This is a genomic window from Paenibacillus thalictri (assembly GCF_004307995.1).
GTDB lineage: Bacteria > Bacillota > Bacilli > Paenibacillales > NBRC-103111 > Paenibacillus_AF > Paenibacillus_AF thalictri.
This window is the reverse complement of record NZ_SIRE01000025.1, coordinates 115,344-166,811: the sequence shown is the minus strand read 5'-3', so window position 1 is coordinate 166,811 and position 51,468 is coordinate 115,344. Positions and strand designations below refer to the sequence as shown.

Here is a 51,468-nt window from a genome sequence, read left to right as displayed (position 1 = left end):
CAGGCGCGCAGCCGCCCGCAGCGGCAGCGGACGCCAGCGCGGCCACGGCGGCAAAGCCCGCGCCAGCCGCGGCGGGCGGCGAGCTGCCGGGCGAAGCCGGCTTCAAGCCGGCGGCGGAGACGGCGCAGCTGCGGCTGCTCGCGGACAGCGCGAGCGGGCACTTCCGCGTCGAAGACAAGCGCAGCGGCGAGGTGTTCCGCTCGTATCCGACGCCGGAGACGTGGGCGCAGGAAACGATCACCGGCGCTTGGCGCAATCATTTGCGTTCGCCGGCGATTCTTGAAGTGATCGACATCGCCAATACGAAAGCGCAGCCGAAGCTGATCAACATGACCGAGGACAAAGGCGCCGTCGAAAGTTTCCAGCTGATCGACAACGGCTTTAAGCTGATTTTTCATTTTAAAACAAGCGGCATCAAAATCCCTGTCGAAGTGAAGCTGGAAGGCGACGCCGTCGTGACCAAAGTGGAGGACGGCGCGATCGAAGAAGGCAAGCTGAGCTTGCTTAATATGAAGCTGTACCCGCTGTTCGGCGCACAGCCGTCTTCCGGGCAGGAAGGGTATATGGTCGTTCCCGACGGGCCGGGGGCGCTGATCGATTTCCACGAAAACCACTCCGGAGACAAGTCGGTATACCGCGAAAGCATCTACGGCAGCGACAGCTCGTTTTTTAACGAAAATACAAAAAGACTGGACGTCAAAATGCCGGTGTTTGGCTTAAAGTCGGGCAGATCGGCGTTTGTCGCCGTCATGGAGGGCGGCGAGGAATATGGCAAGCTGTTTGCTTCTCCCGCCGGCGCCTATGGCAGCTACAACTGGATTACACCCGAGCTGCAATACCGGATGAAGTTTTTTCAAAATACGAGCCGCAAGGCCAAAAACGGATTTTTTACGTACAGCAAAAACCGTTTCGAAGCGAAAAGCCGCACGACCAAATATTTCATTCTCCCTCCGGGGCGGGATAGCTACGTCGGCATGGCTGCGCGTTACCGCGACTATTTGATGCAATCGCAAGGGCTGCAGAAGCTGAAAAATACCGGCAGCAAGCTTCCGTTGTATTTGGACATTGTCGGCGGAGACCGGAAAAACGGGCTGCTGTGGGACAGCTACATTCCCGCTACGACAACCTCGCAGGCGATGGAGATGGTCAAACGTTTGTACGGTCTTGGCGTCGAAAAAATGAACATCAATTATGTGGGCTGGCAAACGGGCGGCTACAGCTCGCACGGGGGATTGTTTCCGGTCGATCAACGTCTGGGCGGCAACGACGGCATGAAGCGTTTTATCGAATTTGCCCATTCGCTGCAAATGCCGGTGACGCTGACGGCCAATTATACGCTGAGCGATAGCGGCGGGAATGGCTTTAACAGCAGGTACGACGGCTTGCGCAATTTGGCCGGCAGGGTGCTTGATTTTGAGAACTACTACAACAAGGAAGTCAGCACGTTGGTTAGCCCCGGCTTCAGCTTGAAAACCGTCGAACGCGATCTGCCGCTGTATAAGGAGCTTGGAGCCGACGGCATTCATTTTGAGCAAGGTATCGGCCAGCAGTTGAACAGCGATTTTAACGACCGCTACTTTGCTTCGCGGACGGAGGCGATGGGCATCCAAAAGCGTATCTTGCAAGCAGCAAAGCAAACGCTGGGAGGCGTAAGCGTGGAGCAGCCGAATGGGTATACGGCAGGTGTGATCAACCATCTGCACCGTTTGGCCGACGATTATTCCTACGACCTGATGACCAGCCGCCCGATCCCTTTTGCGCAGATTGCGCTGCATGGGCTGGTGACGTATTCTTCCGAGTGGGCAAACGTACGCGACCAGTTCAAGAACGGGTTCCTCAGAAGCGTCGAATATGGCGCAAACCCGTCGTTTCTATTCGCAAACGCGGAGTCGCGGGAGATGAAAGGCGCGTATTCTCTATGGTATTACAGCTTGAATTACCGCGATTGGGAGCTTACCGCCGTGGAGGAATATCAGCGGTACAATCAGGCGCTTGGCGATGTCCAGGACAAGTTCATTACCGGCCACAGGCAGCTTGCCGATCAAGTCTACGAAACAACATATGAAACAGGCAAACGGATCATCGTCAACTACGGCGCGGAACTTTATACGGACGGTACCGTCCGGGTGCCGGCGTCGGACTTTATCGCCATTCCAGGAGGGAGCGGTCCATGAAACGAAAAAGATGGCTTAGCGCGGCCGCCGTCCGCAAGCTGGAAGGCTCAATTATGATTGCGCCGTGGGTGACCGGTTTTCTCGTGTTTATTGCCTTTCCGCTATGTTATTCGCTTTATATGAGCTTCAACAACGTGAAAATTACGGCAAGCGCGATCGAATACAGCCCGGTCGGGCTCAAGTATTACCGGGAAATACTGCTCGCTGACGGCGGGCTGCTGTACAACGACTTGTTTCCATTTTTGCGGCAGTCGGTCATTATGATTCCGGTGATCGTTGTCTTTTCGCTGCTGGTGGCGATTTTGCTGAACCAGCGGTTCAGGGGCAGGGCGCTGTTCCGGGCTGTCTTTTTCCTGCCGGTTATTTTCTCCACGGGGCAAATCATCTCCGAATTCATTACGCAAGGGGAAGGCGTGTTGTCGTTTGTCGAGCAGTTCCAGCTGGCCGATTACGCCGCCGAATATTTGCCCGCCGCCTGGGCAGCGCCGGTTGTGAAGGTGCTCAGCTCGTTTGTGCTCGTATTGTGGTATTCCGGTGTGCAGATTTTGATATTTTTGGCCGGCCGCCAAACGATATCCAAGTCGGTCTACGAAGCGGCACGCATCGACGGGGCGGATCCGTGGGAAACGTTCTGGAAAATTACGCTGCCGGGACTCAGCCCGTTTATTATGCTGAACTCGATCTATTCCGTCGTCGATCTGTTTACCTTCCCGAGCAACCCGATCATCGCCAAAGTGAATACATCCAATTACGGCTTGTCCAGCGCGCTGGCGTGGATTTATTTGCTTATCGTGATGTTGTTTCTTGGACTGATCTTTTATGTCTTCGCGCGTCTCAACCGCTCGACCCGTCCTATATAACCAATCATTAGGCGGGCGGCGGTTTTGTAAATATGTATTCATAGGATCCGCGGAGGGAAAGGGATGGTACGGAAAGTTTACGTCCGCCTTCTGCCTCCACGAAAGGAGAATCGCCATGGAAAAAATGCTGCGGGAGCTGAAGAGCTTCCGCGCCGATGCCGCAAGCTTGCTGCGCTTGTGGAACAAGCTGAAACAATGGCTGCTCGGCAAAGAAGCCGATAAAGGGCTTATTTTTAAGCTGTTTTTGTACCTCATCTTGATCGACACCGCTTTTATTTACGTGAAGCCGATTTTGTACATGGTAACTACGATGGTCAAAGACGCGGCCGATTTGTTTGACCCGTCCGTCATTTGGGTGCCGCGTTCGATTTTTCTCGGCCACCTGCAGGAAGCGATGAGGCTGCTGCAATACGGGCAGGCGTTTACGATCAGCATGATTGTTTCATTGTCGGTTGCGGCGCTTCAGGTCATCTCCTGTTCAATCGCCGGATATGCGTTTGCGCGGATGGAATTTCCGCTGAAAAAGTTTTGGTTCGTCTGCCTGATCCTGACGTTTGTCATCCCGCCGCAGGTGACGGTGCTGCCGATGATCCTGATGTTTAAGCAGTTCGGCTGGATCAATACGTATTATCCGCTCATCATTCCGGCGATTTTTGGCTTCGGGCTGAAGGGAGCTTTGTTTGTCATCATCTTCCGGCAATTTTTCAGTACGCTGCCCAAAGAGCTGGAAGAAGCGGCAAAAATCGATGGAGCCAGCGCATTTCGCGTCTTTTTCCGGGTGATGCTGCCGATTTCCTCGTCCGCTACGATTGTCGTGTTTTTATTTTCCTTCGTTTGGAACTGGAACGATTTTTATTATCCGAGTATGTTTATGTTTTCCTCCAAGGAAGTGCCTTTGTCGATCAGCTTGTCGCGTCTCGCCGCCGCTTTGGCCGCGGAGACGGAGCAGACGGGTCTTGGCATCTTTGCCGAGCCGATCAAAATGGCTGCTTCGTTCCTGATCATCATGCCGCCGCTGATCGTATACATGTTCACGCAGCGCTGGTTCGTGGAAAGCGTGGAACGTACGGGTCTTGTCGAATAATGCGGTTTTCCGGTAAGATGAAAGCAGCAATGCCTGGCGTCCGACGTCAGGCCAATGATGGGAACATCATATGATGAACTGGAAAGCATGAAGCGAAGGCGGGATTCCGTTGCGTATTTTGCTCGTAGAAGACGAACCGAAAATCCGCGAGGTGCTTGCGGCCTATTTAAAAAACGAAGGCTGGGAAGTCGACTTTACGCCCGACGGCAACGAAGCGCTTGCGTTGTTCCGCAGCCGTGCGTATGATCTGGTCATTCTCGATCTGATGCTCGAAGGGCTTCCGGGCGAGGAAGTATGCCGCGAAATCCGCCAAAGCTCGTTTGTGCCGATTGTGATGATTACGTCCAAATCGCGGGAAAGCGACGCGATTATCGGCTTGAATCTGGGGGCCGACGATTATATTGTCAAGCCGTTTCGCGTCAAGGAGGTTGTGGCGCGCATCCATGCGCTGCTCCGCAGAACCCGGCAGTATACGGCCGAAGCGGAAAAAAACGCCGTGATGTCTTTTGACAAAGGACGGCTTGTGCTTGAACCGGAAACGGGCACGGTGCTGGTGCGTGGCGTGCCGGTCAGTCTGACGGCGACGGAACTGAAGCTGCTGTGTGTGCTGGCTTCGAAGCCGGGCAAGGTTTTTGCACGCAATGATTTGACCTATGAAGTGTTGGGCTACCGGTTTCAGGGAGAAAGCCGCACGATTGATACGCATTTGAAAAATTTGCGCAAAAAAATCGAAGAAGATCCGAAGGAACCTCAGTATGTTTTGACGATGATCGGCTCGGGTTATAAGCTTGCGGCGGCGCTTGACGGGAAGGAACCGTAAGATGAACGTGTTTTTCCGCAGGATGAATGTCATCTTATTTGTGGCGCTGCAGGGCAGCTTTTTGCTGATGATCGGCATTATTGTATCGGTATTTAACATAAACTGGGGAAGTGTGTTCGACAAGTACCAGCAGGACCAGTTGGCCGTTAACGCTTATAAAATGATTGACGATATGCGCAATGAGCAGATGACCGTCGGCCCGTTCGACGAAGATGCGAAGTTGTGGCTGAACCGGCGCGCGACTCTGTATGGCGTGCTGATCCGTTACGGCGCTGCCGAGACGGCCCCGCCGTGGTTTGATATGTTCAGCCGCATGGACAAGCGGGACGATATGGTCGTGCAGTCTTATCCGCTGATCGACCGGGGTGTGCGCAAAGGAGATCTGCAGGTCGGATATTTGAAAACGCTGAATGAGCTCGATCCGAATGTCATCGCTTATCAGCAAACGATGCGCAGCCGATCGGCCTGGTTGTTTGGCATTGTCGCCGTGCTTTCGGTGTTTGTCAGCTATTATGTGGCCAAGCTGCTGTCGCGGCATCTGCAGAAGCTGCAGGAAACGGCGGAATTGATCCGCTATGGCAACCGGACCGTTTATGCACCTGTGCAGGGCCCCGAGGAAGTGCGCAGGCTGGCGGCGGCGCTCAACGAACTGTCGAAGGAACTGAAGAAACAGGAGGACTGGCGCCATCAGCTGATGGAAGACTTGACCCATGAGCTGCGTACGCCGCTGACTTCGATTTTGACGCAGCTGGAAGCGATGATCGACGGCATTTACGAAGTGAGCCAAGAACGACTATCGCAAATGTACGAGGAGCTGATCCGGCTCAGCCGCCTGATGAACGATATGGAGCGGTTGTCGGAGGCGGAAGCGGCGCAGTTTACGATCGTCCGCAAACGGACCAACGTCGTGCAGCTGACGGAGACGGTATACCGCAATTTTCAGGCTGCGGCCAAAGCCAAGGGGATTCGGCTGGAGTTCTACAATCCGAACGTGCCGTGTTATGCGGAAGTCGACCGGGACAAAATCGTCCAAGTGATCTCTAATATCGTCTCCAATGCGATTAAATACACAAGCGGCGGCGGACATATCGTGCTGGGAGTGAACTACAGCGAAGATACGTCGATTATTTTTTGCAAAGATACCGGCATCGGCATCAGCAAGGAGGATCTGCCTTACGTGTTCAACCGGCTGTTCCGCGCCGACAAGTCGCGCTCGCGTTTCAGCGGCGGCGTCGGGCTTGGGCTCAGCATCGCCAAAGCGCTGGCCGAAGCGCATCAAGGCACGATTGAAGCGGAAAGCGAAGCGGGCAAAGGTTCGGTGTTCCGTGTTACGATCCCAAACCGCTACAAATCAGTATAAGCCGGGAGTAAACCAGCCCGGCCCGTTTCCCGAACGGAGGTCGCTGTCTTTATTGAACTTAAGTCTCCGATAGCTTAGTATCTAACAAGACCTCTTTATAAGTGTTTGTAATGATATAATACGTTAGGCAAAGCTACCCATCCATTGTTTTTCCAATACCGAATTGCGGTTGTATTCTCAAGGTATGCGAACAACATAACGTGACCGATACCCTCTTGTTTGAGTAAAGAGAGACTTCGCTGAACCATCTCGTCCGCTATTCCTTTATGCCGATACTCTTCTGAAACAGCAACATGATATAGAGAGCCGCGTCGCCCATCATGACCGCATAATACCGTTCCTACAATATCGTCACCTTTCTTAGCGACAGTACTGAATTCAGGATTGCGTTTTAAATATGCGCTAATCCTCTCTCTGCTATCGAACTCCAAAGAAATAGTATCGCCAAAGATTTTTGACCAAAAATGAGCGATTTTATCGTAATCCTCAATCCTCATGGGACATATCTGAACTTCACTCATAACACACCTCTTTATTTGGCATGCACAACAATGAAATTGGCCCGTTCAGTTCAACGGCCAGGGGCAGCTGCCGTGGCAATCCGCTTCTTGATTATTCCACTATCGTCCCGTAAGTCCAATCAGTTACCAACGTATCCCAACACCTTTCCCTTGATGCTGGAAACAGGCAAAGGACCATAGATTTGACTGTCAATACTTCTCCACCACGTATCACCCATAACAAAGAGATGTCCTTCGGGAACTTTAATCTTATCCATCCCCATGTTAAAGTATTCTTTCATGGTCTTTAGGCATGATTCGTCACATTGAGCTGAACCTGGCTTATTGACTGACTTAAAATACTCTTCTTCATCGAGTCCCCAACTGAGAGCCTCACCATAGAAGGTATCTAACGGTTTATCGTTAATGTAGATTTTTCCTTTTTTTATTTCAATTTGTTCTCCGGGAAGAGCTATAACCCTAGCAATATTATACTCAGGCGGATTTAGTTGCGGGTATTTGTTTTTATCAATTAAAGGTGTTTTATAGTAAATCACATCGCCCCGATTCATATGGTTTTCATTGAAATATTTCGGATCGACAGCTATCTTCCCTTTGTCCTTAGAACTGTATTCTAAGTTCCTACGTACCATTCCATCGTTTTGATTTTCAATAGCTATAAGGTCCTGTGTCATGACAACTGTCTTTGGCGATTCTTCAGTGATTAAGTCGGTAATGCGTTGCTCTTCGCACCCTATAACGAACAGAAAAAGAAATACAATCACAAGTGACTTCTTCATCGGAATCCCTCCTAATTTCATCATAATCATTAATTGGGAGTACTCCTCAGTAAATTCAAACAATTTCCTGAACTTCCACAGCTGCAGCGAAGCAGGCGGGGAGCCCGGTGCCTGGCGCTCCGGCTCCGGCCAAACAGCCTCGCAGCTAGACTGAACCCAACCGTGCTTGTACTATGGAAAAATGTTCATCCGAACTGATATTTTTTAAGAGGTTATGCCATGACGGGTGCCAATCCCGCCGCCACAATCACTAACACGTCTCGCACCATGTCTTCAGCGCGGCGATTTTGAGGATTTCGACTCCACTGTACGGCTGTTCCCAATATGCCCCAACTGATGACGAGGGCCGTGGATTCAACTAACTCTCGTGAGACGGAGCCATTCGACTCTTCAATCAACCATTTGAGCAGAAGTTGATAAAGTTCTTTTTGCATCGCGATTTCAAACAGTGGTTCATATTGACTGTTCTCTGGAGTCCGAATCATGTACTGCCTGGTAAGGGCAAGAAACTCGAAAATGGTTAAAATGAGGGTTCGCAAGCTGCTCATATTTGATATGGAGGAATTAGGCAATGTTTCCGCCAATTTTCTTTGGAATTTTTCCTTCATCCAACACTCAAGGAAAGCGTATTTATCTTCGAAGTGTGCATAAAACGTGGCGCGATTCACAGTCGCTCGATCCGTAATGTCTTGCACTGAAATGGAGTAGATATTTTTCTTATGTTCTAGCAGTTCCATAAAGGACTGTATTAACAATTGACGCGTGCGTTTCACGCGAGGATCGTTTTGATTTACCGGCATGTTCTACCTCATTCCTCAAATTAGGAATACTAGGACTCCGCAATGGACATCAAATCAAGATATATGAGTGACTCGCAAAGTCAACAAAAACGCAATAATGTTGTCTATACAACGATAACGGCCGTTTGCTGATTGCTCGGATCGCTCAAAAACGTTTATCATTCCTTATACAGTATAGTTTACACGAAACTGATGTTTAAACAACACTGTAATATTTCTTGCCGGCAGCTCGATCGGGTTCATTTAACTCCGGCAAAACAAAAGAAAGGATGATAGGTTTCATGATGGTCTTAACCACTCCTACTGGCCAGATCGGCCGCCAGGTCCTTGACATTGTTCTTGATAGCGCAGAGGCTATTCGTTTGATCGCGCGTGATCCTTCCCGTCTTTCCCCGCGCGTGCGCGAGCGCGTCGAGGTCGTGCAGGGATCGCACGACGACATCGATGTCGTTACCAAGGCGTTTGAAGGCGCTGATTCCGTATTTTGGGTGGTGCCTCCGAACCCACGCGCCAAGAGCGTCCAGGATCACGTTTTGAATTTCATCCGGCCGGTGTGCGAGGCGATCAACAGCCAGGGCGTCAAGCGAGTCGTCGGTATCTCGAGCCTGGGCCGCGGGATAGCCAAGAATGCCGGACAAATCTCAGCGATATTCGCTATGGATGATCTCATTGAGAGCACAGGCGTGAGTTACCGTTCGTTATGCATGCCGGGGTTCATGGAGAATATGCTCTGGCAGGTCGAGTCGATCAAACGCCAGGGGATGCTCTTCTATCCGATGCCCGGGGATCGCAAAGTACCGCACTGCGCTACCCGCGACATCGCCACCGTGGCCGCCAAGCTGCTGCTCGATCACTCCTGGAGCGGACAAGAAAGCATCTCGGTATGCGGTCCCGAGGACTTGTCCTTCAACGACATGGCACAGATTATATCCGAGGTGATTGAGAGGCCGATTCGCTTTCAGCAGGTTCCTGGCGAGACCTATAAGGCCACAATGGTACAGCATGGGATGACTGAGGCGTGGGCGCAGGGGCTGATCGATATGGCGGCTTCGGTTGACCGGGGCATTTACGACGCCGAAACTCGCACCCCGCATTCCGCTGCCCCCACCGGTTTTCGCCAATGGTGCGAAGAAGTGCTCAAGCCAGCTGTTCTGGCTTGAGCATCGCCTCGACGGAACATGCATTCATTCGCAACGGGGGCGGAACGGTTTCTCGGAAATGGGAGCGTAACGATCCGATGGGTACCTCTTGTATCCTTTTTTGCAACGCAGCAATAAAAGAAATCAAAAAAATAAGCGGACCCCAAAAACGACAGGGGTCCGCAACTTCAAAGCCTTTAAGGTTAATCTTATCCGTAGAACATCATGAATCCCGCCAAGTTTATGCAGTATCAAGCCCAGGGGCTTCTTTACCACTAATATTCAGCTATCGTATCCGTCGGAATAAAATGGTTATAGTGTCATAGGGAGTTCCTCTCACAGCACGCATGCGGAACGTCTTTCCGATAGACCGATACGCTCCGCTCGACGCGGCCGAACGGGCAACAAAGCGGCGACGGTATGCTTCGCGGCCGGCTGCGAGTCATCATTTCACCCATACCAAGCTGATCTTCTCCCGCTGTAAATGCTTGATTACCGTTGCCGTTATGGGATAGCCCGCTCTCAGAAGAAGCTTGCCATCCTTGCTGTAAATGTCCTCAGCTACGATCAGACCGACAATAAACTCGGTCACGACTACCTTACGCATCCTCCCACCTCCTCTTCGCCTCTGGCGGAAAAATCGCCAATCACCTTCGGATACAGTATGGAGGAGAAATATGTCAGGCGTATGTCGGCTCGGAAGGCTGCTGCTCCCTAATTATTCCACTATCGTTCTCCCTTAGTTGGATAAAAATGGTTCAAAAATCACTTTCCCTATGTGACCGCTTTGTTGAGCTGCTTTAATTGCTTTCTCATATTCCAGTAGACTAAAACGCGTTCTTGGTGCTTGAATAGTCAATTTCCCATCATGAACTAACTGAAATACATTGCCAAAAGTTTCGTGCCACCGCACATCGGTAATACCTTCAATCCATCTTTTAAGCCAATATGGTTTCACTCCGATATTAGGATGTTTTTGATGTATCTGAGCCCAATTCATTTGGGTTCCTGACATAAGACCAATACTTAGAACTGTGCCGCCTGGACGAATACACTCAATGAGCTCGTGTCCATCTTGCCCGCCAATGCTATCAATACCCGCCGCTGCCCCCATCCCGCAGGTAAATTCCATAACTTTATCGGCAAGCAGTTCTTTAGATGTGTCAATTACCGCCCAAGCACCAAGTGATTGCAGTTCCTGTGTGTGGATATCATTTCTTACTACCGCAATCAATCTGTATCCAAACACCTTTGAAAATTGTGCAAAAATACGTCCGATTGCAGAACCGCAAGCATTTACAATTAACACGTCATTAGACTTTAAGCGCAATTCTTCTGTACAAATAAGCCATGCTGTCATAGGGTTAATGTACATTTGGCTTGCTGTTTCGTCATCAATTCCATCGGGAACTCGAATTGCAAAACTGGCTTTTGTTTTCACGTACTGCTGCCAAGTTCCCTCGCCACGTAGAGGCAGTACCCGTTTTCCTATAAGGGATGTTGTTACGGATGAACCGACGGCCTGAACAATACCAACCCCTTCGTATCCTGGTATTGCCGGCAGCTGGGTCCGATGTTGATAGGCACCGCGAATTGGAATCAGGTCAGAAGGATTGATTGGACTTAAAATCATTCGAACCACTATTTCGTTGTGATGAAGCTGTATATCGTCCACTCGTTGTTCCAATTCCAAGACTTCAAGAGGGTGTCCAAACTTCTTATACTGTAAAGAAATAAACTCCTTAATGCGTCTCACTCCTTACTGGATTGTCCTGCCAATTCCCAAGTCTGCAACTTTATTTTCCTAGTCCTATATTTTTCAGTCTATTGGTTTATTTTCTTTTAGCAGCGGTCGTTTGGCAACTGCCGGTGTGTGTCTGCGGCTACCGAGTGGCGGTATGCTGCATATTTCGGCTTCTCGCGCAAGCACCACGTGTGGCCGCGATGCACACAACAGCCGCCAAACTTGCAAAAATCGCCGGATAGTCATGACAAAACCGCGGCTATGCGTTAGAATCGAATCTAGTACAATGATTATTCCAGCGATTGGAGAGAGTGGCACAAATGAAGTACTTAGGCGCAATAGAGGGCGGCGGCACCAAATTTGTATGCGGGATCGGGACCGCAGAAGGCGAGATTGTCGACCGCGTATCGTTCCCGACGACAACACCGGATGAAACGATGGCAAACGTCATCGCTTATTTTGAAGACAAATCGCTTGAAGCGATGGGCATCGGTTCGTTTGGGCCGATCGATCCGAACCCCGGCAATTCGACATATGGCTATATTACAAGCACGCCGAAACCGCATTGGGGCAATTATAATTTGCTCGGCGCGTTAAAGGAACGTTTTGATATTCCAATGGGCTTCGATCTTGACGTGAGCGCTGCGGCGCTTGGCGAAGCGACGCTGGGAGCGGCGAAAGAGCAGTCCGGCTGCTTGTACATGACTGTCGGCACCGGGATCGGCGCAGGACTGGTCAAAAACGGACAAATCGTAAACGGCTTTACCTCCCCGGAAATGGGCCATATTCTCGTGCGGAGACATCCGGAAGATACGTTTGCGGGAGCTTGCCCTTATCACGGCGATTGTTTGGAAGGGCTTGCAGCTGGACCGGCGATCGAACGGAGATGGGGAGCCAAAGGGTTCGAGCTGGCGCCCGACCATAAGGCTTGGCAATTCGAAGCCGAATATTTGGCGCAGGCGTTTGCCAACCTGATTCTCGTGCTGATGCCGGAAAAAATCATTGTCGGCGGCGGCGTCAGCAAGCAGCTGCATCTGTTCCCGATGATCCGCAGCAGGCTGACCGAGCTGCTGAACGGCTACGTTGTGCATCCGAAAATCCAAGAGCAGCTTGACACCTACATCGTGCCTCCGGGTCTCGGCGATAATGCCGGACTGACCGGCGCGCTGATTTTGGCAAAGCAAGCGCTGCAGGGTCGATAAAACGAGAACTCCGTCCGCCGTATTTATGCCGGAGGAGTATGTAAGGCCTATTTGCGAAGCCGAAAATCCATGCGATTTTCGGCTTTTGTTAAAGCTGTAGGGAAACGAATCCGGATGCAACCGGAGCTTAGATAATGAAATCGGTTACTGGTCTAGGGGAGGTTTTATGAAATTTAGTTGGCGCAATCGTTTATTGCTGTCTTATCTTCCGGCTTTTTTTATTCTCGGCGTCATTCTTATTCTCATATTTTTCATGTCCATCAGTGAGTTCTCCAAGCAGGAGGCCAGAAAGGCCAACGAGATTTATGTGAAGCGCATGCTTGAAATTGTCGACTCCTCGCTGACTTCCATTGATCAATCCATCACCAAAGAGGTGATGTCCAATGATAAATTTGCGCTTTATTTCAAACATGCCTCGGCCGACAGTTATTTTAATGATTTCGAGGTGTCGAAGGTGCTTACCGACTTACAGCGGTACGTGCCGCTGATCGATTCGGTGTATTTATACCGCAGCTCCGACCAGAAACTGCTGACGGAGAAGTCTTCTCCGTCGTTTAGCGAGTTTGGCGACCGCCCGTTTCTGCTGAATCTGATTCAGAACGAAATTCCCAAACGGTATACCGGCGTGAGAACGTTCGCGGAATATGCGGAATCCGCCCCGGCGAGGCCGGTGGTGACGCTGGTGAAGAGGATGCTGCCTCCGTTTGGCAACGAAGGTTTTATCGTTGTGAACATTCGCACGGAATCGCTTCGCAAGCTCGTGGAACCGATGCTGGATTCCAAAATCAGCCGGATCGATTTCTACGATGATAATGGTTCGTTTTTGTTCGGGACCAGCGGAACGGAAGCGGCAGCGGGACCTCCGCCGGCTTCCATCAATAAGGTAACTGCCGATTATACACATTGGGTCGGGGTCAGCAGTTTTTCGGACAAACACCTGTTCGGCGTATTTTCGTTATTAAATTATGTATGGGTAAGCATTGGAGCGGCTGCGCTGCTCGCCGGGGGGTTCTGGATCTTCTTCATTACGCGGAAAAATGTTCAGCCGGTCCAGAAAATTATGGAGCACATCTACAAATATGCGCAGGGAGGCAGCCTCCATTTGTCCGGGAAAGCGGGCAACGATGAGTTCAAATTTATCGAAACCGGGGTTCATCATTTAATTGAGCAATCGATCCGCTACAAGGAGCAAAATGAGGAAAACCAGGTTTACCGGAGCAGGCATTTATTTCAAGAGCTGCTGGAGGGGAAGCTGACGATCCATCCGGCCGGATGGGGAGAGGTCGTGCGGCATTTCGGATTCAGCGGGGAAGACGAAGGATTTGCCGTTGTTGTCGTTGAAATGGACAAATATGCCGAGTTCACCCAAACTTATCATTTGCGGGATCAGCATCTTCTGAAGTTTGTAATCAGCCGCGTCGTGAAAGAAATTTCCCACAATCATGATGCGCCCGTATGGACGGAATGGATCGACGCGCATCGGCTGGGCGCGCTGTTTGCAATTGCCGACAGCGAGTCGGATCAGGAGCGGATACACCGGGTGGCTCGGGAGACGATTCAATGGGTGGCGGCCAATCTGCCGTTTACCGTGACGATCGGAATCGGTTCGATGCCCCGGCGGCTTGAAGAAATTCCGGCTTGCTACGACGATGCTTTGGAAGCGCTGCAATATAAATCGACGCTGGGCAACAACCGGCTGCTTGATTACGCGCAGGTTGGCCGGCAGCCCGTACATAAGGATATTTTCAAAAACTTGCAGAGCATCCGTTCCATCACCCAATCGTTTCGTGTTGGCGACGAAAGCTGGAAACAACATCATGCCGCCGCTTTTGAGGAAATGAAGTCGCACCCGCTGCCTAAGGATGAGTTGGTCAGCATGATGAACTACATGATTTTCCAAATGTACCGCGAATCGATGGATTTATCGGAAGAGCTGCGGCAGGTATGGGAACAGCGGCTGCCCGAATTTAGCGTCATTCTGGAGCAATTCGACACGGTGGAGGAGTTGGATTCGCGTTTTTATGAAGTGCTGAGCCGAACCGCCGAGGAAATTAAAAACATCCGTGAAAGCAAGACGCATTACCAACTGGTCGGCGAAATGAAGAAGTTCATCGAAGCGCATTTTGCCGATCCCGATTTAAGCTTGAGTTTATTGAGCGACCAATTCGAGCTTCATCCCAACTATTTAAGCAGATTGTTTAAAGAGGAATTCGGAGAGAAGTTCATCGATTACGTGACCAACATGCGGATCGAAAGGGCCAAGGAGCTGCTTGCGGAAACCAACTTGTCGATCCAGGAGATTGCTAGTCAGGTCGGATACAGCTTGCCGGTATCGTTTATCCGCGTCTTTAAAAAACATGTCGGGACGACGCCGGGAGACTATCGAAAAGGTATTCAGGCTTGATTTTGCTAAATTGCATACCGGGTTACAAAATGCATATTGTCCGCTTATCGGCTTGTTCAGCCCCCTTGCAGCGGGGGATTTGGCCGGAGGCGGGCTTTTTTTCGTTTTTGCATATCTCCTTAAAACAAATCTATATACGGTTTCAGGCGGTTCCCTTAACATGAGTTTTGCTGACACACATTCACAAAGGGAATCGAGGTGATACTGTAATGAACTTGCTCCAAACCCCTATGTCCGGGAAAACGGTTCATCCAAAGAATGCGGACATACACGCCAAACTGCGCAGAAACAGGCTTGTGAAGATGAACATTCCGCTGATGGCGATGTTTCTTCCGGTGATTGCATTTTATATCGTCTTCAAGTATATCCCGATGCTGGGACTTGTCATCGCGTTTAAGGATTATAACTTTTTTGACGGAATCATCGGCAGCGAATGGGTCGGCCTGAAGCACTTCTCTTATTTATTTGCAAACGCCCATACGCGGGACATCATCTACAATACGATGCTGCTCAGCTGCTTGCGGGTGTTTGTCGGGTTTCCGTTTCCGATTGTACTGGCTATTATGCTGAATGAGGCGCGCAAGCTGTGGTTTAAGAAGGCGGTGCAGACGCTGGTCTATCTCCCTCACTTCTTGTCGTGGATCATCGTTGGCGGCATTGTCGTGACGGCTTTCGCCGAGCAATCGGGTGTGGTCAACGGGGTCATCAGGCTGCTGGGCCTTCCCAGTTATGCTTTCTTGTATCATGAAGGAACATGGATGGCGATTTTCGTCGGTTCAAGCATATGGAAGGAGGCCGGCTTTAGCGCGATCATCTATTTGGCGGCGCTGACGATGATTGATCCGAGCTTATACGAGGCGGCGAATATGGATGGAGCGGGCAAATGGCGCAAAATCTGGCATGTGACTTTGCCCGGCATTCGCCCGACGATCATTCTGATGCTGATTTTATCGATGGGTCATGTGATGGAAGTTGGTTTCGACCATGTATACGTGCTGCAAAATCAGGTTGTTTCCGATGTGTCCGAAGTCATCAGCACGTATATTTTCAAAATAGGGCTGCAAGGCGCGAACTTCAGCGTTACTTCGGCTATGGGCTTATTCGAATCGCTGATCGGGATTGTTCTTGTCCTGATCACCAATCGGATCGCTCGCGCCTTTGATCAGGGACTTTGGTAAGAGAAGGTGAACTTGGATGAAAGACACAAGAAACGAATCGCTGTTTTACGCGGCCAATTATGTCATCCTTACTATCGTGGCGCTCAGCTGTCTGCTGCCGATTATCAACATGATTGCGGTGTCGGTGAGCAATCAGAATGCGGTTGCCTCGGGGTTTGTGTCCTTATGGCCGATCGGTTTTAATCTGGATTCGTATAAAGCGCTGATGAAGGGAACCGATATTTTCCGGGCTTTTCAAAACAGCGTAGTGATTACGCTGGTCGGCGTGCTGCTCAGCATGTTGTTTACGATCATGGCGGCGTATCCGCTGTCACGCAAATATTTTTGGGGACGCAAAGGGTTCACGATGGCAATGGTGTTTACGATGCTGTTCAGCGGCGGGCTGATCCCGACGTTTCTGCTCGTCAAAGCGCTGGGCCTCGTCAATTCTTACGGCGCCTTATGGCTGCCCGGTCTCATCAGCACGTATAACATGCTGGTGATGCGCACCTTCTTCGAAAACATCCCGGCCGAGATGGAAGAAGCCGCCCGAATCGACGGCTGCGGCGAAATGAGGCTGCTGGCGCAAATCATTTTGCCGCTTTCACTGCCGGTAGTCGCCACACTGGGCTTGTTTTACGGAGTGGGATTCTGGAACGCGTTTATGAACGTGCTGATTTATATTAATGATACAAAGCTGTTTAATTTAACCGTGCTTGTTCAAAAGATGGTGCAGAGCCAGCAATTGATGCAGCAAATGAACAACTTGCAGCCGAATGACGTAGAAGCGGTCACGCCCGACTCGATCAAAAGCGCTGCCGTTATCGTGATGATTGTACCGATGCTGGTTGTGTACCCGCTGCTGCAAAAATATTTTGTCAAAGGGGTGATGATCGGTTCCATCAAGGGGTAATAAGGATGGCAATACCATGCAGCTGACTTTTTCTAAGGGAGGAATTCAAATGATCAATCAATCGCATAAATGGGGAGTTCTGCTGGCGTGCACCGCCTTAACCGGCACGCTCCTGGCAGCCTGCGGAGACAGCCAGCCGCAGTCCAAAACCGCCGATCCGAAGACGGGCGGCGCACCTGCGGCGCAAGGAGATGCCAAACCGGCGGCCAGAGGTTCGGCAACCGTCGCCTTGTACGACAGAGGACGTGTCCCTGCCGAGGAAGGCACAATGGATAAGAACCGTTGGACCGAATGGGTGAACAAGAACGGTCCGACCGATGTAAAGTATGTGTTGATCCCCAGAAACGATTCGGTTACTAAATATAATACGTTGTTTGCCGCCGGGGACGTTCCGGATGTGATCAACGAATACGATACGGCCTACCGTGACCTGCTGTATCAGCAGAAACAGCTACTGCCGCTTGACGATTTGATCGACAAATATGCGCCGAATTACAAAAAGCTGCTCGCGGACTATCCTCAGCTGAGAAAGGCTGGAACCAAACCGGACGGCAAGCTGTACGAAATCGGCCGTCTGCAGGGCACCATGTCGATGTATTCGCTGATTATCCGCGAAGATTGGCTGAAAAAGCTCAATCTGCAGGTTCCGCAAACGCCGGAGGAGCTGCTGAAGGTAGCCAAGGCGTTCACCGAGCAGGATCCTGACGGCGACGGGAAGAAAAACACGTACGGCATATCGCTTGCAGCGGATACCGGCATGGCGATCAGCAAGATGTTTGGCGATGCCGGCTGGGTCGTGAAGGACGGCAAGCTGACTTACGATTGGGACAGAGCGAAAGCAAGCAACGAGTTCAAGAAGAAGTTGTTCGACGAAGGGGTCGCCGACAAAGATTATCTCACCGACAAAAACGGCGAGAAGGCCAAGCAGGATTGGCTAAGCGGCAAGCTGGGCATCTACGCGATGCAGCATTCGCAGCAGCTGAATCCCGGTCTCAACAATTACCAGACGCTGAAGAAAAATGTGCCGGCTGCGGAAATTTTACCGATCCCGCTTCCCAAAACGCAGTTTGGCCAATTCAGCATGAACTTCCTCAATCCGGCGCAAATGACGACCGTCGTGTACCGCGGGGCCAAAGATCCGGTAGCCGCTATCAAATACATCGATTTCATGGCAACCAAAGAAACCGCAAGCATGATGAAATACGGCATGGAAGGTGTCCATTGGAAGACGGGAGCAAACAATTGTCCGGTTCCCATCGATGTGGAGAAGAACAAAAAGGAGCTTATTTACGTACCCGACCTGGCTATGCAAACGTCGCCCGATTTGGTCGGCCCTTGCAACAAGACGGAAAGCTCGTTTGATCCTCAGATTCCGGATCAGAAGGCGTATCTGGACTTTATCCAAAAGGCCCGTGCTGCTTATGAAAAGCCGGAGCGGCCGATACCGGATTTGACGCTTTCCGAGCATATGCCGACTTTACCGTCCGACCTGGCCAAAACAAGCGCCGACCTGAACCTGCAAATTACCGGTATTTGGGCCAAATCGGTGGTGAGCGGAGCGGCTTATCCGATTGACAAAGCGTTTGCCGACGCCAAGGGCGTATGGGAAAAAGGCGGGGGCAAGCAGTTGGAGGATTGGTATGCGAAGTGGTATGCCGAAAATAAAGACAAAGCGTTTCTTTCCCAAGATATTTACAAATTTCTGAACTAATAGAGGTTGTTGCAAAAGTCAACTTTTGATCACGTACTTTAAGGAGATCGCGATGAGTTATCATGTAAAGCAATTTGGCGCTGCCGGGGACGGGCAGACGTTGGACCACGGGGCGATTCAATCGGCCATTGACGAGTGCTCCCGCAGTGGAGGGGGCACGGTCGTCTTGCCCGGAGGAACATATCTTTGCGGAACGATCCACTTAAGGTCCAATGTATGCCTGCATCTGGAGATGGGGGCGGTCATCCTTGGCGCCGGCGATGGCGCATTGTATCCGGAAATTTGCAAGACGCCTTACGGCAATTTGCCTGGGCAAATTCAGGCGTTAATTTGGGCCGACGGCGTGGAGAACGTGTCCATTACGGGAGAAGGGACCATCGACGGAGGGGGAGCGTCACCCCTGCCCCCGGCCGTTGCCGCAGGAGTGAAGTTCCGGCCGGCGCTCGTATTTTACCGGGACTGCAAAAATGTGAAGTTCCTCGATGTTACGCTACAATATTCCTGCTTCTGGACGCTGCACCTCATGCGCTGCGAGGAGGTAATGGTGCGCGGTGTGACCATCCTTGCCAATATGGAGCGGATCAATACCGACGGCATTGACCCCGACGGCTGCAGAAATATGATCATCAGCGATTGCAACATCCAAACCGGCGACGATTGCATTGTCATTAAGAGTACGGAAGGGGATCCCTGCGAAAATATTACCGTGGCCAACTGTATTCTCAGTTCCCGCCATGCTGCCCTGAAGATCGGAACGGAAGCGGTCGGTCCGATCCGCAATGTCACGTTTAACAATTGCATCATCCACCATACGGATGTTGCTCTTGCACTGTACATGAAGGACGGGAGCATCTATGAAAATATGGTGTTCAGCAACATGGTCATCGAGGCACGTAACGAATTCCCTATATTGCTGGACGTCACTCCCCGTTATTACAAGGAACCGAAGATCGGGCGTATCCGCAATGTCACATTCGACAATGTGACCGTGACGGGGCAAGGACGTTGTTATATCGAAGGTGTGCCCGGTCAACCGATCGAAAATGTCCGGTTTCGAAATGTGACCTGGAACGTAACCGGTCCCTGCCGTTTGGATCAGCCCTCCAAGCCGCCGGGGGCGCGGCGCGTCGAAATCGATCCGCAGCGGGTCAATTATGCCGTACATCCCTACCAGTTTATTGCGGCGTATGTCGACGGCCTGCTGCTCAGAGATATTCGTATCCGGCACGAATCGGCGGAGGGGCTTCCCGACCGGGGCGGGCTTTATGCCGAGCAGGTCCGCGGTGTAATCGTAGAGCATTTGGATGCGCCTCCCGGTTTGGAACCGACGGTTGTCATTTAACGTTATGGAGCGGCGATACACGCGATAAACCTAGTTGGAGAGGATGAAAGGGATGAGCAGGAAGGGGCTTTTCAGCATAACGCTGATTATCGTTATGCTGGCAGGATGGATACCTGTGTTTGAGCTGGAGCCGCAAGCCGTAAGAGCGGCAGGAGCCATTCAAACCTATTTGAGCGAAGACTTTAACAGCAGCGTTCAATTTCCGACAGGACAATCTCCCCACTATTCCGATTGGTCGTCGGCAGGCAACGGAGTGCCCGACACGAACCATTGGGTCACGGACGTCTCCGGCGGTACGGTGACGGTGGAGGACTACCCGAGTATGTCCAACAGAAGCGTAAAAATCAACAGAACAAGCACTTCCGGCACGACAAGAGCGGAGTCGTCCATCGACTTTACGAGCCGGCCGTTAAGCGGGACGGTTACTGTTGAGGCCGCTATCCTGTCCAGCGGCAGCATGACCGGAACCCAGGTTGCTCCTTATATCACCAATGGAGCAGGCGCTTCCATCGTGAAGATCCAGCTGAACGGAGGAAATATAAAAGCAAACAACGGCGGCACACAGCAAAATGTGCAAGCCTTTTCCCCCGGCACATGGTACAGCCTAAAAATCGTCGTTTACACGTCAAGCGATACGTATGACTTGTATATTGACGGCAATCCGTTATTGACCGGTAAAGCCCTGACGGCCGCTTCCGGCGGGTCAGTGGGCAAGGTGACGTTCAAGATGGATACAGGCAACAATACGGGCACGTTGTATTACGATAATTTAAAGGTGTATACGACAACGCCTGCGGCCGCCGTAACCGGACTTGCTTTCGATCAGGATACGTACAGCGCGTATACGGGAGATGCCTTTCCCACTGCCGTGCAGGCGGTTTACGCCGATAACAGCCGGCAGGTGCTGGCGACCGGCAACGTCTTTTCATCAGCCAACTCCAACATAGCGTCCATTGACCCGGCCACCGGGGTCGTGACGGCGCGAAATCAAGGAACAACGCAAATTTCGGTATCAAACAGCGTATACAGCTTGCCTGCGGCGGCAACCGTCACGGTGAACCCGCTTCCGATCCTGACGGCGCCGACAGGTTTAAGCAGCGGGGCCGTGAGCGGCACATCGGTGCAGCTCAACTGGTCCGCGGTTCCGAATGCAGGCAAATATGCGATTTACAGAGCGGCTTCCGGCAGCGGACAATTCAGCAAAATCGGGGAAACGGCGGGCATTTCTTATTCGGACAATTCCGTAACGGCCAATGCCTCGTATGATTACGCCGTATCGTCCGTATTTACGACCCCGGGCGGGCAAACGGTCGAATCCGCGAATAGCGCCATACTAAGCGTGACGGCAGCGGGCGCGTCAGGTTTTGTCATCAACGATGATTTCGACAACGCGGCAGCGGGCGTTATACCCGACGGATGGACAACAACGGTCTCGGGAGCTGCGGTGCTTGCTGTCGCGGACGTTCCTTCCGCCGCCGACAAAAGCTTAAGCCTGTACGTATCGGGCAAAAACGATGCGGTCGAGGCGAACCGGGCCTTTGCGGGCATGACGGGCAAAGTGGCGGTTGAAGCGAAGGTGATGACAACCGGGACGCAGTTCAGCGTCGCTCCGTACATCTATAACAATAAAGACAAGGCTGTCATGAAATTTGGGCTCAGAAACGGTTACTTCGTCGCCATCGGCGGATCCCAGCAGATCAACACGACGCCTTTTGTGCCGAATCAGTGGTATGCCGTTAAAATCGTCGTGAATACCAACGCCAACACGTATGATCTTTGGATCGACGGCGTTCAGCAGACCATTGACCGCTCCGATCTGGTCACTCCATTTGACGGCACGACAAGCATAGCAAGGGTGATGTTTAAAGCGGATAATACGGCCGCTTCCACCAGTTATGTCGACAATGTGAAAGTGTATCCTTTGCCTCCCGCCGAGGTTACCGGGATAACCTTCGATCAGCCGGCCTACGCGCTTTATGAACATGATACGGTTGCGTTAAAGGTCAATTCGGTAGATTCGGATGGAGCTTTGCACGATGTAACCGGCAGCAGTTCGCTGTCTTCTTCCGATCCGGCTGTCGCCACAATCGGCAATACGGGCCAATTGACCGCTGTCGGCACGGGCACTACGCAGCTCAGCGCCGTATATACTGTAGGGTCCCGCTCTTACGAGGCCCATGTCAATGTCACCGTGGGTTCCATCCAGGTCCCGGCTGCACCGCAGGATGTGCAAGTGACATCGCAGTGGAGCACCTCAATTTCATTAAAGTGGACACCGGCGGCCAACGCGGCGAAATACAGCGTCTACCGGGCCAACGCGGGAGATGCCCAATACCGATATGTCGGCCAATCCCAGCCGGGCATTGCGGCTTATATCGACAACAACGTGTCGCAGGGCGTGGCGTACAGTTACAACATAACGTCGCTATTCACCACGCCGGGGGGACAAACGATCGAGTCCGCACCAAGCGATCCGGTCAGTGCCGCAACTGCCGCGCCGCCGGTCAATTTCCCGCCTGCGGCTAAAGAAATGACGGTCAGGGACGATTTTAACGGGGATCGGACAGGAGCTGCGCCAAGCGGCTGGCTAGCCGATACGTCGGGCGGTTCCGTCAGCGTGCAGGAGGTTCCGTTCCCGGCCGATAAAAGCGTCATGGTGGCCAAAAGCGCAGCAGCGAAAAGTGCTGCCGCATCCCGGACATTCGCGGCTCTCAGCGGAATCGTGACCCTGGAAGCCAAAGTAAAAGCGCAAGAGACCGCAGGAACGAAATATATCCCTTACATCTACGACGGCAGCGGCAATCAGATAGCGGCCATAGCGTTCAAGGACGGCAATATCGTTTATAACAAAAACGGGACGCTGACGAATGCGGGAGTCGCATTTAACGCAGACAAGTGGTATATCATCCGGGCGGTCATTGATACAAAAGCGAAGAAATACGACCTTTATATCGACGGAATGAAAAAGGCCGGAGACATCGGTTTCTTGACGGCGGCTGCGGACGTCGGGAAGCTGGCTTTTGCGATAGAATCAGGCAGCACCGGCGCCATTTATTTCGACAATGTGAAGGTATACAGTCAAGCTGCCTTTATCGGAGGACCGCCGTCTCCGGTGTTCGACGTGAAAAGTTTTGGAGCCGCAGGAGACGGCGTAACCAAAGACACCGCAGCCATTCAGGCCGCGATTGAAGCAGCCGCAGGCACCGGAGGGTCCGTTTACCTGCATGACGGCGTATTTCTTTCCGGAATGATCCAATTAAAAAGCAACATGACTTTGTATATCGACGCCACAGCCACGTTAAAAGGCAGCCCGTCGGCGGCGGATTATCCGGATACGAACCCGCTCACGTACAACACGCAGCTAGGCCCTGCATCCAATTGCAACAAAACCTTGATTTATGCGGAGCATGAGGAGAACATCAAGATCGACGGCGGCGGCACAATCGACGGAAACGGCGATTCGTTTACAGCCGGCAGCGAAGCGACAAGGCCGATGGCGGTTTATATCGTACTCAGCAGCCATGTAACGATACAAAACGTGTACATCAAAAAATCCGCCATGTGGACTGTCGTCAACGCGGAAACCGATTATGTGGTCATGAGAAACATGTACCTGGATGTGAAGTTGTCCAGCAACAGGGACGGCTTGGATATCGTCGATAGCAAGCATGTGCTGATTGAAGACGTGACGGTCAATACCGGGGACGATGCGATCTGCATCAAAAGCGGAAAAAGCCGCGGGGTCGAAGATGTGTTGGTCAGAAATTCCAACGTCACCGCATCGGGCACCAACGGTTTGAAATTCGGAACGGCGAGTTACGGGGCATTTAAAAATGTCAGGTTCGAGGACAACATGGTCAAGGGCGTCAAATATTGCGCCATGTGCGTGGAATCGGTGGACGGGGCCGATGTGTCGAATATTGTGTTTCAAAGGATCGACGTTCAGGACTCGGGAAATCCCTTCTTTGTCATTCTTGGCAAAAGAAGCGACCGTGCGACTAAAGACGATAAGCCGCGGACGGGAACGATGGACACCGTCATATTCCGGGACATTATCGGAAAAAACATGAACGCGGCATGGGGATCTCCGATCACCGGCACAAATATGCCGGACGGTACGAAATACCGGCTGAAAAACATTGTGTTCGACAACGTGAACATAGAGTACAAAGGCGGCGTTGCCGCAGTACCTGCAAGTCCGCCGGAATATGCGCTTGGCCAATATCCCGAGTCCAACATGTGGGGAGATTTGCCCGCCTATGGGTATTACGTCAGGCATGCCGACGGAATTACTTTTGCGAACAGCACATCAACCGTGTCTCTTTCGGATGCAAGGACGGCAACCGTCCAAGAAGACGCATTTGGCTCGGCGGGTATTGCGCTGGATTCAAGCGAATCCACCCTTCTTCCCGGACAAACAAAACAGATTACCGTCATACAACGCTTTGATAACGACAGCACTTCGGACGTAACCGCCGCAAGCGGTTTTACCTCGTCGAATCCGAATGCAGCAACGGTCGATTCAGCCGGAATAGTAAAGGCGGTCGGCGCAGGCAGCGCAGAAATCACGGTTGCGTACAGCGAATATCGGGCCCGGCTTCATGTGACTGTGTTTTGGCCGAGTAATTCCAGCCATGGCAGCGCCAGCAATGACAGCACGACCGGCGCAGCGCCGTCACAATCCGAGACTGGGGCAGCAAGCATAGCACAGGCTGAGAATGAAACGGCAAATGCTGGTCGTCCGGAGAACGGCGGATCGGTCATTCATGCAAACGCGACGCTTGATCCGGCTTCAGGAGCGGCCAAAGCGCAGATTTCTTCTGCTCAACTGGACGATGCGCTTGACAAAGCCGGCTACGATCGCAATGGCGTGAAGGCAGCGCATATCCAAGTGCCGCCGGTGGAGGGCGCCCAAACTTATGAAGCGGCCCTGCCGTCCACCTATATAACAAGCGGAGACTCCACGCAAAAGATCGTGCTGGAAACACCGCTGGCGACATTGGAACTGCCGGGCAATATGCTCCAATTAGCGGAGGCTCCTGCCTCGTCGACGGTTGCATTTTCGGTGGAATTCGTCGACAAGAGTACGCTCGGCGATGCCGCCTTACAGCAAAAAGTCGGGGATAGGCCGATATTATCGGTCCGGCTGAAGATTGACGGCGAGGAGGCGCATTTCGATAACCCGCAATCGGCTGTCGCCATATCTATTCCGTATACACCAGCGGAACAGGAATTGGCGGACATCGAGCATATCGTCGTCTGGCATATCGATTCGGAGGGCCGGGCGGAGAAAGTGTCCAACGGGAAATACGATCCGGCAACGGGGTTGGTTACCTTCAGAACGTCTCATTTCAGCAAATTTGCCGTGTCCTTCGAATTTGTCTCCTTCGAAGACTTGGATGGCTATGGATGGGCTAAGAAGCAGATCGAAACACTCGCTTCCAAAGGTATTATCAACGGCACGTCAGATCGTACATTTGCGCCGGGCCAACCGATTACAAGGGCGGATTTCCTTGCGCTGCTCGTTAGAACGCTAGGAGCAACCGCCGATTTTGCCGGCAATTTTGACGATGTAAGCCAAACCGACTATTTCTACAAGGAACTTGGCATTGCGCGAAAGCTCGGCATTAGCGAAGGTATCGGCGATAACAAGTTTAATCCGTCCGCCTCCATCTCGCGCCAGGATATGATGGTGCTTTGCGCCAAAGCGCTTCGGCTGGCTCCTACAGCCGGCGAACCGGGCAGCGTGTCCGGGCTTGAACGGTTTACCGATCAAGCCGCTGTTGCTTCCTATGCCGCAGAAAGCATTGCCTCCATGATCCGGGCAGGCCTGACGGAAGGGGACGGAAGTGAAATCAACCCCGGCGGAGCTACGACAAGGGCGGAAGCGGCGGTCATTTTGTACCGGATTTTTAATCAAACAGCTTCGTGAAAAAATGAAACAACATGGTAATTCGCCACACCGCCTACAGCAGCATGCTCGCCCCGTCCAACCGGATGGATGCGCCGTTCATAAATTCCGCTTCTTCGGAGGCGATATGGCATACCATGTGGGCGATATCGGCTGGCCGGCCGACTCGACCCAGAGGGAACTTCCTGATGAGACGCTCATCGGGTTTTTCCCGTTTCTCCGGAGTCCCGCCCGTTATACCGGGCTCATCCGATTGCCGGCGTATCGGACCTTTGCCGACGTCGATCGCGCCCGGTTCGATATTGTTGACGGTGATGCCAAACCGGCCCAGCTCGATCGCGCTTTCCCGGGCCAGCATTTTTACACCGCCTTTGGTCATGGAGTAGACGGTATCAAAATCGGTCGGCCGTTTGCCGTGAACGGAGCAGATGTTGATAATGCGGCCGAACCTTCGGGCTTTCATATAAGGCGCCGCTGCTTGGATGCATAACCAATAGCCCTTCAGATTGACGTTCATTTCCAAATCGTACGATTCCTCGGTATGCTCGAATAAGGTGTAATTTAACTGCACGGCGGCGTTGTTGACTAGAATGTCCACGCTGCCGTAACGTTTCACAACGGCTTGCACCATGCTTTCGACTTCGCGCTTATCGGCGACGTTGGCTTTCACAATACAACATTCGCCACCGGCTTCATCGATCTGCCGTTTCGTTTCGAGCGCTCCGTCGTCGATGTCCGACGAATTGTAATTGACGGCGACTTTGACTCCTCGCCGGGCCAGCTCAATACTTATCCCTCTGCCGATGCCGCTTCCCGCCCCGGTGACAATCGCAACTTTGCCGGTTAAGCTCAAGTGGTTCGCCCCCTTATTGGCCGGCTTCCGGCCGCTTCATTTTATGATCCATGTAATGCAGCAAAAAACCGCCGTCCAACCGCAGTTCAGCGCCGTTCAAATAACGGGACGAATCGGCTGCCAGATAAGCCACGCAGTCCGCCAGATCGCGGTAAGTCACCGGCTTGGCGCCCGGCACTTTATATATGTAGGATTCGTATAAAGATGAAACCTCGCTGGAGAACAACGTGTCGTCGCCTTCGACGGGGCCAAGTTCGATCGTATTGACGTTGACGCCGCAGCGGCCCAGTTCAAGCGCGGCTTCGCGGGCGAGCATGTTGACTGCGCTTTTGGACACGCTGTACGCAAACGACGAGCCGGTCGGTTTATGCGCATGAACGGAGCTTACATACACGATGCTGCCGGACCCGGCGGCGGCCATCCGTTTGCCGGCGGCTTGGGTGCATAGGAAGGCCGACTTGGCGTTTGTATTCATCACTTGTACAAAGGCAGCCTCGTCACAGCTTTCCACCTGCATCGGCACGATCAGATTGTGGTTATGGACGAGCACATCGACTCGGCCGAGCTGCCGCTCCGCTTCCTCCAGCATACCGTCGACCTCGGTGAAGCGGCACAAATCGGCGGAGAAGACCAGCGCCTGGGCGCCGGCTACCCGGCAGTATGCCAGCTCTTCATCAATGCTCACGCCTGCAGAAGCGCTGTTTACTATAAAATCGGCTCCTTCGTCGGCAAGCCGCCGGATCAAAGTTTTCCCCGAAGCGCTGTCGGCGTCGGTAATACAAACGATTTTCCCTCGCAATCTCAAAGCCGGTTCCCCTTCCTTACGTTGGATTCAGAGACTCCCATCCATCATACGAAGGAATGCGGCTTGCTTGTAGGCGGGGAATTTTCGATTTTGTTTCATTTTTTTTAGTTGCTTTAGCAGGATGATGGAAATATGATGAAAATGATGTTATATAAGCAAGTACGAATGATTGGGAATCCGCAACAATCGGAACAAAAAAGCTATACTACGGGAGGAGCCGCCGTGCGCAAGGAGCAGATGGAGCTGGATAGCGAATTTCCGGTTGACATGGCCCGCCGGACGATCTCGTTTAACACGGTATCGAAGCATTGGCACCCATTTCTTGAATTGGGTTATTGCATATCCGGCGAAGGCTGGTTTCACATTCAGGAGACGACGTATCCCGTGCGGGCCGGAGATGTTTTTATGATTAACCAATCACAGCCCCATATTGCCAATTGCGACCCGGGAAAGACATGCCAATACGTGTTTATTTACTTCCGTCCTTCCATTCTGGAGGCAATTGAGCCGGAGCTGCTGCTTCCGTTTAACTCCAAGTCGTTTGTCGTCCGCAACCGCATACCCGGGGAACTGCCGATAGCGTCCAGCATCGGAAGGCTGATTTGCCAGATGGGGGAAGAGCTGGAACAGCGGCAGATCGGTTACCGCAGTCAGGTTCGGGGCGGCTTGCTGCAGTCCTGCGCGCTGCTCGCGAGGTATTACCGCTCCTTGATGAGCGACAAGGAGTGGAGCGTCACGTTGGCTTCGTTTAACCGGATTTTTCCGGCGCTGCAGTATGTGAAGGACCATTTTAAAGACAATATTCGGCTGGAGGATGTTGCGGAACATATTGCGCTTAGTCCGTCGCGAACGTATCACTTGTTTAAAGAGATTATCGGTGACGGTTTTAAAGAATACGTGATCAAGATGAGGGTGAAGGAGGCGCAGCGCCTTCTGATCGGCACCGATCTGCCGGTGACTGAGGTGTATTTAAAAAGCGGCTTTCCGAACCACGCTTCTTTTTACCGTTCATTTCATCAATTTGTGAAAATGACTCCCCGCGAATATAGGGACGGATCGGCATTGACAGCGGATTTTATGAATATTCCGTAGGATATGTTGAAGCTTTGATCCTGATCTGCTATTTATACTAAATACAGGAATTGCAATCCAGAAAGGGGCCATATGATGGCATTTCCTAAAATGATCAAGATTCGTCAGCGCTTTGAAGCGCCTTCTATCGGACATATCGGACAAACGGTGGAGGAACAAATCAACAAGCCGGAGATCGCAAGCCGTATCCGGCCGGGCATGCGTATTGCCATTACGGCGGGAAGCCGGGGCATCGCCAACATTGCGGACATTATCGCCGGAGTCGTGCGCGAGTTAAAGCGGCACGGGGCGGTGCCGTTTATTATTCCGGCGATGGGCAGCCATGGCGGAGCGACAGCCGAAGGGCAAGTCGAGGTGCTGGAGAGCTTGGGCGTGACTGAAGCTTATTGCGGTGCGCCGATTTTCAGCTCGATGGAGACGGTGCAGTTGGGCACAACGCCTGGCGGTATGGCCGTGTTTATGGACAAATACGCCTATGAAGCGGATGGCGTCGTGCTGGTGGGCAGAATTAAGCTGCATACCGATTTTAAATCCCCGGTCGGACTTGAAAGCGGCCTGGTAAAAATGGCCGCGATCGGCCTAGGCAAGCATCGTCAAGCTTTGCTGCTGCATTCCTACGGCGTTCACGGCATCCGGGACATCATGCCGGAGGTTGGCAAGGTAGTGATTGGCTCGGGCCGTATTCTTTTTGGTGTCGGTGTCGTGGAGAACGCTTCCGAGCAGACGGCGCTGCTGGAGGCAATTGAGCCGGAGCGGATCGTAGCCAGGGAGCAGGAGCTGCTGAAGCGGTCGGCGGAGTTTTATCCGAAGCTGCCGGTGAGCGATCTGGACGTGCTGATCGTCGATCAAATCGGCAAAAATTACAGCGGAACCGGCCTGGATACGAACATTATCGGACGGATGCGCATACAAGGCACGCCGGAACCGGAATCGCCGCGTATTAAATATGTCATTGCTTGTGATCTAAGCCACGAATCACACGGTAATGCGCTTGGCATCGGTCTTGCCGATCTGACCACCGTACGGCTGACGTCCAAAATCGACAGAAGAATCACGAATGAAAATGTGATCACCAGTTCGTTCCTGCAGCGGGCTTCCGTGCCGATCACGCTGGACAACGACCGCGAAGCGCTGTCTGCCGCGCTGCGCGCCAATTGGAACGTGGCCGAGGAACGGGCGCGGGTAATCCGTATATTCAGCACATTGCATCTGGAACATATGTACGTATCTGAGGTGGTATATGAAGAAATCCGCTCGCTGCCGGGCATTTCCGCAGAAGGCGAGTGGGTGCCGTTGAGTTTTGACCGGGAGGGCAATTTGCCGCCATTTTAGACGGGCACACCTTTCCGGCGGCTAGGTTTTAAGCCGGAGTTTGCAGATGACATTCGCGATCGTTTGGCGGCACTTCGGCCGGATCCGGCAGGATTCAGGCGGATGCCGCCCGATTGGTCGGCCGGCAAACTCCCGGCATGCCGTATAGGCGATAACATCCGGACGGAGGGGTTTTATGGAAAGCGCATTCAAAATCGGCCTTGTCGGCTGCGGTAATCATATGTATGAATTTATAGCCCATTGTTTAAAATGGGCGCCTCCGGTTACGATTCAGGCCGTATGCGATCTGGACGAAGCGAAGCTGGAGCGGTTCGCAAATTACTATAACGTTGCCGGCAAATATACCGACTACCGGGAGATGTTTGCCAAAGAACCGTTGGACGCTGTCATTTGCGTCATTAACGAAACGGCTCATTATGACGTAGCCAAGGCGGCCATGCTGTCAGGTTTACATATTTTCGTGGAAAAAACTCCCTGCTTAACGAGTGTTGAAGCGGAGGAATTGGCGCAGATCCAGAAAAGCACCGGCAAAACGACGATGGTCGGATTTAACCGCCGGTTTATGACTTCATATGTGATGGCGAAGGAAATTTCGCAGCGTCCCGAATTCGGCGGCATCTATATGTACCAGTCGCAATTCAACACGTCTCCTTACCGGTCCGAGGCGTTTTTTAAAATCAACCATGTCATCCACCACCTCGACTTGGCCCGGTTTATGATGGGGGAAATTACGCTGACCCAAGTGCAGCGTGTAGCCATTGACGACCGGAGAGTCGGGTATACCATCTCGTTCCGCTCGGAGCAGGGCGGCATCGGCACGATCCAATCCGGCTCGCTGCTGGATGAGCTGTATCCGATCGAACGGCTGGAACTGCTTGGAGACCGCCGCAACGTAGTCGTCGACAATGTCAGAAGCCTTGTATATAACCGTCCGCCGGGGCAGCGCAAAGAGCAGTACAAGACGTATGCGCTGGTAGAAGGCGGGGATGCGCTTGTATGGAACCCCAGCCTGGGGGTATATCCGCGTTACTCCTATCACGGGTACGAAGACGAGCTTCACTATTTCATTCAATGTGTGATGGATGGCCGTAAGCCGGAGCCGAATATTGAAGACTCCGTGCAGACGATGCGGCTTGTCGAGGAGATGGAACGTCTGCTGGCTGTTCAGCAGCAGACGTTGTAATCGCTGAGCGCAACGTGAAGCTGAGACGCCGGTGGCGGGTGCCTGACCAGGGGCCGGCTGCGTGAGAATGAACAGGCGGTAGAGCCGAAGTAAGACAAGAGCAACAGCAGCGACAGAAGCGAATAGGAGCAGCAGAAACAACAGCAGGCCGTACCCGCCAAAGAGCTTACAGAGCGGGTACGGCCTGCTCCGCATGGCCGGACAATTACACTTCGGGCTACACTTCTTTGCTGCGGTATTCTTCCGGCGTCATATCGAAATACTTTTTGAATACGCGGGAGAAATGAGAGGGATTCGGGTAACCTGACTTTTTGGATATTTCATGGATCTTCTCGTTGGTTTCGATCAGCAAATACGAAGCTTTCTCCATCCGCAGCCGGTAAATATAGTCACTGACGCCTTCTCCGGTTTCGAGCTTGAAAATTTTCGATAAATAAGCCGGGTGCAGGTAGACGTGGTCGGCCAGCGATTGCAGGGAAATATCGTGCTCCAGATTGGAGTGGACGAATTGCTGCGCTTTTTGCACGCTGGAATGGTGGCTGCCCTTGGCTTCCTTAAGCGCATGCTCCTGCAGCGACAAGATGAGCCGGCTGCCCCATGTTTCCAAACTGTCGACCGAATGGGCGGCTTCGTGCTCCGGCATGCCGAGCAGTTCGGCAGCAGCGAGATGCTCAAGCGGCAGCCCCTGCTTATGCACCGTCTGCATGACCGCCGCCCTGAGCGCCATGGCGGTTTCTTGCACGTATTCGTAGATGTAGCTTTTTCTCCCCTTAAGCTCGCGGATAATGTCGAGCAGCTTCTGAACGGCCGCGTCCCAGCGTCCGGCTTCAAGCAAGTGGACAAGCAGCGGAGGCTGATACAAGCTGCGCAGAGGCTGGAACTCCGCCGGCTGCTTTTCATTATCGTGAATCGAGCTGATGAAGAAACCTTGCACATTTTCCGGGTGCCGGCGGATGATCGATATTGCGTTTTGATAATACGGATAGATTTGTTCGGGAAAACGCCCCCAATCGCTGAGCAGCACCGAGACGCTGCCTTTCAAATACTGCACAACGCTGTCCTGCAGCTGCAGCGACAGCTTTTCCAGCACTTTGCGGCTGATCTGCTCGTCGTGAACGCGGTTCGCGGCATGATCCGTTTTGGGCATAATGACAAACACCAGATAATCGTAGATGTCTTTGCACTGCCATAAATAAAACTGCTCGCCGAAAATTTCCTCGCCGATATTGGTGATGGCAAACTCCAGCAAGGAACGGCTGTAATCGTCGTAGCTGCTGAATCCTTGCTCCATGCGCACAAACATCATCACAAACTGCTGATCCCGCTTTGCCTGCAGCTTGTACATAAGCAGCTTTTTGTCGAGCGTTTGGGGCGGGATGTATTTGCCCTGCAGCAGGTCATTCAAAAGCGCTCCGCGCAGCTGCGGCAAATGTTCGCTGAGCGTATACAGCGTTCGCTGCTGGGAGACAATCTCGTTCCATGCGGCTTCAATCTGTTCGATGGCTATGCGTACCGTGTGCAGCAGCTCGTCTTCTTTGACCGGCTTCAGCAAATACGCAACAACTCCGGAGGAGACCGCCTGCTGGGCATAGCTGAAATCGGAATGTCCGGAGAGCAGAATGCATTTTGTTTTGCCGGAGAGGGCGCGGATTTTCTCGATCAGCTCCAGGCCGGAGATGCCCGGCATCCGAATGTCCGTTATGACGATATGAATATTCTCATATTGGATGAGCTGCAGCGCTTCTTTGGCCGAATAAGCCGTGTGTACGGCGGTAATGCCAAGCTCCTCCCAAGGATATGTTGTCGCCAGGTTATGAACGACAAATTTTTCGTCATCAACGATCAATAGCTCAAACATGGTTTGTGGCAATCCTTTCTTTCATAAAGTCAATGGCACCGGCCCGAGGTGAGGCGCATAGACACGCCATCATGACGGGTTCAGGGTACACAGCATGGAATTTCCCCCTTAAGGGGAATTGAGGGGGACGGAGATGACGGCTTTCATCCCTCCGAGTGCGGAATGCCGAAGCTCCAGTCCCGAGCCTTCTCCGAACATATGAACCACACGCTGATGCACGTTCCAGAGCCCGCAGCCCATTTCTTCAGTCAGCGGTTCGCATATTTTGCCACGCAGCTCTTGCAGCCGCCCTTCTGCCAGCCCGACGCCGCTGTCTTCGACCGTAATGCGGAAGCCGTTCCCGCTCGGCTCACCTTCGATGGCGATCATGCCGTCTTCATCCAATGGCTCAAGGCCGTGAATGATTGCATTTTCCACAAGCGGCTGCAAAAGCAAGCGGGGGATCGGCAGATCCAGCATTTCTTCGGGGATGGCTATCGTGTAATGGATTTGCTGGCGCAGCTGCTGGATCGTCAAATAGTTCCGCACCAGTCCGAGCTCTTCTCTTAAAGTGGATGCCTGATTTTCCACCCTGGTCGTGTAACGGTAGTAGTCGCCCAGATTGGTCGCCATCGCTTCCACCGCTTTGTTCTCGCCAAGCCGGGACATGCTGACGATAAAAAACAGGCAGTTGTAAAAAAAGTGCGGATTGATTTGCGACTGCAGCTGCTTTAAGGTGGCTTCGCGGGAACGCAGCTTTTCGGCGTACACCTTTTCGATTAGGTCCTGGATTTCTGCCGCCATCTCGTTAAAGCGGGTGAACAGAAAGTGAAACTCGTTTTTGGGCAGTTTGGAAAGCCGGGCGGAGTAATCGCCACGTTTCAGCTTTTGCACGTTATTGATCAGCTCGCGGATCGGCATCTGCACATTGCGGTAAATCACAAAGGAAATGGCGGTGCCGAGAATGAACAGGATGCTGATGACCGTATAAAACAAATAACCGCTCTTGTACATCGGAGAGAGCACTTCGTCAAGCGGCACAAAATCGACCAATGTCCAGCCGAGCTCCTTGGATAATACGGAACTGACCAAATACGGTTTTCCGGCGATCGCCACCTGCATATGACCGCCGGCGCCGCCCGGCGAATGGGAAGCGAAATAACGAATCAGCTCGGCAACATGTTCGGGATTACCTTTGCGATTGACGATCGGCTCGTACCCCTCTTTATAGAAAAAAGGGTTGCCTTTGCGGGTGCTCATCAATTCGTCCAGCATGTTTTTTAAATTTTCCGTGGAATAGCTTGTTTCCACGATCAGGTTGGCCGCCGCCAAGTCGCTTCTGGCGCTGGGCGGATCCACCGTATACCAGGAAAAACGGTCGTCTTTCGCGCTGCTGTCTTTTTTTTGAAACGTCCATCTGGTAATCATGTTTTCCTGCAGCTGAGGCATTTTATAATCGATCACGGGATACGTCGATAAAGAGGTGTTGGATACGGGCGAGAAAACCGAGATGTTATTTTGCCAAGCGCTTGAGGTACTGTATAACGACAGCTTCTCTTCAATCAGCTTCTTGGCTTTCAGCACGGAGACAAAGCTGCCGTTCTGATCGAGCTGCGGCATTTCGCGGATACCGCTTTCATTAATCAAAGTGACCGAATGGAGGGCGAGCTGCTTGGCTGAATTTTCAACTTGGCTAAGAAAGAAATTAAGCTGCCTCATGTTCGAATCTTCGATTTCGTTCTGAATGACCTGCACGCTTGTATGATTGGAATAACCATACAGGATCATAACAGGGATCAGCAGCACAAACACCAGGATGACGATTTTGTTGAAAATTCTCATTCGAAACGGCATGAAGGGTTCACTCCCGGCCTGGCAAGGTTGCTCCCATTTTACCATGAACGTCCGCAGACGGCATAGATTGGCACATGAATTGATTAAAATTAGCACACGAATCCAAAAAGGAGAATATATGCAGTTGTGTTCATTCGAACTATGATTAAGAAAATGATGCAAAGGGGGGGAACTTCTTGATCTCGGAAGCGGAATCCAGCTTGCTCCTGCCCGTTCTGAGCGAATTGACCGCAATCGCTCAGCTGCTGGAAGAACGGCGCTGGGAGGAAGCTGAACTCAGACTCACGGAATCAGCTTGGGCATTCGCTCTGCTGCGCAGGCTGAAAGAAGAACGGATGCCGGAAAGGGAGCGGCTTGCACCGCCGCACAAACATGAAATCGTGCATCACATCCAGCAAATCGTAAAGCAGCATCTGCATGAGGATGTTTCGCTGCAGCTGCTGTCCGACAAGGTGCATCTTCACCCGAAATACGTGTCCTGGTTATATAAGAATGAAACCGGGGAGGGGTTAAGCGAATACGTGCATCGTCTGAAGATGGAGCAAGCGGCCTACGATCTGCGCCACAGCCGGAAAAAGGTATACGAAATCGCACAGCATCTGGGCTATCATCATACGTCGTATTTCATCAGATTGTTTAAGGAGCGGTTCGAGATGACCCCGCAGCAGTTCAGGGAAAGAGCGCTCCGATAGTCCGAACGGCTGCAATTACATTATGTATAAGGAGAAGGTTAAGGATGGACACTGCACAGCAGTTGACACACGACGAATCGCTGGCCCATGGAGGAAAAAAAACAACGACGGCGGCAAAATGGAATTTGGCCCGCAATTGGCCGCTTCATATGATGGTGCTGCCCGCTTTTCTTGTTGTTGTGCTGTTTCAATACGGGCCGCTGCCGGGGCTTGTCATGGCTTTTCAACAGTTTAAGCCATGGCTGGGCTTTATGAATTCGCCGTTTGTCGGCTTGGATCAATTCAGCAAAATGTGGGATTTCCCGCAATCCCGGCAAGTGATCGCCAACACGCTGACCATCGCCGGTTTAAAGATCGTATTTCATTTGACAATCCCGTTTCTGTTTGCGCTGCTGTTAAACGAAATTCGTGTAATCGGTTACAAAAGGACCGTTCAAACAATGGTGTATTTGCCGCATTTTTTGTCGTGGGTCATTCTCGGGGGGGTCCTGCTCGATATTTTGTCTACGGACGGCGGGATGGTTAATCAAGTACTTGGTTTATTCGGCATAAAACCGGTGTTTTTTCTGGGCAACGGCGATTGGTTCCGGTTTACGGTCATAGTCAGCGACATCTGGAAAGATTTCGGCTTTTCGGCGGTCATCTTTTTGGCGGCGCTGGCAGGCATCGACCCAAGCTTGTACGAGGCGGCCGTGATCGACGGCTGCAACCGGTTCAAGCAAACTTTGTACATTACGATTCCCGGCCTGCTGCCGATTACGATTGTTGTGGGCACGCTTTCGTTGGGGAATATTTTAAACGCGGGGTTTGACCAAATATTTAACTTGTACAATCCGCTTGTGTACAACAAGGGTGATATTATCGACACTTATGTGTACCGCGTCGGTTTGCTCAGCGGAGATTACAGCTTTGGGACGGCCGTCGGCATGTTTAAATCGGTCGTCAGTTTTATTCTCATTATGATCGCGTACCGGATGGCTTACGTATTTGCCAACTACCGGATTTTCTAGGGGAGAAGAAGAATGCACTACTCATCGGTTTCTTACAAAATGTTTACTGTCGCCAACTATGTGTTTATGGGACTTCTCGGCGTGTTGTGCCTGCTGCCGCTTGTGCATATGCTTGCTGTGTCCTTCAGCAGTCCGGCTCCGGCCAGCGCCAATATGGTCGGCATATGGCCGATCGGCTTTACTTTGGATTCGTATGTAAAAACGCTCGGCAACGACAATTTCTTACGGGCGCTGTGGAACGGGATTTTCCGGACGGTTACCGGCACGCTGCTGTCGATGCTGCTCATTACGCTGGCCGCCTACGCCTTGTCGAAGGATAACCGCGAATTTCGGGGCAGAACCTTTTATATGTGGGCATTCGTTTTTACGATGCTGCTCCATGCCGGGCTGATTCCGTCGTACATTCTTGTGCAGTATTTGGGGTTGATGAACACGGTGTGGGCGTTGATTTTGCCGCATGCGGTGAACGTGTTTAACATGATTCTGCTGCTGAATTTTTTCCGTACCAGTGTGCCCAAAGCGTTGGAAGAGGCGGCTTATATGGACGGAGCCGGGCATTTCCGGACCGTCGTCAGCGTATATTTGCCGTTGTCGCTGCCGGCTATCGCCACGGTATCGCTGTTTACGATGGTGGGGCAATGGAACTCATGGTTTGACGGTTTGATTTATATGACAAAAGCGCACAATTACCCGCTGGCTACTTTCCTGCAGACGATTATTGCGCAGCGCGACATGAGCAGCCTGAATGTCAGTGCGGAAGACATGGAGCAGCTTAACGAACAGACGGTCCGGGCGTCGCAGATGTTTATCGGAGCAGTTCCGATTCTTCTCGTATATCCGTTTCTGCAAAAATATTTTGTCAAAGGTTTGGTGATGGGTTCGGTGAAAGAATGATATCGGATGCCGCTTATGCGAATCGCTGGATAGATTGATATGGATATAGATAATTTTGTATATAAAATATATATGCTGATTGATATACTCATGGTGAAATATGAAATGGGGGATGATGATGAGAACAACGTTGTTGAAAAAGAGAACGCTGCCATTGCTGCTTGCATCGACGTGTCTGCTTGCCGCAGCTTGCAGCCGACAGCCCGCTGAGCCGCCCAAAATTCCGTCAGCGGATAGCGGAGCCGCTCCATCGCAGGGCATTAAGTATACAGCGCCGTTTAAAGACGGCAAATACGATCCGCCGATCGATCTGTCGACGATCGCCGAAATTACTTCTTCGACGACGTTTAAAAATGGCGAAACGATGGAAAACAACGTGCACACCAAGTGGGCTATGGATCGCCTCGGCATCCAGCTGAAATACAACTGGACCGCTCCGCAAGCGAACAAAGCGTTTGAAACAAGACTGCGCCTCGCTTTGTCGGCGAACGAGGAGATGCCGGATGTTGTCGCCGTACGCAATACGCAGCTAGCCAACGATCTGATCGATACCGGCAAGTTTATGGAAGTCGGCAAACTGTGGGAGCAATATGCGTCCCCGATGTACAAGAAGGCGGTCAACGAAGACCCGTCCATGTGGTATCCGTTTATGCGTTCCGACGGCGCTTATGCCATTCCGATACCGGAATACTCATGGAACGACGATACGATCTTGTACATTCGCGAAGACTGGATGGAGAAGCTGAATTTGAAAGCGCCGGAAACGATCGCCGATTTGGAAAAAATTATGGATGCCTTCGTCAACCAGGATCCGGACGGCAACGGCAAAAAAGATACATACGGCGTGGCCTTCGGCTTCCGCGATTCGCTGAATGCGGGCATGGCAAGCGCGAGTTGGCTGTTCGGCGCTTACGGCACGGTCGCGGAAATATGGAACCAACAGCCCGACGGCACACTGGCGTACGGCTCGGTGCAGCCGGGAGCGAAGCTGGCGCTCGGCAAGATGAAGGAATGGATGGACAAAGGTTACATTCATAAGGAAGCCGCACTGCAGGACGATTCGAAAGCGTCTTCATTGTTTACCTCCGGCAAAGTTGGGATTATCGGCGGCCCGCACTGGATGACACTGTTCCCGCTGGCCGATCTGCAAAAAAACGTGCCGGGAGCAAAATTCAAAGCGTATGCGATCCCGAAGGGACCTGACGGCAAACAAGGCCGTAAAGGCAATCTGAATTTCAGCGGCGCCGTGCTGATCAACAAAAACGCCAAACATCCTGAAGCTTTCTTTGTCTACGAGAACTATTTGTTCGAGCACTTTGCTTGGCCGCAAAAAGGCGACGAGTTCCAGTACCAGTTCAAGGAAGGCTACGACTACGCGATAGTCGACGGCAAACCGACGGCCGATACGAACAAAATCCCCGGCGGCCGCGTCATTCCGCAAAAGTATACGCTCACCTTCGAAGCGGCGCGTATCCCTTCGTCGCAGATGGAAGCTTACGCCAACCTGGCTAAAGGCAACGGCCCGACCAACCAGTTCGAGGTTAGGTCGAGCCTGATTGCCGATGCGCCGAGACTGCAGGCAGCGACGGTTAATCTGGAGCTGAAAAATACGTCGTACCGCGAAAACTTCACCGCGCCTCCGACCAAAACGATGAAATCGAGAGGAGACAACTTGAAGACGCTGGAAAAGGACACTTTCGCCAAAATCATCTATGGCGAAGCACCGCTCGATGAATTCGACAAATTCGTCAAGAGCTGGGAATCTTCCGGCGGCAGCGCCATCACGCAGGAAGTCAATGATTGGTACAAAAGCGTTAAGAAGAAATAGAGATGCAGGGTAGTGGAGACTTAAGCGCAGTTGCGACGCTGCTAAGCGAAGCGAAAGCAAGGCGCAACAAGGTGCGAGCAAGAGGCACACCGCCGCGCCCCGCGTCACCGCGCCGCAGTAGAGCGTGTCACGCCCAAGTCGAGCGAATGCGAAGACAAGGCGCGACCAACGCGGGGCCCGGGGCACATAGTCCCGCCCTGCGTCATCGCGCCGCAGTAGAGCGTGTCACGCCCAAGTCGAGCGAATGCGAAGACAAGGCGCGACCAACGCGGGACCCGAGGCACACCGCCGCGCCCCGCGTTACCGCGCCGCAGTAGAGCGTGTCACGCCCAAGTCGAGCGAATGCGAAGACAAGGCGCGACAAACGCGGGACCCGAGGCACACCGCCGCTCTACCGTGGCGGGTCCAGGGCGCAGCGCCTGGGGTCCCCCGGCGGGGGGATTGAGGGGGCGATTTCTCACAAGGAGGGATAACTATGAAAAAAACATTAACCATCGCACTGGCGTTAAGCCTTACCGCAGCCGCCGGCTGCTCGCCGTCCGGAGAAACGGGCAAGCCCGCAGGTTCGCAAGCTGGATCGGCACCGTCTGCCCAGACGAGTACCGCCTCGGGCCCAAGCAAAGACAAGAAAGTAACCTTGCGATTCGCCACAAACTGGACCGGCACAAGTCCGATGACGCAAATCGTGAAGGACACACTCGACCAATTCCGCAAGGATTATCCGAATGTAACGATTGAAGTCGAGGAAACGCCGGGCAACGACCATATTACGAAAATCAAGCTGGATGCCGTCAGCGACCGGATTCCCGATATGTTCAACTACTGGCGGCTTGATCCCGGATTCGGCCTAGACGAAATTGCCCGAGCGGGCAAAGTTGCAGACTTGAGCGACTGGGTAAAATCCGATCCGTTTTTTAAGGAGTTATTCGACGAAAGCGCCTGGAAAACAGCGACCTTGGACGGCAAAACGTACGGCATCCCGGGGACGATGTTTTACACCGCAATTTATGCCAATAAAGAAGTGTTCGACAATGCAGGCATCGCGATTCCGAGCACATGGGACGAATGGATGTCGGCGGTCAAAGGGCTGAAGGCCAAAGGCGTGCTGCCGTTTGGCATCAGTGTCAAAGGTGACAGCCAAGGGGTGCGCACGTTTGATTACGTGTTCAGCAATGTGCTGGGCAACGACCGGATGCGCGATATCATTTTGGGCAAAGAGCCGTTCAACAATCCGGATACGCAGAAGGCGGCTCAGATGCTGCAGGATTTGCTGGTGGGCAATGTGCCCGAAGACGCGATTGCGATCGCGGGCGATGTGGCGGTATCGAAATATCTGAATACCGGCAAAGCGGCGATGTTTATCGACAACTCGTCGTCCATGTCGAGCATCAAACCGGAAGTTCAAGATAAGCTTGTACAGATAAAATTTCCGCTGATTCCGGGCGGCGCGCAGAAAACGCAAAATTACGAGAAGGACTTGACCCAACTGTTTTACCTGGGCTCCAAAGGCTGGAGCGACAAGGACAAACGTCCGTTTCTGGAAGAGCTGGTGAAGCGGTTCGCCTCGCGAGAGCAGGCTAAAATATATGCGGAAAAAGGGCAGCAGACCGTGCCGCAGCTGGGTGCAAATATCGACCCGCAAAAATTCGGCCGGCTGGCCACCGAAGGGCTGAAGCTCGCGCAATCGGCGCCCGGCAACAAGTGGCTTCCTTCTTATATGACACCGGATCAGCGGGCCAAATTCGAACCGCTTATCAGCTCCTTTTTGGCGGGAGAAATCAAAGCGGACAAATTCGTTCAGGAAATGGATAAAATTTTTAATCCGAAAGCGGCGAAATAGCCGGGACCGGGGGATGACGAATCCCCCTCCGCTGTTGCGGAGCTTATCCAAACCAATTCACAAACGCCGTCCGGCAGGGAGGGACTGACCGATGGGACAGCTCAAATATCGTCACGTCATTGTTTTGTATTTGCTGCCGGCCCTCGCTTTATATTGCACGTTTTTCATCGTTCCGTTCTTAAAGACGTTTTATTACAGTTTTTTCGACTGGAACGGATTCGGCAAAATCACCTATGTCGGCATAAAAAACTATGTAAATCTGGCGAGTGACCCGACATTTATCGGCGGTATCGGCAAAGTGCTGATATGGGCGCTGCTCGCCATTTTGCTTAAAGTCGGCTCGGGGCTTGTGCTTGCTTCCATGCTGCGCAGGCCGGTGCGCGGTTCGAAGTTTTTCTCGTCGGCCTTTTTTATGCCGGTTGTCATCTCGACGGCCGCGATTGCGCTGATGTTTACGCTGATCTACGACCTGGACGCAGGGCTTTTGAACAGCGTGCTTCGTCAGATCGGCCTGGGCCAGCTGGCCCGAACGTGGCTGGGGGATAAAACGACAGCTTTTTACGCGGTGATCGCCGCTCCGATTTGGCATACGATCGGTTATTTTTTCATTATTTTGCTGGCGGGGATGCAAAACATATCGGAGGAAATTTACGAGTCGGCGACAATCGACGGGGCCACGGCATGGGTGCTGTTTACGCGGATTACGGTTCCGCTCGTCTGGCCGATTTTGCAAATTTGCATCATCCTTGCGATTACCGGGGCGATTAAAAATTTCGACTACGTGTTTATTATGACCAAGGGGGGACCCGGAACGTCCACGCAGGTGCCGGCCACTTATATGTACGATACGATTTTTGTTAGTTTGAAATACGGCTACGGCACGGCGATCGCGTTTGCGATATTTCTGTTTTCCTTCATCGTTACCGTGTTGTTCCGCAAGTTAACGAGCGTGAAAGAGTAGCCGCAAAGCCTAGATGAGCTTAAGAGGCAAAGGAGGTGCGCAGTTTATGGAAATCGCGGCGTCCAAGGAAAAGGTACGGCGGTCCTCCCGATCTTTCTCGGGAATGCTGGGTGTTGCCGTAAAATATGCGGTGCTGATTGCGCATTCCGTATTTACGCTGCTGCCCCTGGTGTGGATCGCCAGCAATTCGTTCCGCAATACGGATCAAATATTGACAAGCATCCGGCTTATTCCGGAAAGCTTCGACTTCAGCAATTATGCCAAAGTCATTACCGCTTCCAACATTCCGAAAGCGTTCTACAATTCGCTCAGCATTACGTTTGTGACGTTGGCATTGCTGCTCGCGGTAGCGCTGCCCGCTTCGTTTGCGTTATCCCGGTTTCGCTTTAAAGCAAGCGGGTACATCTACATGTTTTTTGCCGCAGCGATTTTTGTGCCGGGCATTACCGTTCTGCCGATGGTCTTCAAGCTGTTTAACGACCTTCATCTGCTGGGTTATAAATATTCGATTGTGCTCAGCTACGTGGTCGGCGAGCTGCCGCTTTCGCTGTTTTTGCTTGTGATGTTTATGCGCGCCATCCCGCACGAACTGGACGAATCGGCAATCATCGACGGCTGCGGCACCTGGAAAATGTTCACCCTCATCACTGTGCCGATGAGCCGGAACGGGATCGTGACGGTATTGATTTTGGCATTTGTGGCGGTCTGGAACGATTATTTGCTGGCGCTTATTATGCTGACGAACAAAGCTTACCGGACGTTGTCCGTCACACTCGCTTTTACGAAGGACGAGAATGGGATCAACTACGGGATGATGTCCGCTTCGATTGTTTTTGCCGTTGTGCCGATGATCGTGTTTTATTTGATCATTAAAGATCAATTGATCAAAGGCATGACGCTTGGGGCCGTCAAAGGTTAGAAAGTCATGCCGGGGAAAATCCCGCATAAGCTTACAGCGTACTGTTTCATTTTAAATTAAAAGGAGATGAGCCCCCATGCAATGGAACGTTTCCGACGCTTACGCCCATGTCGGTTTGCCGCGCTTTGGGTCGCTTGCGCAGCTGATCCGCTATATGGACGTTCATGACATCCGGCATGCCGCCGCGGTGCTGGGGCCGCGTGTCCCCGACATCGCCACGCTGATGGAAGCGGCCCGCGTTTACCCCGGACGGCTGCGCGGCATTGGCATCCCGTTCGGCGAAACGCCGGAGCAGCGGCTTGCCGCCGTCAAGCTGCAGATGGATGCCGGGGCGCTTGGCATCCGGCTCGATCAGCGCGAAGCCGCGGACAACCCCGCGTTGCTGGCCGAAATCGGCCGCAGAGGACGCTGGGCGTACGGCATCGACAGCTGCCGCAGCCAGCGCCTCGCGGCATTGTATTTGCAGTGGCTGGAGGAATATCCGCAGGCAAGACTGGCGGCCCCGCATTTTATGTACGGGGATTTCGTCCCCGGCGACCCCGAGCGCTCCGGCGGCCCTATTGCCGAGCTAATGAACCATCCGCGCTTTTGCGGTATCTTGGTCCGCAATCTCGGCATGTGCGGTTCGGAATATCCGCACGAGCCATACAAGCCGTGGGTCGAATACGCGCTGGAGCAGTGCGGGCCGGAACACCTGATGTGGGGCAGCGAATATCCTGTGCTGTTCTGGCGCAACGAGCGGGCCGAAGCGGCGGTCGGCATGTTCAGAGAACTGCTCGGCGCTTGCAGCGATGAGCAGTTCGCGCGTATTGCCGGAACCAACGTACGCGAGCTGTTGTTTGCAGAGCCGCCAATGCCGAAAGTGGCGGAGACCGCCATTCCCGAGTGGATCGAGCGGCAGTTCGAACGCGAGCGGAATGTCCCCTTTTTCCCGCGCGGATGGGAAATTCCCGTTCAGCAGTACGGCAGGCTGCTGGATAGATATATCCGTTCGGAGGAGTTTGCGCAAGGCATGTCGATGGCGGAGTTTTTGCTTAAAGCGGTGGATGAATCAGCTGCAAGAGGAGGCAGGTAAATGGAATACACAGTACTAGGTGAAACCGGTCAACAAGTCAGCCGCATCGGTTATGGCGGGGCGGCGGCTGGTTTGAAAAACTATTTGCATACGTTTGACCCGGAAGATCCGGCTGACCGTAAAAAATTGTTCGAGTCGATCGAAACGGCGCTTGCTTCCGGGATCAATTACTATGATACGGCACCGGGTTACGGCAACGGCCAAAGCGAGGACATTATGGGCGCGGCACTGGAGGGGGTTAAGGAAAGCGGCTCCCATCCGCTTTTTATCGCCACTAAGGTAAGTTACGGAGAGCGTGCGTCGCTGCGGGAAACGGTTGAACTCAGTCTGAAGCGGCTGCGCCGGGATCGGATTGAGCTGCTGCAAATTCACGGCAATTCGTATACGCAGGAGCAGGCGGATGACATTTTGGGGACAGGCGGGATGGCGGAGGAAATGCTTCGATTGAAGCAGGAAGGGCTTGCAAAATACATCGGTTTTACGAGCGAAGACAATAACGATTCCGTTTACCGCTTCATCCGCAGCGGGATGTTTGATACGATGCAGATTTGCTACAACTTTATTTTTCAGCACAGCTATGAGCCAAGCCGCCCGTTCGGCAGTTTGCTGGAAGCGGAGAAAGCGGGCATGGGCATTATTACGATGAGAACGCCGACGTCGGGCACGTTTCAGCGCTGGATTCAAATGGTCAATCCGGCCAATACGTTCGACTACACTCCGGCATTAATCCATTTTGTGCTGTCCAATCCGTATGTTGACGTTGCGTTAATGGGCATGAGGGACGCCGACATCGTACGGAAAAACACAGCGATCGCCGATGATCTGGAGGGGCGCATCAATCTGGACGAGCTGCACAGCCGTTACGTTTGAGCCGTCTTGATCGCCGGATTAAAAAAAACATAAAGCAGCAAATGGAGGTACTTGATATGTCGCAACCGAAACAATGGTATGAAAAACAGCTGCGCATTTTGCAAACCGTGCTGCGCGAACCGGATGTCGTGAACTACGACGCCCGTTCGGTGGCCGCTTATATGGAACAAATTCACGCCAACTGCATCATTATTAACGGCGGGGGCATCGTCGATTTTTTCCGGCACGACTTGGTTACCGCCAATCCGAATCCGTTTATGACGAGCGAAGACGTGCTGAAGGATTTGACCGAAGCGTGCCACGAAAAAGGCATGAAGGTTGTCGTACGCGTCGATTTTCGCGGGGTTGATAAAAAAATATACGAGCTTCGCCCCGACTGGTTCAGCATGAATGAGCAGGGCGACCCGAAAATCAGGGACAATCCGCTGCACTCCGCGATTTTTCAGCCGTGTTATCAAAGCGTCTACCGTAACGAGCATGCATACCGGTTTATCGACTACTTATTCGAGCATTACGATATCGACGGCATCTGGGAAAACTCGTATACCCAAGACGGGATATGCTACTGCAAACGCTGCTCCGACCGCTATTTCCGGGAGGTCGGCAAGGAGCTGCCGCGCGGCGGGCAATTTATGGACAGCAGCTACGACGAATACCGGCAGTGGAAAGCGGACTGCGTGATGGAGCATCTGCGCGACTGCCGTGCCGTCGTCAAAAAATACGGTGAAGACAAGGCGTATGCGGCGGAAATTTTCGGGTTGTATCACGACCGGTTTAAGGCGAACGGACACGACCTGTACGCGATCAAGGACCATTTCGATTTTCTTGTCACCCCGCTGTTTACCGCCAATCATGAACCGATGAACGGGCCGTCTACGCTGATTAAATTTTTGAAAAGCTTGTCTCCGGACAAAACACCGGTGATGCTGTTTGGCCACCTCGGCACCAACAACGACCTGAGGTACATTTCTTCAGCCGCCCAGGAAACGCGTTTGTGGATGTGGGAGGCGATCAGCGCCGGCGGATCCTTCTGGAACTGCGTGTTTAACGGACAACACCCGGGCAAAACGTACGACCGCCGGAATGCGCTGCTGTGCGCCGACATCTATGAGTTTATGGAGCTGAACGAGGAGGTTCTGAGCGGTCAGGAAACGGCCGGGGAAGTCAGCGTGTTGTACTCGCGGGCGACCAATGCAGCGCTGGGCAATCCGGACCGCAGCAAAGATGCGTATTTGACCCATATGATGGGGCTTGAGCAGGTGCTGACGGATATGCACGTGCAGTACAGGCTGCTGACCGACGACAAGCTGAACGGGGAAACGCTGGCCGCCACCAAGGTGCTGATTTTGGCCAACGCCGCTTGCTTGTCCGATCGGGAGATGGACATAATCCGCGAATACGTTCGCTCCGGCGGCAAGCTGATAGCGACCCACCAGACGTCGCTGCGGCAGACGGACGGCACGCTGCGTCACGATTACGCGCTCGGGGATGTATTAGGCTGCGCTTTTACCGGGATCGTCAAAGACAACTCCCAATGGGGCTACCAATACGTGCGGGGGGAACATCCGCTCACCCGCGGTTTCGAGAACACGTCGCTGCTGGCCAGTTGGGGGCCGCAGCAGCTTGTCCGGGTGACATCGCAAGCGGCGGAAGCTCCTGTTACTTACGTGCCGCAAATTTTTCCCCAGCCGCCGGAGCGCTCTTGGCTGAGAAGCTACGAAACGGAGTATCCAACCCTGCTGCTGAACCGGTTCGGGCAAGGAGAGTCGGTATTTTTCCCATATGGCGTCGACCGCAACGTATGGCAACACGGGCACAACGATTTCAGCGAACTGCTAAAAAAAGCGCTGAACTATTTGCTGCAGGGGGACTATACGGTGAAGACCAATGCCCCCGCAAGCGTTCATTTGAGTTTAAACCGCAGCGGCGGCGATCCGAAATCGTATGTGCTGCATGCCGTCAATACGACGGCGGCTCCGCGCCGTCCGGTGCTGCAGACGATCCCGGTGCACGATGTGCAGGTGGACATCAAGCTGAAAGGAACAAGGCTCGCCGGGTTTACTTGTTTGCATAAGGAATCGGACATTCAGTGCAGCGGCGCGGCCGTGCCGTCAGGTGACGGAGAACTGCTGGTATCGGTCACCATTCCGCGGCTTCAGGAGTATGCGGCGCTGCATTTTACAATAGAATAAGCGATGGAACATGAAAACGCACTTCGGGTATGGGGCTTGAGCCTCCCTGCATTCGGGTGCGTTTTTTTTCTATATATAAGTTCATTTAAGGGGTTGCGGTTCGGCAGCTCCAAGCACCAAAAACTTTTCCGCCTACCCTGCTTAAGACGGTATTTGATACAATAGGAGCATACCGAATCTTTCGGAAAGAGGGGAAATCTGATGAATCATGATAACGATGGCCGCAGCGGCAAGGGTCAGGTGAAACTGCGGGCGTTCGAGATAAAAGATATCCCGGCGCTGCATCGCTGGTTAAACGATCCGGTCTCCATCGAGATGGTCGGCCGAACGCCGCTTACTTACGAGCAGACCGTACAACATGTCGATAAAAAAAGACAAAACGGCGATCTCGTGTTGGCTGTCGACAACGAAGCCGGCGAGCTTATCGGCTGGATATTTTTGCAGCATATTGAATATGAGCACGGCAGAGCGGGAATCGGCATCCTGCTGTCGCCGGAGGCAAGAGGGCTCGGTTACGGATTCAGCGCGATGCGGCAAATGATCGGCATCGGGTTTGGCCAGCTGCGGCTGAACAAAATTTACTTAACGACGCGGGGCATCAACGATCAAGCTGTGGCTTTATACAAAAAAGTCGGCTTTACCGTCGAAGGTCAGTTGAGGAAACACGGGTTCAGCGGCGGGCGGTATTATGACACTTATTTCATGGGACTGCTTGCTTCCGAGTGGAACGTCGATTAGATACATGCGATTTCCCTATTCCTGATGTTTCGGAATGGCTCATACCGATCTTTCGGAAACAGCATATGCCTGCAAGCCAATTCCGCTCGTCTTGCAGGATGACTGCATTTGCTTCCGAATAAATCGGACCGTACTCACATTCCCATGACCGGGCTGGTGTTATATAATACATATATCGCCTTCGGCAGCCGATGTCCGGGGCATCCATTCAGAGGAAAACGGATTAAACGAAGAACGGGGGATTGTTTTTGGAAATTATTAATATTCCATTAAAATTAATCGACGAAGATACCGACCAGCCAAGATATCAGTTTGACGAGGACTCGCTTCAAGAACTCATGAAGAGCATCGAGGAGCTGGGGCTGCTGTCTCCGATCAAAGTGAGGACGGTTCAGGGCGGCCGTTATAAGATCATATACGGGAACCGGCGTTACAAAGCGAGCAGCATGCTCGGACGCGAAACGATTCCTTGCATCGTCTCGACGGCCACGGACGATATGGAAATTTATTTGGAGCAGATCGCGGAAAATTTGACGCGCGAGGGTTTCTCCCCCATCGAAGAGGCGGAAGCATTTCATAAGCTGCTGCACGATTCGAAATTCAGCAGCTCGGTGAAATATTTGTCCAGCAAGTTGGGCAAGCCGGAATCGTACATCAAAAACAAATGTGATTTGCTGAAGTTCGGCAATGCCGTCAAAAAGCTGATCGTCAGCGGAGTGGAAATCCGCAAGGACAAGCTGACGGAAGACCAGCTCCAGCCGCTGAAGGATCTGCCGCTGGAGCATCGCGACCCGCTTGCTCTGATCGTAGCGCGGGACGAGCTGCCTGTTAGCGACGTTAAGAAGATTGCCCGCCTGTTTAAGGATAAGGACATTTCCGACAATACCAAAGGCAAGCTGCTGTACAAATCGGGACGGGAGCTGATCGAGACATGGTCGGTGTTTGAGCACAACCGGGCCGAGCGGGCCAAAGCCGCGAAAGCGCAAGCAGAAGCAGCCGCGGAGGCGGAGAAAGCGAAGAAGGCGTCGGCCGAGGCCACGGCCGCTTCGGGCACAGCGGCATCTCCAGCCGCGCCGCCGGCGGGTGTGCAAGCTGCGCAGGCGACAGGCGTGCAAGCTGCAGCACCGGCCATCGCTGCGGCACCCGCCGCTGCAGCTTCGCCGGCCGCCGCAGCGACCGCAGCAGCTGCTCCGCCGGCGGCGTCGATCGAAGACCAGCTGCGGCACATGCTGGCCGCCGTTCCAACCCATCAGCCGCTCCCGGCTGAAATGTTTCAAAGCGCTCTCGGCGATACCCCGAGTTTCGAGCACGGTGTAGATGCGCTGATCGAAAATTTGGAAAAACATTTGGCCGAATGGAAGCGGGTCAGGGAACTCGTGGGCAAGTAATAAGCGCTTCTTCGTAAGGAGGCAACTGAAGAAGCGAACACTGGCGCTTCTCCAGCATGATTTCGCTCACTTAAGCTACTTTTTCAGTGTCCTCTTCGTACGACCGGTGTTTACCGGTCTATAGGAACGCTCCGAAATATTCGTATAGACGAGAGTTCGCCCGGAAAATCGAGCCAAAAGATCTCAAATTCCACTGACATGCGGAATTTGAGATCTTTTTTTATGCTGCGTCTCTTTTTTAAACCCGAAGTTGTCAGATTAACGATCCAGCGTCAGGCAAACGCTGAGGTTAATTATGGAAAAACTTCTTGACTCCTGCTTGATCATCAAAATAAAATATTATATGTATTACCGATTATGAAATTACAGTTTCATATACAATACTAAAGCAGGTGGATCAATGTCAGCACCCGGTTTGGAAAGCGGACTGCAAATATTGGGAGTTATTGGCGAACTGGGGGATGCGAGTTTTATCCAACTGAAGCATCAGCTTCAATTAAGTCCTGCCAGTTTGAGCCGGTATTTAAAAACGTTAACCGATCAAGATTTTTTGGAAAAAAATGATGAACAGCGTTATATGCTAGGACCCGCATTGAAAAAAATAACCGCAGCAGCCATGCAAGTCTCCCCTTTTGATGCGGTGATTGCACCCGTTCTTGGCCAGCTCAGCGAAACGCTCGGACTAACCGCTCTTTGGATAAGCTTCGAATACGGCAGCATGGTTTGCCGGGATAAGGTCGTGTTCCCGGAAGGCGTGTTTATGCAGGATGTGGGATCGAGACGGACCGATTATACGATTCACCCGTGGGGGTTTTTGTTTTTAGCGCATCAGAAAGAGCAGCACCGCCGTTACTTAATTGAGAACGCCCAAGTGTCCCCTTCCTTTCAAAAGTACATCCCCGTCCGTTCGGCCCTGGACGATTTGATCAGCGAAGCGTTGGAACAAGGATACTCCGACGATAGGGGAGTTATTTTTCCCCATATCCGCAGAATAGCCGTCCCTTTATTTTCATACGGCCGGATTACGGCGGCGATCGGGGTCGGAATGATCGATTCCGTATATTCCGACGCACAAGCAGCGGATATCGCAATCGAACTGCAACATACGGCCGCACAACTGATGAAGCTGGACGAGACGAACAAATAAACGCGGGTTCTCCTCATTTGCTCGCCTGGCTTGCTGAAGCTGGGTGACGCGGGGCAAGTAGCGGAAGCTTTTCCTCATTTGCTCGTCCGCTTGATACAGCTGGGTGAGACGCGGGTTCAGCGACCGCTTTGCGACGCTGGGACGCGTGCTCGGGATTTATGTACTTTGGGCCGCATTTCATCCCTCCACTCCCGATCAAGTCACAGCTTTTGCACGGCACTATTGGCAGCGATGGACAACCGATACGTTACTTTGGGTCTTTCTCACATGGAACCGATGATATGACAAGAGCGGCATAAACATGGGGTGAGGTAATAAAATGAGACTGAAGTTTCCTTCATTTTGGCTCAAGCTGGTATTGGCGAACTTCTGTGTTGCGGCTCTTTCCGTCGCGCTGCTCGGTTGGCTGTCGTATTTAAAATCGATCTCCATGGCGGAACATCAGGCGACCTCCGCTTATGAACAGGTATTGCAGCAGTATCAGATGCGTGCGGAAAGTATGCTCCGATCCGTGGAGCGGCAGGTGTTCCAGCTTGCCCAGTCGCAGCGGATGCTGCTTGCGGTAAGGGAATCGCTTTCGCATAAAGATTTTGCAGCGATTCGCGAGCTTGAACAAGATTTGAACCGGCTGCAGACGATCGACCTGCCGGTGAGCAATGTGGTGCTGCTGGGCTTTAAGGGAAATTGGATGATCGACAATACCGGATTTAATCTGGGCAGCGGGCAATTTGAGCCGTACAGCCGCTTGCGAGAGCTGGAGCCGTGGACGGTAACCCGTATAGAATCGCCGTTTGATTCGTCTCGCGAGAGAATCGTGTTTGCGTATCCGATCCCAAATTCCTTCAGCAGACCCGAAGGATTGCTGGTGGTGGAAATGCTGCCCGGCGATGTCAACCGGTGGATGAACGATCAGGCGGATCATGCCAAATTCCATGTTTTCGATGCGAAGCTGCAGCCTATTGTTCGCGCGGATGAAGTTATCGGAGCAGACTCATTAAGCCGGCTTGCCGAAGTGAAGGCGGGACTTGACGTAGATG

Annotated in this window: 39 protein-coding genes (1 of these 39 cut by a window edge); 30 read left to right on the top strand and 9 right to left on the bottom strand. The window is 52.6% G+C overall.

The window, feature by feature from the left end; translation table 11 throughout:
- The 5 genes from EYB31_RS40430 to EYB31_RS30095 form a co-directional block, all read left to right on the top strand.
- Positions 1 to 2,174, top strand: a 2,174-nt coding sequence (locus EYB31_RS40430; RefSeq protein ID WP_165452697.1) for a DUF5696 domain-containing protein, incomplete at its 5' end; no start/stop codon positions are given.
- Positions 2,171 to 3,034, top strand: coding sequence for a carbohydrate ABC transporter permease (locus EYB31_RS30110; RefSeq protein ID WP_131017193.1), 864 nt, complete (start codon positions 2,171 to 2,173; stop codon positions 3,032 to 3,034). The genes EYB31_RS40430 and EYB31_RS30110, both read left to right, overlap by 4 nt.
- A 115-nt stretch (positions 3,035 to 3,149) precedes the next feature.
- The gene (locus EYB31_RS30105) at positions 3,150 to 4,118 is read left to right on the top strand and encodes a carbohydrate ABC transporter permease (RefSeq protein WP_131017192.1); all 969 of its coding nucleotides are present in this window, start codon (positions 3,150 to 3,152) and stop codon (positions 4,116 to 4,118) included.
- Positions 4,119 to 4,227: 109 nt separating this feature from the next.
- Positions 4,228 to 4,938: a response regulator transcription factor gene (locus EYB31_RS30100; protein WP_131017191.1), complete on the top strand. Its 711-nt coding sequence runs from the start codon at positions 4,228 to 4,230 to the stop codon at positions 4,936 to 4,938.
- A 1-nt stretch (position 4,939) separates the two neighbouring features.
- Positions 4,940 to 6,298 (top strand): sensor histidine kinase, encoded by a 1,359-nt coding sequence (locus EYB31_RS30095; protein WP_131017190.1) that lies wholly within the window; start codon positions 4,940 to 4,942, stop codon positions 6,296 to 6,298.
- Between the two features lie 95 nt (positions 6,299 to 6,393).
- Here EYB31_RS30095 and EYB31_RS30090 read toward each other — a convergent pair whose 3' ends face one another.
- From EYB31_RS30090 to EYB31_RS30080, 3 genes are all read right to left on the bottom strand, one after another.
- Positions 6,394 to 6,819: a GNAT family N-acetyltransferase gene (locus EYB31_RS30090; RefSeq protein WP_131017189.1), complete on the bottom strand. Its 426-nt coding sequence runs from the start codon at positions 6,817 to 6,819 to the stop codon at positions 6,394 to 6,396.
- 119 nt (positions 6,820 to 6,938) lie between these two features.
- Positions 6,939 to 7,598 carry a signal peptidase I gene (lepB, locus tag EYB31_RS30085; protein WP_165452696.1) on the bottom strand — a complete coding sequence of 220 codons (660 nt, stop codon included), beginning with the start codon at positions 7,596 to 7,598 and terminating at the stop codon, positions 6,939 to 6,941.
- Between the two features lie 212 nt (positions 7,599 to 7,810).
- A complete protein-coding gene (locus tag EYB31_RS30080) occupies positions 7,811 to 8,335 on the bottom strand; it encodes a TetR family transcriptional regulator (protein WP_240763020.1) in 525 nt (174 codons plus the stop codon).
- A 344-nt stretch (positions 8,336 to 8,679) separates the two neighbouring features.
- Here EYB31_RS30080 and EYB31_RS30075 point away from each other — a divergent pair, with 344 nt between their 5' ends.
- Positions 8,680 to 9,558, top strand: a complete 879-nt coding sequence (locus EYB31_RS30075; protein WP_131017186.1) for an NmrA family NAD(P)-binding protein — start codon at positions 8,680 to 8,682, stop codon at positions 9,556 to 9,558.
- 424 nt (positions 9,559 to 9,982) lie between these two features.
- On the opposite strand, the gene EYB31_RS40425 is transcribed toward EYB31_RS30075, so the two are convergent.
- On the bottom strand, positions 9,983 to 10,144 hold the full coding sequence (locus EYB31_RS40425) for a hypothetical protein (RefSeq protein ID WP_165452695.1): 162 nt from the start codon (positions 10,142 to 10,144) through the stop codon (positions 9,983 to 9,985).
- A gap of 132 nt (positions 10,145 to 10,276) precedes the next feature.
- Positions 10,277 to 11,293, bottom strand: coding sequence for a zinc-dependent alcohol dehydrogenase family protein (locus tag EYB31_RS30070; RefSeq protein ID WP_131017185.1), 1,017 nt, complete (start codon positions 11,291 to 11,293; stop codon positions 10,277 to 10,279).
- A 308-nt stretch (positions 11,294 to 11,601) separates the two neighbouring features.
- On the opposite strand from EYB31_RS30070, the gene EYB31_RS30065 reads away from it, so the two are divergent.
- The 7 genes from EYB31_RS30065 to EYB31_RS30035 all read left to right on the top strand — a co-directional run bounded on the left by EYB31_RS30065 (position 11,602) and on the right by EYB31_RS30035 (position 25,942).
- Positions 11,602 to 12,483, top strand: coding sequence for an ROK family protein (locus EYB31_RS30065; RefSeq protein WP_131017184.1), 882 nt, complete (start codon positions 11,602 to 11,604; stop codon positions 12,481 to 12,483).
- Between the two features lie 166 nt (positions 12,484 to 12,649).
- Positions 12,650 to 14,887 (top strand): helix-turn-helix domain-containing protein, encoded by a 2,238-nt coding sequence (locus tag EYB31_RS30060; RefSeq protein WP_131017183.1) that lies wholly within the window; start codon positions 12,650 to 12,652, stop codon positions 14,885 to 14,887.
- Between the two features lie 230 nt (positions 14,888 to 15,117).
- Complete coding sequence (locus EYB31_RS30055) at positions 15,118 to 16,065, top strand: ABC transporter permease (RefSeq protein WP_131017204.1); 948 nt, start codon at positions 15,118 to 15,120, stop codon at positions 16,063 to 16,065.
- A gap of 16 nt (positions 16,066 to 16,081) precedes the next feature.
- Positions 16,082 to 16,957 carry a carbohydrate ABC transporter permease gene (locus EYB31_RS30050; RefSeq protein ID WP_131017182.1) on the top strand — a complete coding sequence of 292 codons (876 nt, stop codon included), beginning with the start codon at positions 16,082 to 16,084 and terminating at the stop codon, positions 16,955 to 16,957.
- 49 nt (positions 16,958 to 17,006) lie between these two features.
- Positions 17,007 to 18,668 (top strand): extracellular solute-binding protein, encoded by a 1,662-nt coding sequence (locus EYB31_RS30045; protein WP_165452694.1) that lies wholly within the window; start codon positions 17,007 to 17,009, stop codon positions 18,666 to 18,668.
- A 52-nt stretch (positions 18,669 to 18,720) separates the two neighbouring features.
- On the top strand, positions 18,721 to 20,010 hold the full coding sequence (locus EYB31_RS30040; protein WP_131017180.1) for a glycoside hydrolase family 28 protein: 1,290 nt from the start codon (positions 18,721 to 18,723) through the stop codon (positions 20,008 to 20,010).
- A gap of 52 nt (positions 20,011 to 20,062) precedes the next feature.
- Positions 20,063 to 25,942: an S-layer homology domain-containing protein gene (locus tag EYB31_RS30035; protein WP_165452693.1), complete on the top strand. Its 5,880-nt coding sequence runs from the start codon at positions 20,063 to 20,065 to the stop codon at positions 25,940 to 25,942.
- Between the two features lie 34 nt (positions 25,943 to 25,976).
- On the opposite strand, the gene EYB31_RS30030 is transcribed toward EYB31_RS30035, so the two are convergent.
- Together EYB31_RS30030 and EYB31_RS30025 are read right to left on the bottom strand one after the other, a co-directional pair.
- The gene (locus EYB31_RS30030) at positions 25,977 to 26,774 is read right to left on the bottom strand and encodes an SDR family NAD(P)-dependent oxidoreductase (protein WP_131017178.1); all 798 of its coding nucleotides are present in this window, start codon (positions 26,772 to 26,774) and stop codon (positions 25,977 to 25,979) included.
- A 13-nt stretch (positions 26,775 to 26,787) separates the two neighbouring features.
- Entirely contained in the window at positions 26,788 to 27,579 is a 792-nt protein-coding gene (locus EYB31_RS30025) for an SDR family NAD(P)-dependent oxidoreductase (protein ID WP_131017177.1), read from the bottom strand.
- Between the two features lie 132 nt (positions 27,580 to 27,711).
- Here EYB31_RS30025 and EYB31_RS30020 point away from each other — a divergent pair, with 132 nt between their 5' ends.
- From EYB31_RS30020 to EYB31_RS30010, 3 genes are all read left to right on the top strand, one after another.
- Entirely contained in the window at positions 27,712 to 28,671 is a 960-nt protein-coding gene (locus tag EYB31_RS30020; protein WP_131017176.1) for an AraC family transcriptional regulator, read from the top strand.
- A 90-nt stretch (positions 28,672 to 28,761) separates the two neighbouring features.
- Entirely contained in the window at positions 28,762 to 30,003 is a 1,242-nt protein-coding gene (locus EYB31_RS30015; RefSeq protein ID WP_240763016.1) for a nickel pincer cofactor-dependent isomerase, group 22, read from the top strand.
- A gap of 175 nt (positions 30,004 to 30,178) precedes the next feature.
- Positions 30,179 to 31,186, top strand: coding sequence for a Gfo/Idh/MocA family protein (locus tag EYB31_RS30010; RefSeq protein WP_131017175.1), 1,008 nt, complete (start codon positions 30,179 to 30,181; stop codon positions 31,184 to 31,186).
- A gap of 217 nt (positions 31,187 to 31,403) precedes the next feature.
- Here EYB31_RS30010 and EYB31_RS30005 read toward each other — a convergent pair whose 3' ends face one another.
- Both EYB31_RS30005 and EYB31_RS30000 read right to left on the bottom strand, forming a co-directional pair.
- Positions 31,404 to 33,044 (bottom strand): response regulator, encoded by a 1,641-nt coding sequence (locus EYB31_RS30005; RefSeq protein ID WP_131017174.1) that lies wholly within the window; start codon positions 33,042 to 33,044, stop codon positions 31,404 to 31,406.
- A gap of 108 nt (positions 33,045 to 33,152) precedes the next feature.
- Positions 33,153 to 34,877 carry a sensor histidine kinase gene (locus EYB31_RS30000; protein WP_165452692.1) on the bottom strand — a complete coding sequence of 575 codons (1,725 nt, stop codon included), beginning with the start codon at positions 34,875 to 34,877 and terminating at the stop codon, positions 33,153 to 33,155.
- Between the two features lie 176 nt (positions 34,878 to 35,053).
- Here EYB31_RS30000 and EYB31_RS29995 point away from each other — a divergent pair, with 176 nt between their 5' ends.
- From EYB31_RS29995 to EYB31_RS29930, 14 genes are all read left to right on the top strand, one after another.
- Complete coding sequence (locus tag EYB31_RS29995; RefSeq protein ID WP_131017172.1) at positions 35,054 to 35,569, top strand: helix-turn-helix transcriptional regulator; 516 nt, start codon at positions 35,054 to 35,056, stop codon at positions 35,567 to 35,569.
- Between the two features lie 44 nt (positions 35,570 to 35,613).
- Positions 35,614 to 36,579 carry an ABC transporter permease gene (locus EYB31_RS29990; RefSeq protein WP_240763014.1) on the top strand — a complete coding sequence of 322 codons (966 nt, stop codon included), beginning with the start codon at positions 35,614 to 35,616 and terminating at the stop codon, positions 36,577 to 36,579.
- A gap of 12 nt (positions 36,580 to 36,591) precedes the next feature.
- Positions 36,592 to 37,473 carry a carbohydrate ABC transporter permease gene (locus EYB31_RS29985; RefSeq protein WP_131017171.1) on the top strand — a complete coding sequence of 294 codons (882 nt, stop codon included), beginning with the start codon at positions 36,592 to 36,594 and terminating at the stop codon, positions 37,471 to 37,473.
- 133 nt (positions 37,474 to 37,606) lie between these two features.
- Positions 37,607 to 39,301 carry an extracellular solute-binding protein gene (locus EYB31_RS29980; RefSeq protein WP_240763012.1) on the top strand — a complete coding sequence of 565 codons (1,695 nt, stop codon included), beginning with the start codon at positions 37,607 to 37,609 and terminating at the stop codon, positions 39,299 to 39,301.
- 475 nt (positions 39,302 to 39,776) lie between these two features.
- Complete coding sequence (locus tag EYB31_RS29975; protein ID WP_131017170.1) at positions 39,777 to 41,141, top strand: ABC transporter substrate-binding protein; 1,365 nt, start codon at positions 39,777 to 39,779, stop codon at positions 41,139 to 41,141.
- Positions 41,142 to 41,232: 91 nt separating this feature from the next.
- Complete coding sequence (locus EYB31_RS29970; protein WP_131017169.1) at positions 41,233 to 42,102, top strand: carbohydrate ABC transporter permease; 870 nt, start codon at positions 41,233 to 41,235, stop codon at positions 42,100 to 42,102.
- Between the two features lie 46 nt (positions 42,103 to 42,148).
- A complete protein-coding gene (locus tag EYB31_RS29965) occupies positions 42,149 to 43,021 on the top strand; it encodes a carbohydrate ABC transporter permease (RefSeq protein WP_165452691.1) in 873 nt (290 codons plus the stop codon).
- A gap of 76 nt (positions 43,022 to 43,097) precedes the next feature.
- On the top strand, positions 43,098 to 44,096 hold the full coding sequence (locus tag EYB31_RS29960; protein ID WP_131017167.1) for an amidohydrolase family protein: 999 nt from the start codon (positions 43,098 to 43,100) through the stop codon (positions 44,094 to 44,096).
- Positions 44,097 to 44,966: an aldo/keto reductase gene (locus EYB31_RS29955; protein WP_131017166.1), complete on the top strand. Its 870-nt coding sequence runs from the start codon at positions 44,097 to 44,099 to the stop codon at positions 44,964 to 44,966. It begins immediately after the preceding gene.
- Between the two features lie 56 nt (positions 44,967 to 45,022).
- Complete coding sequence (locus EYB31_RS29950) at positions 45,023 to 47,158, top strand: alpha-amylase family protein (protein WP_165452690.1); 2,136 nt, start codon at positions 45,023 to 45,025, stop codon at positions 47,156 to 47,158.
- A gap of 201 nt (positions 47,159 to 47,359) precedes the next feature.
- Positions 47,360 to 47,896, top strand: a complete 537-nt coding sequence (locus tag EYB31_RS29945) for a GNAT family N-acetyltransferase (protein WP_131017164.1) — start codon at positions 47,360 to 47,362, stop codon at positions 47,894 to 47,896.
- Positions 47,897 to 48,144: 248 nt separating this feature from the next.
- Positions 48,145 to 49,284: a ParB/RepB/Spo0J family partition protein gene (locus EYB31_RS29940; protein ID WP_131017163.1), complete on the top strand. Its 1,140-nt coding sequence runs from the start codon at positions 48,145 to 48,147 to the stop codon at positions 49,282 to 49,284.
- Between the two features lie 400 nt (positions 49,285 to 49,684).
- A complete protein-coding gene (locus EYB31_RS29935) occupies positions 49,685 to 50,431 on the top strand; it encodes an IclR family transcriptional regulator (protein WP_131017162.1) in 747 nt (248 codons plus the stop codon).
- 319 nt (positions 50,432 to 50,750) lie between these two features.
- Positions 50,751 to 51,468 carry the start of a helix-turn-helix domain-containing protein gene (locus EYB31_RS29930; protein WP_131017161.1) on the top strand. It continues 1,550 nt past the right edge of the window, so only the first 718 of its 2,268 coding nucleotides appear in the window; it begins with the start codon at positions 50,751 to 50,753; its stop codon lies beyond the right edge, outside the window.

Excerpts from the sequence above, each read along its gene's own strand:
- EYB31_RS30110 (WP_131017193.1), top strand. The coding sequence starts at position 2,171 with ATGAAACGAAAAAGATGGCTTAGCGCGGCCGCCGTCCGCAAGCTGGAA.
- EYB31_RS30105 (WP_131017192.1), top strand. The coding sequence starts at position 3,150 with ATGGAAAAAATGCTGCGGGAGCTGAAGAGCTTCCGCGCCGATGCCGCA.
- EYB31_RS30095 (WP_131017190.1), top strand. The coding sequence starts at position 4,940 with ATGAACGTGTTTTTCCGCAGGATGAATGTCATCTTATTTGTGGCGCTG.
- EYB31_RS30090 (WP_131017189.1), bottom strand. The coding sequence starts at position 6,819 with ATGAGTGAAGTTCAGATATGTCCCATGAGGATTGAGGATTACGATAAA.
- lepB (WP_165452696.1), bottom strand. The coding sequence starts at position 7,598 with ATGAAGAAGTCACTTGTGATTGTATTTCTTTTTCTGTTCGTTATAGGG.
- EYB31_RS30080 (WP_240763020.1), bottom strand. The coding sequence starts at position 8,335 with ATGGAACTGCTAGAACATAAGAAAAATATCTACTCCATTTCAGTGCAA.
- EYB31_RS30075 (WP_131017186.1), top strand. The coding sequence starts at position 8,680 with ATGATGGTCTTAACCACTCCTACTGGCCAGATCGGCCGCCAGGTCCTT.
- EYB31_RS40425 (WP_165452695.1), bottom strand. The coding sequence starts at position 10,144 with ATGCGTAAGGTAGTCGTGACCGAGTTTATTGTCGGTCTGATCGTAGCT.
- EYB31_RS30065 (WP_131017184.1), top strand. The coding sequence starts at position 11,602 with ATGAAGTACTTAGGCGCAATAGAGGGCGGCGGCACCAAATTTGTATGC.
- EYB31_RS30060 (WP_131017183.1), top strand. The coding sequence starts at position 12,650 with ATGAAATTTAGTTGGCGCAATCGTTTATTGCTGTCTTATCTTCCGGCT.
- EYB31_RS30055 (WP_131017204.1), top strand. The coding sequence starts at position 15,118 with ATGTCCGGGAAAACGGTTCATCCAAAGAATGCGGACATACACGCCAAA.
- EYB31_RS30050 (WP_131017182.1), top strand. The coding sequence starts at position 16,082 with ATGAAAGACACAAGAAACGAATCGCTGTTTTACGCGGCCAATTATGTC.
- EYB31_RS30045 (WP_165452694.1), top strand. The coding sequence starts at position 17,007 with ATGATCAATCAATCGCATAAATGGGGAGTTCTGCTGGCGTGCACCGCC.
- EYB31_RS30040 (WP_131017180.1), top strand. The coding sequence starts at position 18,721 with ATGAGTTATCATGTAAAGCAATTTGGCGCTGCCGGGGACGGGCAGACG.
- EYB31_RS30035 (WP_165452693.1), top strand. The coding sequence starts at position 20,063 with ATGAGCAGGAAGGGGCTTTTCAGCATAACGCTGATTATCGTTATGCTG.
- EYB31_RS30020 (WP_131017176.1), top strand. The coding sequence starts at position 27,712 with ATGATGAAAATGATGTTATATAAGCAAGTACGAATGATTGGGAATCCG.
- EYB31_RS30015 (WP_240763016.1), top strand. The coding sequence starts at position 28,762 with ATGATCAAGATTCGTCAGCGCTTTGAAGCGCCTTCTATCGGACATATC.
- EYB31_RS30010 (WP_131017175.1), top strand. The coding sequence starts at position 30,179 with ATGGAAAGCGCATTCAAAATCGGCCTTGTCGGCTGCGGTAATCATATG.
- EYB31_RS30005 (WP_131017174.1), bottom strand. The coding sequence starts at position 33,044 with ATGTTTGAGCTATTGATCGTTGATGACGAAAAATTTGTCGTTCATAAC.
- EYB31_RS30000 (WP_165452692.1), bottom strand. The coding sequence starts at position 34,877 with ATGCCGTTTCGAATGAGAATTTTCAACAAAATCGTCATCCTGGTGTTT.
- EYB31_RS29990 (WP_240763014.1), top strand. The coding sequence starts at position 35,614 with ATGGACACTGCACAGCAGTTGACACACGACGAATCGCTGGCCCATGGA.
- EYB31_RS29985 (WP_131017171.1), top strand. The coding sequence starts at position 36,592 with ATGCACTACTCATCGGTTTCTTACAAAATGTTTACTGTCGCCAACTAT.
- EYB31_RS29975 (WP_131017170.1), top strand. The coding sequence starts at position 39,777 with ATGAAAAAAACATTAACCATCGCACTGGCGTTAAGCCTTACCGCAGCC.
- EYB31_RS29970 (WP_131017169.1), top strand. The coding sequence starts at position 41,233 with ATGGGACAGCTCAAATATCGTCACGTCATTGTTTTGTATTTGCTGCCG.
- EYB31_RS29965 (WP_165452691.1), top strand. The coding sequence starts at position 42,149 with ATGGAAATCGCGGCGTCCAAGGAAAAGGTACGGCGGTCCTCCCGATCT.
- EYB31_RS29960 (WP_131017167.1), top strand. The coding sequence starts at position 43,098 with ATGCAATGGAACGTTTCCGACGCTTACGCCCATGTCGGTTTGCCGCGC.
- EYB31_RS29955 (WP_131017166.1), top strand. The coding sequence starts at position 44,097 with ATGGAATACACAGTACTAGGTGAAACCGGTCAACAAGTCAGCCGCATC.
- EYB31_RS29950 (WP_165452690.1), top strand. The coding sequence starts at position 45,023 with ATGTCGCAACCGAAACAATGGTATGAAAAACAGCTGCGCATTTTGCAA.
- EYB31_RS29945 (WP_131017164.1), top strand. The coding sequence starts at position 47,360 with ATGAATCATGATAACGATGGCCGCAGCGGCAAGGGTCAGGTGAAACTG.
- EYB31_RS29935 (WP_131017162.1), top strand. The coding sequence starts at position 49,685 with ATGTCAGCACCCGGTTTGGAAAGCGGACTGCAAATATTGGGAGTTATT.